The organism is Thiomicrorhabdus sp., from assembly GCF_041583835.1.
Lineage (GTDB): Bacteria > Pseudomonadota > Gammaproteobacteria > Thiomicrospirales > Thiomicrospiraceae > Thiomicrorhabdus.
The window spans coordinates 1-57,671 of record NZ_JBFHFC010000010.1; the positions used below are offsets into that span (position 1 = coordinate 1).

51 protein-coding genes and 1 riboswitch (1 of these 52 running past the window's edge) are annotated in these 57,671 nt (G+C 46.9%); of the genes, 15 read left to right on the forward strand and 36 right to left on the reverse strand.

The window, feature by feature from the left end:
* Window positions 1–357 precede the first annotated feature (357 nt).
* Window positions 358–801, forward strand: coding sequence for an Lrp/AsnC family transcriptional regulator (locus ABY044_RS06850; RefSeq protein WP_373019481.1), 444 nt, complete (start codon window positions 358–360; stop codon window positions 799–801).
* A gap of 79 nt (window positions 802–880) precedes the next feature.
* On the opposite strand, the gene clpB is transcribed toward ABY044_RS06850, so the two are convergent.
* Window positions 881–3,445, reverse strand: coding sequence for an ATP-dependent chaperone ClpB (clpB, locus tag ABY044_RS06855; RefSeq protein WP_373019482.1), 2,565 nt, complete (start codon window positions 3,443–3,445; stop codon window positions 881–883).
* 297 nt (window positions 3,446–3,742) lie between these two features.
* Between clpB and ABY044_RS06860 the strand changes: the two genes are divergently transcribed.
* On the forward strand, window positions 3,743–5,035 hold the full coding sequence (locus ABY044_RS06860; protein WP_373019483.1) for a diguanylate cyclase domain-containing protein: 1,293 nt from the start codon (window positions 3,743–3,745) through the stop codon (window positions 5,033–5,035).
* A 24-nt stretch (window positions 5,036–5,059) separates the two neighbouring features.
* Entirely contained in the window at window positions 5,060–5,863 is an 804-nt protein-coding gene (locus ABY044_RS06865) for a YdcF family protein (RefSeq protein WP_373019484.1), read from the forward strand.
* A 78-nt stretch (window positions 5,864–5,941) separates the two neighbouring features.
* Here the strand turns inward: ABY044_RS06865 and hemN are convergent, their stop codons facing one another.
* The 3 genes from hemN to rlmKL form a co-directional block, all read right to left on the reverse strand.
* Entirely contained in the window at window positions 5,942–7,324 is a 1,383-nt protein-coding gene (hemN, locus tag ABY044_RS06870; protein WP_373019485.1) for an oxygen-independent coproporphyrinogen III oxidase, read from the reverse strand.
* An 82-nt stretch (window positions 7,325–7,406) separates the two neighbouring features.
* Complete coding sequence (locus ABY044_RS06875) at window positions 7,407–8,756, reverse strand: diguanylate cyclase (protein WP_373019486.1); 1,350 nt, start codon at window positions 8,754–8,756, stop codon at window positions 7,407–7,409.
* 51 nt (window positions 8,757–8,807) lie between these two features.
* Window positions 8,808–11,081, reverse strand: a complete 2,274-nt coding sequence (rlmKL, locus tag ABY044_RS06880; RefSeq protein ID WP_373019487.1) for a bifunctional 23S rRNA (guanine(2069)-N(7))-methyltransferase RlmK/23S rRNA (guanine(2445)-N(2))-methyltransferase RlmL — start codon at window positions 11,079–11,081, stop codon at window positions 8,808–8,810.
* A 110-nt stretch (window positions 11,082–11,191) separates the two neighbouring features.
* Here rlmKL and ABY044_RS06885 point away from each other — a divergent pair, with 110 nt between their 5' ends.
* The 9 genes from ABY044_RS06885 to ABY044_RS06925 all read left to right on the forward strand — a co-directional run bounded on the left by ABY044_RS06885 (window position 11,192) and on the right by ABY044_RS06925 (window position 21,074).
* On the forward strand, window positions 11,192–12,412 hold the full coding sequence (locus ABY044_RS06885; protein ID WP_373019488.1) for a lytic murein transglycosylase: 1,221 nt from the start codon (window positions 11,192–11,194) through the stop codon (window positions 12,410–12,412).
* A 10-nt stretch (window positions 12,413–12,422) separates the two neighbouring features.
* Complete coding sequence (locus ABY044_RS06890) at window positions 12,423–12,617, forward strand: hypothetical protein (protein WP_373019489.1); 195 nt, start codon at window positions 12,423–12,425, stop codon at window positions 12,615–12,617.
* A 41-nt stretch (window positions 12,618–12,658) separates the two neighbouring features.
* Window positions 12,659–12,760, forward strand: a riboswitch (TPP riboswitch).
* Window positions 12,761–13,017: 257 nt separating this feature from the next.
* A complete protein-coding gene (thiC, locus tag ABY044_RS06895) occupies window positions 13,018–14,889 on the forward strand; it encodes a phosphomethylpyrimidine synthase ThiC (protein ID WP_373019550.1) in 1,872 nt (623 codons plus the stop codon).
* Window position 14,890: 1 nt separating this feature from the next.
* Complete coding sequence (gene thiO / locus ABY044_RS06900; RefSeq protein WP_373019490.1) at window positions 14,891–16,012, forward strand: glycine oxidase ThiO; 1,122 nt, start codon at window positions 14,891–14,893, stop codon at window positions 16,010–16,012.
* Window positions 16,005–16,214, forward strand: a complete 210-nt coding sequence (gene thiS / locus ABY044_RS06905) for a sulfur carrier protein ThiS (protein ID WP_373019491.1) — start codon at window positions 16,005–16,007, stop codon at window positions 16,212–16,214. Before thiO ends, thiS begins: the two co-directional genes overlap by 8 nt.
* Window position 16,215: 1 nt before the next feature.
* Window positions 16,216–17,016 carry a thiazole synthase gene (locus ABY044_RS06910; protein WP_373019492.1) on the forward strand — a complete coding sequence of 267 codons (801 nt, stop codon included), beginning with the start codon at window positions 16,216–16,218 and terminating at the stop codon, window positions 17,014–17,016.
* Entirely contained in the window at window positions 17,009–18,520 is a 1,512-nt protein-coding gene (thiE, locus tag ABY044_RS06915; protein WP_373019493.1) for a thiamine phosphate synthase, read from the forward strand. The genes ABY044_RS06910 and thiE overlap by 8 nt, the downstream gene beginning before the upstream one ends.
* Window positions 18,521–18,747: 227 nt before the next feature.
* Window positions 18,748–20,466: a murein L,D-transpeptidase gene (locus ABY044_RS06920; RefSeq protein ID WP_373019494.1), complete on the forward strand. Its 1,719-nt coding sequence runs from the start codon at window positions 18,748–18,750 to the stop codon at window positions 20,464–20,466.
* Window positions 20,467–20,510: 44 nt separating this feature from the next.
* Window positions 20,511–21,074, forward strand: coding sequence for a DUF882 domain-containing protein (locus ABY044_RS06925; RefSeq protein WP_373019495.1), 564 nt, complete (start codon window positions 20,511–20,513; stop codon window positions 21,072–21,074).
* Window positions 21,075–21,153: 79 nt separating this feature from the next.
* On the opposite strand, the gene ABY044_RS06930 is transcribed toward ABY044_RS06925, so the two are convergent.
* Entirely contained in the window at window positions 21,154–22,026 is an 873-nt protein-coding gene (locus ABY044_RS06930; RefSeq protein ID WP_373019496.1) for a tetratricopeptide repeat protein, read from the reverse strand.
* Window positions 22,027–22,292: 266 nt separating this feature from the next.
* Between ABY044_RS06930 and ABY044_RS06935 the strand changes: the two genes are divergently transcribed.
* A complete protein-coding gene (locus ABY044_RS06935; protein ID WP_373019497.1) occupies window positions 22,293–23,687 on the forward strand; it encodes a patatin-like phospholipase family protein in 1,395 nt (464 codons plus the stop codon).
* A gap of 49 nt (window positions 23,688–23,736) precedes the next feature.
* On the opposite strand, the gene lspA is transcribed toward ABY044_RS06935, so the two are convergent.
* From lspA to murJ, 4 genes are all read right to left on the reverse strand, one after another.
* Complete coding sequence (lspA, locus tag ABY044_RS06940) at window positions 23,737–24,276, reverse strand: signal peptidase II (protein ID WP_373019498.1); 540 nt, start codon at window positions 24,274–24,276, stop codon at window positions 23,737–23,739.
* Window positions 24,269–27,097, reverse strand: a complete 2,829-nt coding sequence (gene ileS, locus ABY044_RS06945; RefSeq protein ID WP_373019499.1) for an isoleucine--tRNA ligase — start codon at window positions 27,095–27,097, stop codon at window positions 24,269–24,271. The genes lspA and ileS overlap by 8 nt, the downstream gene beginning before the upstream one ends.
* Before the next feature lie 37 nt (window positions 27,098–27,134).
* Window positions 27,135–28,073, reverse strand: a complete 939-nt coding sequence (ribF, locus tag ABY044_RS06950) for a bifunctional riboflavin kinase/FAD synthetase (protein ID WP_373019500.1) — start codon at window positions 28,071–28,073, stop codon at window positions 27,135–27,137.
* A 119-nt stretch (window positions 28,074–28,192) separates the two neighbouring features.
* Entirely contained in the window at window positions 28,193–29,722 is a 1,530-nt protein-coding gene (gene murJ / locus ABY044_RS06955) for a murein biosynthesis integral membrane protein MurJ (RefSeq protein WP_373019501.1), read from the reverse strand.
* 171 nt (window positions 29,723–29,893) lie between these two features.
* Here murJ and ABY044_RS06960 point away from each other — a divergent pair, with 171 nt between their 5' ends.
* Window positions 29,894–31,525: an acetolactate synthase large subunit gene (locus tag ABY044_RS06960; RefSeq protein ID WP_373019502.1), complete on the forward strand. Its 1,632-nt coding sequence runs from the start codon at window positions 29,894–29,896 to the stop codon at window positions 31,523–31,525.
* A gap of 63 nt (window positions 31,526–31,588) precedes the next feature.
* Here ABY044_RS06960 and ABY044_RS06965 read toward each other — a convergent pair whose 3' ends face one another.
* From ABY044_RS06965 to leuS, 9 genes are all read right to left on the reverse strand, one after another.
* Window positions 31,589–31,876: a DUF3817 domain-containing protein gene (locus ABY044_RS06965; protein WP_373019503.1), complete on the reverse strand. Its 288-nt coding sequence runs from the start codon at window positions 31,874–31,876 to the stop codon at window positions 31,589–31,591.
* 87 nt (window positions 31,877–31,963) lie between these two features.
* Window positions 31,964–32,227, reverse strand: coding sequence for a 30S ribosomal protein S20 (gene rpsT, locus ABY044_RS06970; protein WP_373019504.1), 264 nt, complete (start codon window positions 32,225–32,227; stop codon window positions 31,964–31,966).
* A 366-nt stretch (window positions 32,228–32,593) separates the two neighbouring features.
* Window positions 32,594–33,064, reverse strand: coding sequence for a 23S rRNA (pseudouridine(1915)-N(3))-methyltransferase RlmH (gene rlmH / locus ABY044_RS06975; protein WP_373019505.1), 471 nt, complete (start codon window positions 33,062–33,064; stop codon window positions 32,594–32,596).
* 128 nt (window positions 33,065–33,192) lie between these two features.
* Window positions 33,193–33,540, reverse strand: coding sequence for a ribosome silencing factor (gene rsfS, locus ABY044_RS06980; protein WP_373019506.1), 348 nt, complete (start codon window positions 33,538–33,540; stop codon window positions 33,193–33,195).
* Between the two features lie 5 nt (window positions 33,541–33,545).
* Window positions 33,546–34,190: a nicotinate-nucleotide adenylyltransferase gene (nadD, locus tag ABY044_RS06985; protein ID WP_373019507.1), complete on the reverse strand. Its 645-nt coding sequence runs from the start codon at window positions 34,188–34,190 to the stop codon at window positions 33,546–33,548.
* A gap of 19 nt (window positions 34,191–34,209) precedes the next feature.
* Window positions 34,210–35,463, reverse strand: a complete 1,254-nt coding sequence (locus ABY044_RS06990; RefSeq protein ID WP_373019508.1) for a glutamate-5-semialdehyde dehydrogenase — start codon at window positions 35,461–35,463, stop codon at window positions 34,210–34,212.
* A 93-nt stretch (window positions 35,464–35,556) separates the two neighbouring features.
* On the reverse strand, window positions 35,557–36,594 hold the full coding sequence (gene holA / locus ABY044_RS06995; RefSeq protein ID WP_373019509.1) for a DNA polymerase III subunit delta: 1,038 nt from the start codon (window positions 36,592–36,594) through the stop codon (window positions 35,557–35,559).
* A 65-nt stretch (window positions 36,595–36,659) separates the two neighbouring features.
* Window positions 36,660–37,271, reverse strand: a complete 612-nt coding sequence (gene lptE / locus ABY044_RS07000; RefSeq protein ID WP_373019510.1) for an LPS assembly lipoprotein LptE — start codon at window positions 37,269–37,271, stop codon at window positions 36,660–36,662.
* Between the two features lie 9 nt (window positions 37,272–37,280).
* On the reverse strand, window positions 37,281–39,746 hold the full coding sequence (gene leuS, locus ABY044_RS07005; protein ID WP_373019511.1) for a leucine--tRNA ligase: 2,466 nt from the start codon (window positions 39,744–39,746) through the stop codon (window positions 37,281–37,283).
* A 145-nt stretch (window positions 39,747–39,891) separates the two neighbouring features.
* On the opposite strand from leuS, the gene ABY044_RS07010 reads away from it, so the two are divergent.
* Window positions 39,892–40,293, forward strand: coding sequence for a hypothetical protein (locus ABY044_RS07010; protein ID WP_373019512.1), 402 nt, complete (start codon window positions 39,892–39,894; stop codon window positions 40,291–40,293).
* A gap of 70 nt (window positions 40,294–40,363) precedes the next feature.
* Here the strand turns inward: ABY044_RS07010 and ABY044_RS07015 are convergent, their stop codons facing one another.
* The 18 genes from ABY044_RS07015 to ychF all read right to left on the reverse strand — a co-directional run.
* Window positions 40,364–40,837, reverse strand: coding sequence for a hypothetical protein (locus ABY044_RS07015; RefSeq protein ID WP_373019513.1), 474 nt, complete (start codon window positions 40,835–40,837; stop codon window positions 40,364–40,366).
* Between the two features lie 126 nt (window positions 40,838–40,963).
* A complete protein-coding gene (gene lnt, locus ABY044_RS07020) occupies window positions 40,964–42,517 on the reverse strand; it encodes an apolipoprotein N-acyltransferase (protein ID WP_373019514.1) in 1,554 nt (517 codons plus the stop codon).
* A complete protein-coding gene (locus ABY044_RS07025) occupies window positions 42,518–43,381 on the reverse strand; it encodes an HlyC/CorC family transporter (RefSeq protein ID WP_373019515.1) in 864 nt (287 codons plus the stop codon). It abuts the gene before it with no gap.
* Between the two features lie 39 nt (window positions 43,382–43,420).
* Window positions 43,421–43,897 (reverse strand): rRNA maturation RNase YbeY, encoded by a 477-nt coding sequence (gene ybeY, locus ABY044_RS07030; RefSeq protein WP_373019516.1) that lies wholly within the window; start codon window positions 43,895–43,897, stop codon window positions 43,421–43,423.
* 79 nt (window positions 43,898–43,976) lie between these two features.
* On the reverse strand, window positions 43,977–44,960 hold the full coding sequence (locus tag ABY044_RS07035) for a PhoH family protein (RefSeq protein ID WP_373019517.1): 984 nt from the start codon (window positions 44,958–44,960) through the stop codon (window positions 43,977–43,979).
* A 111-nt stretch (window positions 44,961–45,071) separates the two neighbouring features.
* Entirely contained in the window at window positions 45,072–46,484 is a 1,413-nt protein-coding gene (gene miaB / locus ABY044_RS07040) for a tRNA (N6-isopentenyl adenosine(37)-C2)-methylthiotransferase MiaB (protein WP_373019518.1), read from the reverse strand.
* Window positions 46,485–46,635: 151 nt separating this feature from the next.
* The gene (locus ABY044_RS07045) at window positions 46,636–48,306 is read right to left on the reverse strand and encodes an O-antigen ligase family protein (RefSeq protein ID WP_373019519.1); all 1,671 of its coding nucleotides are present in this window, start codon (window positions 48,304–48,306) and stop codon (window positions 46,636–46,638) included.
* A gap of 70 nt (window positions 48,307–48,376) precedes the next feature.
* Window positions 48,377–48,916 carry a prepilin-type N-terminal cleavage/methylation domain-containing protein gene (locus tag ABY044_RS07050; protein ID WP_373019520.1) on the reverse strand — a complete coding sequence of 180 codons (540 nt, stop codon included), beginning with the start codon at window positions 48,914–48,916 and terminating at the stop codon, window positions 48,377–48,379.
* 122 nt (window positions 48,917–49,038) lie between these two features.
* The gene (locus tag ABY044_RS07055; protein WP_373019521.1) at window positions 49,039–50,121 is read right to left on the reverse strand and encodes an ATP-binding protein; all 1,083 of its coding nucleotides are present in this window, start codon (window positions 50,119–50,121) and stop codon (window positions 49,039–49,041) included.
* A gap of 33 nt (window positions 50,122–50,154) precedes the next feature.
* Window positions 50,155–50,763 (reverse strand): response regulator, encoded by a 609-nt coding sequence (locus ABY044_RS07060; protein WP_373019522.1) that lies wholly within the window; start codon window positions 50,761–50,763, stop codon window positions 50,155–50,157.
* A 27-nt stretch (window positions 50,764–50,790) separates the two neighbouring features.
* Window positions 50,791–52,290, reverse strand: coding sequence for a type II secretion system protein (locus tag ABY044_RS07065; protein ID WP_373019523.1), 1,500 nt, complete (start codon window positions 52,288–52,290; stop codon window positions 50,791–50,793).
* Window positions 52,291–52,299: 9 nt separating this feature from the next.
* Complete coding sequence (locus ABY044_RS07070) at window positions 52,300–53,316, reverse strand: type II secretion system protein (protein ID WP_373019524.1); 1,017 nt, start codon at window positions 53,314–53,316, stop codon at window positions 52,300–52,302.
* Entirely contained in the window at window positions 53,307–54,245 is a 939-nt protein-coding gene (locus ABY044_RS07075; RefSeq protein WP_373019525.1) for a hypothetical protein, read from the reverse strand. Before ABY044_RS07075 ends, ABY044_RS07070 begins: the two co-directional genes overlap by 10 nt.
* Before the next feature lie 107 nt (window positions 54,246–54,352).
* Entirely contained in the window at window positions 54,353–54,832 is a 480-nt protein-coding gene (locus ABY044_RS07080; protein ID WP_373019526.1) for a hypothetical protein, read from the reverse strand.
* Between the two features lie 170 nt (window positions 54,833–55,002).
* A complete protein-coding gene (locus ABY044_RS07085; RefSeq protein WP_373019527.1) occupies window positions 55,003–56,034 on the reverse strand; it encodes a porin in 1,032 nt (343 codons plus the stop codon).
* Between the two features lie 276 nt (window positions 56,035–56,310).
* The gene (rpsI, locus tag ABY044_RS07090; protein ID WP_373019528.1) at window positions 56,311–56,703 is read right to left on the reverse strand and encodes a 30S ribosomal protein S9; all 393 of its coding nucleotides are present in this window, start codon (window positions 56,701–56,703) and stop codon (window positions 56,311–56,313) included.
* Window positions 56,704–56,716: 13 nt separating this feature from the next.
* A complete protein-coding gene (rplM, locus tag ABY044_RS07095; protein ID WP_373019529.1) occupies window positions 56,717–57,145 on the reverse strand; it encodes a 50S ribosomal protein L13 in 429 nt (142 codons plus the stop codon).
* A gap of 237 nt (window positions 57,146–57,382) precedes the next feature.
* Window positions 57,383–57,671 carry the 3' portion of a redox-regulated ATPase YchF gene (gene ychF / locus ABY044_RS07100; protein WP_373019530.1) on the reverse strand. 803 nt of this gene lie beyond the right edge of the window, so 289 of the gene's 1,092 nt are visible here — the last part of the coding sequence; its start codon lies off the right edge, out of view; its stop codon occupies window positions 57,383–57,385.

Sequence of the window (57,671 nt, forward strand, 5' to 3'; positions counted from 1 at the left end):
CCCAAATGGTTTTAATTACGTTTGTAAACTAAGCGAGCAAACCAGAGCAGATTCAATGCCACAACCAAAAATGAAAAATAAGATATTGAAATATAAAGATTAATTTAAAAATAATATTTAATTAACCTGTTTGTCATTTTAACAGTGCACCATAGAAGAACTGTATTTTTAAGACCTTTTGTAAACTAAGCGTCCTAAAAATCAACCATTTGCTTTAATTTTTGATCTTATAATGAAAAAAATATTTCGATAACGATCTCAAAAAAATTGATCTGTTTACATTTGACACCAATGCGACAGATCGACTTGCGCACCAAAAGAGAGCGAAAAAATAAATTAGCTAGGAAAGAAAGACCCATGAAGATCGACAATCACATCATCAACCTATTAATCAAAAATGGACGTGCCTCCTTTGCTGATATCGCCAGGGAAATCGGAGTATCACGTGCCTACGTACGCCAAAGAGTCCAAAAACTGCAGGAAGACGGCGTGATCGAGCAATTTACCACGGTTATCAACCCGCTTAAATTAGGAAAGTCGTTATCGGCTTTTCTTGACGTTAAGGTCGCACCTCAAGGCATTGAATTAATTGCCAACGAGCTTGCCGAATGTCCGGAAGTGGTTAGCTTATATATTATGAGTGACATGAAGAGCTTACACATCCACACATTAACCGATGATTTCGAAGCATTGGATCGTTTCACTCGTAAACACATTTTTTCCAGAGAACATATCATCTCGGTAGACTGCAATACATTGTTGACGAGAATCAAACATCGACGCGGCGGCCCAAGACTATAACGCCCTATCGACTATACATTGGATATAAAAAAGGCTCCGTGATAGGAGCCTTTTTTGTTTACGATACCGATCGTTGAAACTATGAGAATTGAATCTCGCCGTTTTCGACCGAAATATGGATTGTCGATCCGCCCACAAACTCGCCCTTCAACAGTTTCTGAGCCAGCGGGTTCTCGACTCGCTGCTGAATCGCACGTTTCAAAGGACGCGCTCCATACACCGGATCGAAACCGGCCTCTCCCAATAGATCCAAAGCCGCATCGCTGATTTCCAGATTCAAATCGACATCCTGCAAACGCTTATGCAAGTGCTGCAATTGAATATTGGTGATCGAACGAATCTGTTCGCGACCCAACGGACGGAATACGACAATCTCATCGATACGGTTGATGAATTCCGGACGGAAATGACCGCCGACCACTTCCATCACATCGGACTTCATGGCATCGTAGTTTTCTTCACCGGCTTTTTCCTGAATGATCTGCGATCCCAAGTTAGACGTCATGACGATGACCGTATTCTTAAAATCAACCGTGCGACCCTGTCCGTCCGTCAGACGACCGTCATCCAACACCTGCAATAGGATATTGAATACATCCGGATGCGCCTTTTCCACCTCATCCAACAGAATCACAGAATAAGGCTTACGGCGAACCGCTTCGGTCAAATAACCACCCTGTTCATAACCGACATACCCCGGAGGCGCACCGATCAAACGTGCCACCGAATGCTTCTCCATGAATTCGGACATATCCAAACGCACGATGGCATCCTGTGTATCGAACAGAAAATCCGCCAACGCCTTGGTCAATTCGGTTTTACCTACCCCGGTCGGCCCAAGGAACAAGAAAGAGCCGTTCGGACGATTCGGATCGGATAGACCGGCACGCGAGCGACGAATCGCATCCGAAACCGCACTCACCGCTTCCGCCTGGCCGACGACTTTTTTCTGCAATTCCTCTTCCATACGCAGCAGTTTGTCTCGCTCGCCTTCCAGCATGCGTGAAACCGGAATACCGGTCCAACGGGCGACCACTTCGGCGATCTCTTCTTCCGTTACCTTATTACGCAACAGGTGCAGAACATTGCCGTCTTCGCTTTCGGCCAACTCGGCCGCTTTGATCTTAGCTTCCAAATCCGGAATCGTACCGTACTGCAACTCGGACATCTTAGCCAAATCACCTTCTCGACGTGCCGCTTCCATTTCAAAACGCGCCTGATCCAACGCTTCTTTATACTGTTGCGTCCCTTGCAAAGAGGCTTTATCTTTTTTCCAGATCTCTTCCAGATCGGAATACTCTTTTTCCAGTTCGTCGATCTGACCCTGTAAATCTTCCAGACGTTTTTTCGATGCCGCGTCTTTCTCTTTTTTCAACGCCTCGCGTTCGATCTTCAACTGAATCAAACGGCGATCCAACTTATCCATCTCTTCCGGTTTGGAATCGATTTCCATTCGAATACGCGACGCCGCTTCGTCGATCAAGTCGATCGCTTTATCCGGCAACTGTCTGTCGCTAATGTAACGCTGTGAAAGCTGTACTGCCGCCACGATAGCAGGGTCGGTAATATCAACACCGTGATGCACCTCATAACGCTCCTTAAGACCACGCAGAATCGCAACGGTATCTTCTTCGGTCGGCTCGTCCACCAAGACTTTTTGGAAACGTCGTTCCAACGCCGCATCTTTTTCAATGTATTCTCGGTACTCGTCTAAGGTCGTCGCGCCCAAGCAGTGCAGTTCACCGCGAGCCAAAGCCGGCTTAAGCATATTACCCGCATCCATCGCGCCATCGGATTTACCCGCACCCACCATTGTGTGAATTTCGTCGATAAACAGAATGATCTGGCCTTCGTTCTTGGCCAAATCATTCAACACGGCTTTCAAGCGCTCTTCGAACTCGCCACGGTACTTGGCACCCGCCAATAAAGCGCCCAAATCCAGCGACAATACCTTTTTATTACGCAACCCTTCCGGCACTTCACCGTTGATAATACGTTGAGCCAAACCTTCGACAATCGCGGTCTTACCCACTCCGGGCTCACCAATCAGAACCGGATTGTTTTTGGTACGACGTTGTAAAACCTGAATCGCGCGGCGAATCTCGTCGTCACGACCGATCACCGGATCCAATTTTCCGGATTCGGCACGTTCGGTTAAATCGATCGTGTATTTTTCCAATGCCTGACGTGTCTCTTCTGCATTTTGATCCATTACGCTTTCCCCTCCACGCACTTTTTGAATCGCTTGTTCAATCCCGTTTTTGGTGGCTCCGGCCTGCTTCAATAATTCGGAAACCACATCGTTGGAATCCAAGGCCGCCAAGAAAAACAATTCGCTCGCAATATAGGCATCACCTTTCTGCTGAGCGGCCTTATCCATCATATTCAAAATTTGTCCCGATTTCTGGGATAACTGAACATCCCCACCGGTACCGGTTACTTTCGGCAATGTGCCCAACTTCTGTTTGACAGCCTGACGTAAGCCGCCGACATTAACTTGAGCCAATTGCAATAGCGATCCCTGCTCTTCCAACAACACGGATAAAATATGCAACGGTTCGATAAACTGGTTGTCTTGCCCTAGAGCTAGCGACTGCGCCTGCCCCAAAGCCGACTGAAACTGAGTGGTAAATTTATCAATCATTGTTAAACACCCCTTATGCTTAATATCTTCAACTTACTTACATATATGGACAATTTAAAATAACTCAAACTTCTAAGCGAAAAATTTATTGCGGATGATTACGTAAACCAACACCTTTAAAAAAACATTTCCTTTAAATACATAAAGTTATGCAATTAAAAAAACCCCCGTCATTACCACTATATTTCTTATGGGTTATCGATATAATACAAGACAATAAATAAAACTACTCACCACATAAAAACGCTTTTAACCCAGATATGGGTTACGATGCGACAGGTAAAAAGTTTGTTCCCCATGAATTTATCGTATCCATCTTTACCTTCACTCGAAATTCTATTCGATAATTTGGCAGATGCCGTTTATCTAATCGACCCTGAAAGCTCCAAGATTATTTGGTGCAACCGTGCCGGCTATCTTGATCTGGGGTATGAAAAAGAAGAAATACTGAATCATTCGGTTCTGAGTTTACAGAAAGACGTACAAGGCCTTCCACACTGGGATGACGTAGTCAAAGCCATCATGGATTGTAATGTTTTTACCTTCATCGGACGTCACAGCCATAAAGACGGCAGTGAAATGGAGGTAGAGATCAACACCTCCCATTTTCAGCACCAAAATAAACTGTTTTTTCTTTCCGTCGCCCGTAATATCAACAAGCGTATGGCCTTGGAAAAAGACCTACACAGCCGTAACCACCGTATCTGGTATGCATTGAACGAAGCGACCGACGGCATGTGGGAATGGGAAATTGAAACCGGCCATGTTTTTTTCAGCCCTCAGCTTAAAAATATGCTCGGCTACGGTCCCGACGAAATGCAACCGAATGTAAACACGTGGATCACCAATATCCATCCCGACGACATGGATCGAGTGTCGCAAATTTTAGAAGACCACTTACAAGGAAAACGACGCAGCTACGAAGCCGAATACCGTCTGAAAAACCGAAACGGCCACTACTTATGGGTTCACGATAAAGGAAAAGTCTGCGAACGAGACGACAAAGGCAACCCGACACATGTCGTCGGCATGGTAGAGAACATTACTGAACGCAAACAGCTCCAATTCCAGCTCGAAGCGCTGGCCTCAAACGATGTTTTGACCCAACTGCCTAACCGTCGCGAAGGCGAAATTCAAGCCGCCCGACATTTAGAACTGGCAAAACGCAATGGCAGACCGATGTGTCTCGCCGTCGTCGATTTTGACGACTTTAAACAAATCAACGATCTCTTCGGACACCAGAAAGGTGACGAAGTTTTAATATTTGGTGCCGAACTGCTTCGCACCACCCTTAGAAAGTCCGACTTCATATACCGTTGGGGTGGAGAGGAGTTCGTCATCCTGTTCCCCGATACCGATCTTGAACAAATCGAGCACATCACCGATAAAATTCATCGAACTTTCCAAGAAGCCGACTGGAAAAACATTAACATAACGCCAATGACTGTTAGCATTGGCATTGCCTGCTATCCGGATCATGGAACGGATTTCGGGGATCTCATTAAACAAGCGGACACGGCCGTCTACATAGCCAAAGCACAGGGCAGAAACCAAACGGTTCACGCCAACTTACCAACTGAAGCCAACTAAACAAAAAGGGTTGTTAATAATATAATGGACAGTCTATTTTTCATTCTTTCAAAAGTAGTATGGGCCTTTTTAAGCCCAAGCAATCTATTCGTCTTTGCCCTGTCTCTCGGCACCCTGTTTCTCATCAACAACCACATCCGTTCGGCCAAAAAAATCCTGATACCGACCGCTCTTATCGGACTTATCGTCACCGCCTACCCTGTCGGCGACTATCTTATGAAACCATTGGAATCAAGGTTTGCCAAACCGGAGTCGATGCCCAAACAGATTGACGGCATTATTATTTTAGGCGGTGGTGAAGACTTAAAACGCTCGCTAAGTTGGAATGTAGCGGAACTTGGCATTGGAGGAGATCGTTATATAGCCGCTGCCAAACTGGCAACCCTCTACCCGAAGGCACCGGTCATATTCACAGGCGGAAGCGGCTCGATTCAACTACAAAATACCGATGGCGAAGGGGCGTTCGCCAAAGAAATCCTGACATCGGTGGGCATCGATAACAAACGCCTCATCATCGAATCTAAATCGCGCAACACTTACGAAAATTTTCTCTACACCCAACCCCGCCTTCCAAAAGCGGACGGAACCTACCTATTAATCACTTCGGCTTATCACATGCCGCGTTCCGTTGGCATTGCCCGCCAACTGGGCGTTCATGTCATACCCTACCCTGTGGACTACCGTTCCAACAGCAGTGAACTAAGGCAGTGGGATTTCGATCTTTTCGATCATCTGAAGGCACTGGAACCAGCCGTTAAAGAATGGATCGGTTTAACCGTCTATTACTGGACGGATAAGACTTCGGAATGGTACCCGAATCCTGAATAAATGAATGGAAATGCTTTGGAAAAAATTATTTGAAAAGATTTCCCGGTTTTAAACAGACCTGTTCAAAACCGGGCAGAATTAGATTACCTTTGAAAAACGGTTTTGCGTTCCCGTTTTCAAATAAGCATCAAACACCATACAGATATTACGAATCAGCAAACGCCCTTTGGACGTGACAAAAATATCCTCGTCGGTCATCGTAATCAGTTCATCTTCAACCATCGGTGCCAGATTAACCAGTTCTTGCGCAAAATACTCCTTGAAGCGGATATTCCACTGTTTGTCTAACTTAGCAAAGTTGAGATGAAAATGACTAATCAGACGGGTGATGACATCGCGGCGCAACTCGTCGTCTTCAGTCAGGAACACCCCTCTGAATACAGCCAAGTCGCCTGCATCGATCGCTTGATAATATTCATCCAGACTTTTGCGGTTTTGAGCATAGGTATTATCGATCAATGAAATCGAAGTCGCTCCCATCCCGATCAAATCACAATCCGCATGAGTCGAATAGCCCTGGAAATTACGGTACAGAGTTTCGTTTCGCTGAGCAACGGCCAATTCATCGTCCGGTTTCGCAAAGTGATCCATGCCGATATAAATATAACCCGCTTCCAACAACCGTTCCGTCGTGGCGTGCAAAATAGCGAGTTTTTCGTCTGCCGACGGCATATCCGCTTCGTTCATTTTTTTCTGCGTCGGGAACATGCTCGGCATGTGAGCGTAATTGAAAATCGAAAAACGATCCGGCTCCGCCTCCAATACTTTATCCAAAGTGGTGATAAAGCCTTTTTCGGTCTGGAACGGCAAACCATAGATCAAATCGACATTTACCGACATGAAACCGGCTTCGCGCGCACCTTCCAACACTTCAAAGGTTTCCGCTTGCGTCTGTATACGGTTAACCGCCTTTTGAACCTGCGGATCAAAGTCCTGCACGCCTAAACTCATGCGATTAAACCCGAGTTCGCGCAGCAGCTTAACCGATTCGCGATTGGCTTCGCGCGGATCAATCTCGATCGAATACTCGCCGGAGTCGTCATCGTATAAATTGAAATGTTCGCGGGTCTTTTCCATCAATTGACGCATTTCATCGGTATTGATGAAGGTCGGCGTACCGCCCCCCCAATGCAACTGTTCAACTTTGCGGTTGGGATCGAATAACTTGGACTGCATTTCAATCTCTTTGAACAAACGTTCCAAATACGGCGTGGTTTTGGAACGGTCTCTCGTCCACACCTTGTTACAGGCGCAGAAAAAACAGACCGTATCGCAAAATGGAATGTGGAAATACAACGACAAACCGCGTCCGGACTCGTTACTCCGTTGTGCCGCAGCCTTATACTCCTCAATACCAAATGACTCGTCAAACTGAATCGCCGTCGGATACGAGGTATAACGCGGCCCCGTCTGGTTGTAACGTTTGATTAGACTTTCGTCGAACTGAATATTTTGATCCATAACAAATAACTATCCCAAAGTGGAATTGACTGACTTAACTTTCTGAAAACGAGCATGATATATGAAAAACCACGGGCACGAGTTATTCTGTATCAAGAGTTTGGGATTCAACCCGGTTACGGCCGTTTTGCTTTGCCAAATAAAGCTGTTTATCGGCTAAAGAGAACATTTTATCAATCGAATTCGTCTTCAACGGATCAAAACAGACCGAACCGCAGCTAATTGTCGCATGCATTTCATCATCACTGTCTTTACAAAATGCGGTTTGCTCGACAATAGCGCGAAGACGTTCCGCCAACAAGTGTGCATTGCCGCCCTTATTGCCTAGCGTCATAACGGCGAATTCTTCACCGCCCCAACGATAAATCCGATCTTCCTGTCTCAAAGTCGTTTTTAACACTTCCGCCAGTTTGCGCAACACCTGATCGCCGATCAGATGGCCTTTTTCGTCGTTGATTTTTTTAAAATGATCGACATCGATAATGATTAACCCCACCCTCAAGTGCTGTCTTCTGGCTAAAGATAAAAGTTGCCCATATTCTTCGTCAAACACCCTGCGTAAAGGTAAGCCGGTAAGCCCGTCCAGGGTGGCCGCATGAATAATCTCCGCATCAATCAATTGCAACAATACATCGGCAACCTTGTCGGAAGCTTTTTCCATTTTCGTAAGTGAAAGAATGATATGTTCGGGATGCTGAGCGATCGCATCCTGCAAGGCCTGAATCGCCAACTCATGTACTTGTCGATGCGCCCGATCGAACTCCTCACGTTGGTCGGACGGAATCTTCTCCCAACCACCGGCGTTAAGCCACTTTCCCAAACGACACTCATCGGAAGAGTACGGAAATGTTTTGTCTTTCAAATCCCCCAAAGCCATGGAAAACAATTTCATTTTCCAGTTCACATGATCCAGGTAAGCTTGCGTCAGGTCCTGCGAAATCTTAATGCTTCCAAATTGTGTCGCCCGTTCAATACCGGTAATATCGGCCCGAAATTTCTGATGCATTTTTTCCATCATGCCGCCGATCGTAAAGATATTGGCGGTCACCGCTTGAGCGATGTCCAGCGCTTGACTGATTAAGTAACCCAATTCAAACTTGCCGGCGGCTTGAGTATGCTTAAAAAACAACTGGCGGCATTGATTAATCAACAGCGTCGCCCTGACCGAAGTCAGTCCTTGTTGATACCAGTGAGTACTCTGGGAATATTGCTTTAAATAGAATTCGTTTGTGTAATGACCGGAAACGAGATAATCATAGTAACCGTCTACAAATACTTGATCGATTTCGTAACCGTATGTGCTTAACCAAGCTTCCAACTCGGCCGTGAACTCAGGTTTCAACTCTTTAAAGAAAGGGCGATTAAATTCGAGTTGATGTCGGTCATCAAGTTCGACACCAATCATTTGATTAATGGAGGTGATGGTGAGCATATAAAACCCTAAAATATAACAGGGTTCATTTTACCCACCTTTTAACAATAGTTACAATAACTTAAACGACCAGGCTTGGTGGATCTTACTATTACGCTGAAAATCTTTCGGCATCGTTTTTTGAGTAATATCCTGAATTTCCACACCGTCGAATTCAGCTTTTTCCAATTTAAATTTGCGTAAATTCGTCGAAAAAATCAACTCTCCGCCCGGCTTCAATAATTTCAACGTCTGTTTAATCAAATCTACATGGTCGCGCTGAATATCCAAGGTCCCTTCCATTCGTTTAGAGGTCGAAAACGATGGAGGATCCAGGAAAATCACGTCAAAATCCGCTTGTCCGGCTTGCGAAGCCTGTTCAAGCCACTCCAAAACATTCGCCTGTTCCAGACGGTGTTTGGACTCGTCGCAGCCGTTATTCAAAAAGTTATGCTTGGCCCAATAAAGATAGGTTTTGGACATATCCAAACTTAAACTGCTTTTCGCGCCCTGAACCGCAGCCTGCGTCGTTGCCGTCGCCGTATAACAGAACAGGTTCAGCAAACGTTTGCCTCGCGATTGCTGAGCCACATAAGCACGCACGTCACGGTGATCCAGAAATACGCCGGTATCGAGATAGTCCGTAAAATTGACGCGTAATTTAGCACCGTTCTCGATGATTGTGAAAAACTGACGATTCTCGTCCAAACGTTCGTATTGCGACGTTCCTTTCTGACGCTCACGCACCTTGAAAACAATATGATCAACCGGCAGATCGAATACGTCGGGCAGCACAGACATCGCTTCATGCAAACGTTTTTTGGCACGACTGCGATCTATCGATTTCGGGGCGGCATATTCATTCACCACCAACCAATCTCCGCCTTCCAGCGTTTGATAAAAATCGATTGCCAAAGCATATTCCGGCATATCGGCGTCATACACACGATAAGCCGTGACCTGTTCAGTTTTTGCCCACTTTCGCAGACTTTTCAGATTCTTTTTCACACGGTTGGCGAACATTTGCGCACCTTCCGTCTCTTTCATGTCCGGCAACGCCATCTGAATCTCTTCCGCCAGGTTCGCCCCACCCTTAACGGCCGGCTGACGATGGAATTCCTTGAGGATATCGAAACGGAACAACTTACATTCCATCGCCCCGTTGAAGAAATTATGACTGCGCTTGGCCTTGATTCCGAGATACATGCCCAACTCAGGATTACAGGTCAGAATCGCAGCCTGCCAACCGTCGAATTCGCTCTTCAGGTAGTTACCAAGATCGACATAAACGCTTTTCACCGTCTCCAACTCACCCAAACGCTCACCGTAAGGCGGGTTGGAAATCACCAAGCCGGGCGTCCAATCGCCCCAACGACGGCCTTGTTCGACCGTCATCTGCTTGACCTCGATACTGTCGGCATAACCGGCATTGGCAATCGCTTCTTTAGCGACGTCCAGCGATCGATGTGAAGCATCGGAACCGTAAATCTCCGGCAGATTCCTCAAACCTTCCGCTTCACGCTGCTCGGCTTCTTCCACCAAACTGCGCCACAATTTCGCGTCATGCTGTTTCCAAGTCAAAAAGCCCATCTGTTCGGACTTTTCAAGTCCCGGCGCCAGATCGGAAGCCATCATCGCGGCTTCGATCAGAAAGGTTCCGGAACCGCACATAGGATCGTACAAAGTACCGCCTTGCTTGGCGATTTCCGGCCAACCTGCCCGAATCAACAAGGCAGCCGCTACGTTCTCTTTCAACGGAGCCTTAACTTGCTGCCCCTCACGGTAACCGCGCTGGTGCAAACTATGCCCGGTCAAATCGATGCTCAGAGTCAATTGGTTGCGGTTAAGGTGGCCATGCACCCGTAGTTCTGGATGAATCGTGTCGACGCTCGGACGGCTATTGGAGATTTCTCTGAAATAATCGACGATACCGTCCTTGATTTTCAAAGCGCCGTAATGACTGTGATCGATGCCCATCCCTTTACCGGAAAAGGAAACTGCAAAAGTGCCGAACGCATCCATGTGTGCATTCCAATCGACATTAGCCACCTGCTCGGTCAACTCTTCCTGGTTAGCCAGTTCCGTTTCCAATACGGTTAAGTAGATTCGGTTAGCCAAACGCGACCACAAGCAGGCACGGTAAGCCACTTCCAGACTGCCTTCGAAACTCACGCCTCTTGGTTGCGCCTTAACATTAGCCGCCCCCAACGAAAGCAGCTCTTCACGCAACATCTCACTCAACCCACCCGGAGAGGTGGCAAAACATTTCAACATATCGATTCCAATGGTCATTAGGATAACGGTTTCAGCCGGGTTCAAAGTCCCTGAGCCAAACGCGCAATGCATTACGGATTATAATCCGCACATTTTACTGTTTTAGTGTCTGCTTTAGGTAAGTTTCTGTAAAATAGGATTCTGAATTCATTCATAAAACATAATTCGACGGTGATTTATCCATGACATTTCGATTACGCCTTATCGCTTTGTTCTTCTCGTTAGCAGTGCCGCTATCGGCATTCGCATCGAACGAAGCGGAATTCCAATCCTGGGTTGAAAAATTCAAGCTGCAAGCCGTGGAACAAGGTATTTCGAAATCCACTTTGGATCGTGCTTTCGAAAATGTCTCATTAAACGAAAAAGTGCTCGAACTGGATAGTCGACAGCCCGAATTCACCCGCACCTTCTGGCAATATTTCAAAAATGCCGTGACCGAGTGGCGTATCGCCAAAGGCCGTTACCTGTATCAGAAACACCGCAGACTATTGGATCAAGTAACCAAGAAATACGGTGTTCCAGGACGCGTTCTGGTTGCCTTTTGGGGTATGGAAACCAACTTCGGCGGTTACACCGGAAACATTCCAATCATTGAATCGCTGGCGACATTGGCTTTCGACCCGCGACGCAGCGAATTCTTCAGCAAAGAGTTGCTCGATGCGTTAAAGATTCTCGATCAGGGTCATGTCACGCTTGATGAAATGAAAGGCTCATGGGCCGGGGCGATGGGACAGTGTCAGTTCATGCCGTCCAACTATGTGCGCTATGCGGTCGACGGCGATGGCGACGGCAAGAAAGACCTATGGGGCAGTCTGCCGGACGTATTCTTCTCCGCCGGTAATTTCCTGGCTACCCTGGGGTGGCAGAAACAGGAAAACTGGGGTCGTGAAGTCACTCTGCCGAAAGGATTCGACTACGCCCTCGCGGACGGCAAGACAGCCCGTTTGCTGAAAGAATGGAGCCAAATGGGATTGACCTTAGCCGATGGCCGCCCGTTGCCGCGCGAAGAGATGCAAGCAAAACTGATTCTGCCAAGCGATTATCGAGGACCGGCATTCCTGGTATTCGAGAACTTCAAGGTCATCAAACGCTGGAACAACTCCACCAACTACGCTCTGGGAGTCGGGCATCTGGCAGATAGAATCATCGGCAGAGCGCCGCTGAGCAAAAACGCGCCTTTAGACGACAAAGCGTTAAGCAAAACCCAGATGAAAACCATACAAGAACGTCTGAACGGATTAGGTTTCGATGCGGGCACGCCGGACGGCATTGCCGGCAGCAAAACCCGCAATGCCCTGCGTGAATTTCAAGTGGCTCGTAACCTTCCGGCCGACGGCTATCCGTCACAGAAAATGTTCGACATGCTGTTGAGCGAACAAGAAGAATCGTCTCCCGGAAAATGAGGGTACGAGTATGAGCGCCTCACAGGAAGAGCATAATAAACCGGCCCTGGCCTACCACAAGATCCTTCCGCCCAAACCGGAACTGTGCGATCACCCAAGCTATCTTTTTTGGAAGGTGCAAAGCCAACTGGTCAAGTTAAATCACCGCCTTAATCGCACCGTCCAGAACAAAAAAGAAACAACAGACCCTACCACATCAAAATAGGGGCTATGCAAAACCCAAATCGCTGGTTATACTAGAAAAACAGTAAATTGTCGGAGTGCCTAGACTAGGCTGAGATCGCGTAAGCGGGATCCGTAGAACCTGATCTGGTTAATACCAGCGAAGGGAACAATCAGACATTCAACGTTACTGCCCCAGCGGCATTCAAGTTTCAATCGTCTGATTCATGCAAGATTTGCGTGAATTCAAACTCACCTTATCTTCCTGAATCTTTTTCAACTGAAACCCAAACGTTGTTTCCAAAACAATTCGTTTCGAATTCGTCTGTTTTCTACACAAGTCTATCGTGCCCCGCCTGATTTTAATTTTTAAAAGAGGCAGAGCCGTGAGTTCAACAAACAAAACCAACCGTCGCGAAGCGCGTGCAGCAGCGGAAGCATTCATCAAGGACGTTTCCGGACAATCCTTCCCTAACTCAACCAAAATCTACGTGCCGGGCGAAATCCACCCGATCCAAGTCGGCATGCGCCTGATTTCGGTCAGCGACACCTACATCAGCGGCCCTCAGGACAATCCGGTGATGGAACCGAACGAACCGGTGCCGGTTTACGACACTTCCGGCCCTTACACCGACCCGAACATCGAGGTCGATGTCTACAAAGGCTTGCCAAAACTTCGCCAGAGCTGGATCGAAGCCCGTGAAAATACCGAACTTCTGGATTCCGTCACCTCAAAATTCACCCAGGAACGTCTGGCGAATCAGGGACTTGATCATATCCGTTTTGAAAACCTGCCGCCGGTACGCCGTGCGAAAGCAGGCAAAAACGTCACCCAGATGCACTATGCCCGACAAGGCATCATCACACCGGAAATGGAATACATCGCCATCCGCGAGAACATGAAACGCGCCGAAGTGCGTGACGAGATCCTGACCCAACAACATGCCGGAGAATCTTTCGGAGCAAGTATTCCTCAAGACATCACCCCGGAATTCGTGCGTGACGAAGTCGCCCGTGGACGTGCCGTCATTCCTTGTAACATCAACCACCCGGAATCGGAACCGATGATCATCGGGCGCAACTTCCTGATCAAGGTCAATGCCAACATCGGTAACTCTTCGGTCGGTTCTTCGATCGCCGAAGAAGTCGAAAAGCTGGTATGGGCGACCAAATGGGGCGCGGACACCGTAATGGACTTGTCGACCGGCCGCAACATCCACGAAACCCGCGAATGGATCATGCGTAACTCGCCGGTTCCGATTGGAACCGTACCGATCTACCAAGCTTTGGAAAAGGTCAACGGCATTGCCGAAGACCTGACTTGGGAAATCTTCCGCGACACCCTGATCGAGCAGGCCGAACAAGGGGTCGACTATTTCACCATCCACGCGGGCGTACTATTGCGTTACGTTCCAATGACCGCCAAGCGTGTTACCGGAATCGTCTCACGCGGCGGTTCGATCATGGCGAAGTGGTGTCTGGCGCATCACCAGGAGAACTTCCTGTACACCCACTTCGAAGAAATCTGTGAAATCATGAAAGCCTACGACGTCAGTTTCTCGTTGGGTGACGGTTTGCGTCCGGGCTCGATCGCCGACGCCAACGACGAAGCCCAGTTTGCAGAACTGGAAACCTTAGGCGAACTGACCCAGATCGCCTGGAAGCATGACGTTCAGACCATTATCGAAGGTCCGGGGCACATCCCTCTGCACATGATCAAGGAGAACGTCGACAAGCAGCTACGCGAATGCGGCGAAGCGCCTTTCTATACGCTTGGTCCTTTGACGACCGACATCGCACCGGGATACGACCACATCACCTCGGGCATCGGTGCCGCCAACATCGGTTGGTACGGCTGCGCCATGCTGTGCTACGTCACCCCGAAAGAACACTTGGGGCTACCTAACAAGGAAGACGTTAAGGAAGGTCTGATGGCTTATAAGATCGCCGCACACGCCGGTGACTTGGCGAAAGGCCATCCGGGCGCGCAGATCCGCGATAACGCCTTGTCGAAAGCACGCTTCGAATTCCGCTGGGAAGATCAGTTCAACCTGGGACTGGATCCGGAACGAGCACGTGCCTACCACGACGAAACCATCCCTCAGGAATCCGGTAAAGTGGCGCACTTCTGCTCGATGTGCGGACCGAAATTCTGTTCTATGAAAATCTCCCAGGAAGTCCGTGACTACGCCGCCCAACAGGATCAGGCCGGCCAGATCACAGAAATCACATTGGAAGAGATTCAAAGTGGTATGAAGGAAAAATCGCAGCAGTTCCGTGAATCCGGCAGCGAAATTTACCAGAAGGAAGCCTGACATGCCGAATACGCCCAATATCGCCATTGTCGGCGCTGGGTTGATAGGGAGAATGCTGGCGGTCAGCCTGAGCGAATCCCATAAAGTCACGCTATTTGACCGTGATGACCGTCAAGGAACGCTTAGTGCCGCCCATCTGGCGGCGGCCATGCTTGCACCTTTAGCGGAATCTGCGGACAGTTCCTTGAGCGTGATGCAAATGGGCCAACGCAGTCTGGAGCTGTGGCCCGGCATTCTGGAAAAATTGCAGAAACCGGTCTTTTTCCAGCAAAACGGCAGCTTGATTCTCGCCTATGAGCAGGACTACGGCAATCTGGTTGATTTCGGCCACCGTATCAAGGGCGAACCGGGTAAGGAATACGCCAGCCTGACATCATTACAGCTCGAAGAGCTGGAACCGGAACTGGCCCGACAGCCGCACACCTTCCAGCATATCCTCTGGCTTCCCGAAGAAGGCCAGTTGGACAACCGCGAGTTGCTTGAAAGTTTGGCAAGCACGTTGGAACAACGCAATGTGGTTTGGCACCAAAACACCGAGGTATCGATCGAAAACCGCCAAGTAGTCTACGACGGCCAACGCCAATCGTTCGACTGGGTAATCGATTGCCGCGGCCTGGGGGCTAAAAACCAAATCCTGCAAACCGGTTCCGAGCCCGGCAAACACAAGTTGCGCGGCGTGCGTGGCGAAGTGGTCCGGCTTTATGCACCGGAAGTCAATCTGAACCGGCCCGTTCGCTTGATGCATCCGCGCTATCCGATCTATATCGCACCGAAAGCGGACCACCGTTTCGTGGTCGGTGCGACTCAGATCGAAACCGAAGACCAGCGCCAACCGACCGTACGTTCAGCTCTGGAACTGCTGTCAGCATGCTTCAGCGTGCACAAAGGGTTTGCCGAAGCGGAAATACTGGAAATCAAATCCGGCTTGCGCCCGGCGCTTGAGGACAACGAACCGAAAATCCGGGTCGACGGCAATCTGATCCAAGTCAACGGCTTGTTCCGTCACGGTTATCTGCTGGCACCGGCCATGGCCGAGCAATGCATTGCCTTGATCGATTCCGCTTTGCCGAAACCGCCCGTTTTTGAACATTTAATCGAATTTACCGAGAATCGCCATGACTGATACTTTTCAAATCCTGGTCAACGATACACCGCAACAAGCCAACGGCGATACCACCTTGGCCGATGCCGCAACCCAATTTGGCGCACAAGCGCCTTATGCGCTGTTGCTGAACCAGAATTTCGTACCCAACTCGGAACATGACCGAATCACTCTCAACCCCGATGACGCCATCGAGGTCATTTCCGCAATCCAAGGGGGATAAGATGACAACCGAACCACTTAACATTTATGGCACCCAACTCGACAGCCGACTACTGATCGGCAGTGCCCTCTACCCGTCACCGGACGTGATGCAACAATCCATCCAGGCGTCCGGTGCCCAGGTCGTCACCCTGTCGCTAAGCCGCCAGAATCCGGAAGCCAACGGCGGCGCCAGTTTCTGGGAGATGATCAAGTCACTGGGCTTGCACCTTTTGCCGAATACTGCAGGCTGTCATAGCGTTACCGAAGCGGTCAACATGGCTAAGATGAGCCGTGAACTGTTCCAGACCGACTGGGTCAAACTGGAACTCGTCGGAGACGACTACAACCTTCAACCCGACCCGATCGAACTGGTCAAGGCCACCGAAATCCTGTTGAACGACGGTTTCAAGGTACTGCCCTACTGCACTGACGATTTGGTGATTGCCAGACATCTGGTGGAACTGGGCTGCGAAGTGATCATGCCTTGGGGCTCACCGATCGGTACAGGGAAAGGCCTGCTAAACCCTTATGCCTTGCAGGCGATCCGCGACCGCTTCCCGGAAGTCACCCTGATCGTCGATTCCGGTATCGGCAAACCTTCCCACGCCACTCAAGCGTTGGAGATGGGTGTGGATGCGATTCTGCTCAATACTGCCGTCGCCCAGGCAAAAAATCCGGTGATGATGGCAACCGCTTTCGCCCGTGCCATCGAAGCGGGCCGTCTGGCCTATCAAAGCGGTTTGATCAGCGAACGCTCCACCGCCAAACCGAGTACGCCGACACTGGATAAACCTTTCTGGCATCAGATGAACTATGGCTGATATCCAATCCAAGCGCCCGGTCATCTGGAGCATAGCTGGTTCGGACTGTAGCGGCGGTGCCGGCATTCAAGCCGACATTAAAAGCGGTCATGCGATCGGCTGCGAAGTCTGCACCCTAATCACCGCCAACACCGTGCAAAATTCTCGTCGATTGCAGTCGGTCAATCCGGTTCCTGTGGCTTTGTTACAACAGCAGTTCGACTGCCTGTTGGAAGACAAACCGCCCAAGGCAGTCAAAATTGGTTTGATCGCCAATAACCAACAGCTCGACTGGCTGATCCAGAGCCTGAGAACTCTTAGGGAAAACCTACCTGAGCTGATCGTGGTACTGGATCCGGTCATGAAAGCCAGCGTCGGCCAGGATCTTGTCGTGGAGTCCATGGGAGCGATGCTGTTCGACGAACTTTTGAAACTCGTCGACGTCATCACCCCCAACCTTTCGGAAGCGGCTAGCTTGGCGGAAGATGACGCACAAAAAGGCTCTCCGTCAGAATGGGCCGATCGGCTTTTACACAAGGGCTGCCGGGCGGCTGTCATTACCGGCGGACATGGTGAGTCCGAACAGATTGTTGTGGACGACTGTTTTTTCGATGGTCAGCACCTTACACTGGAATCTCCGCGTACAACAACCGGTTACGGTCACGGCAGCGGCTGCAGTTTATCCACCGCCATCACAGGTTTCATGGCTCAAGGCTATCTGTTGCGCGACGCCTTCATTCAAGCGCAAGCCTTCATCAATAAGGCCTTTGCGCTCTGTCCGCAGGACATGGGATATTACGGCGCACTGATCCAACCTAGCTGGCCGGTTGAAAAACAATTTTATCCACAGGTTGTTCTAAACAAGTCTTTAGAGTCGATTTCTCATTCTGGATTTGCGAATCTGGGCACTCAAAAACCGGGACTTTACCCTGTGGTGGATTCGGTTGAATGGCTTGAAAGACTGATGCCTCTTGGTATCGAAATCATTCAATTACGACTGAAGAACAAGACCGAAACCGAACTCCGCCAATCCATCGAGCAAGCCGTCGCTTTATCCGAACGCTATCCGACCCGCCTGTTCATCAACGATTACTGGCAGTTGGCAATCGAATACGGTGCTTACGGCGTCCATCTGGGGCAAGAAGACTTACAAGCCCTTTCGGATGAAGAATTACAGAGCATACAAAAATCCGGAATCCGCCTGGGAATCAGTACCCACGGTGCTTACGAGTTCCTGCTGGCACAACAGATCAAACCCAGCTATCTGGCAATCGGTGCGATTTTCCCGACCCGTACCAAAGACATGACCGGTCAAATACAGGGCGTGGATAACCTGCGTGAAATCCTGAAATTGAAAACCGGTATCCCGGTGGTCGCAATCGGTGGTATCACACTCGAAAATGCGCCCGACGTCATTTCAACCGGTGTCGACAGCATTGCTGTGGTTACCGCCATCACACTTGCCGAAAACCCGGAAAATGTGATCAAGCGCTTCAAACGGCTACTTGGTTCCGCTGAAGGCTGATCAAACATTGTCCCGCCCTTACTCACAGCGGGACAAATCACTCTGAAACCTCTCTTGAACCAAATGCATTTCGATGTTCAATTAAATTAAGATCCCCCCTTTGTTAATGCCCGTTTACACTTCTTTATTCAAGAACATTCATAAATTCAATCGCAATTCCACTCAACCAAAATACGAGATTTTGCTAAAATTACATTTATTAAAGGCCTAAAAAGGAGGCAATCACAGTGCTACGATTTGTCGGTATTCTGTTGATTGCTGGATTGTTTCTAACCACCGCCAAGGCGCAGCCGAACATCCATCAACAAACCATGCAAAGCTTGTTGTCGCAAGAGCGGTTACCGCTTGTCGACGGCCAGGATTCCGTACGCCTATTCCATAAAGAGATGCTGAAACAATTCTACCGTCAACGGAATTATCAGCTAGCTTGGCAAGCCGACAACCTAAGCGATCAACTGCTTTCAGCCATTGATCAAGCCATCAACGACGGTTTGGATCCATCGTATGCCGGTTACCACAAAACGCTCATTTCCCGTTTAGCTTACCCTTTATCGCTTGAGGAGCGCGTGTTACAGGATTTACTCTTAAGCGACGCTTTCATTACTTTAGGTTATCACCTGTTTCACGGAGTCGCCTTCGGCACGGAAATGGATACACTCCATCGTGCCGTGCCCATGAAAAAAATAAATATGCAGCAAGTCTTAAGTGAAGCATTGCAAACCGGACAAATTGCCAAAACCTTAACGGAACTCGCTCCAAAACATGCCTATTATCTCAATCTTAAAACCGCATTACGCCGTTATCTAGCCATTGCCGAGCAAGGCGGTTGGAATGAAGATCCCGAAGCGTATCAGGATTATGATGAAGTCAAACAGAGACTCTCCATTACCGGCGAATTCAATTGCAAACCCGCTGATATCAATTTAATACCCCCTCCTATTCAACCCGAAATCAAACCGATTGAATGGGTGTGGGGTAAAACGGAAGTCAGCGAAAAAGCGCCTGATGTCAATAAGAGCGAAACGGAAAACGATGCCGAACTCGAAGCCATGACTTACGCGGTTATGGAGTTCCAACAACGCCACCATATTTCCGTCGACGGTGCTATTGGCCCGCAAACACGACAAAAAATGGCGGAGAGCGTGCAAAGCGCCATCGATAAAATCCGTCTCAACTTGGAACGCTGGCGCTGGTACAACTCCATCGTTTCGGATAATTATGTCATGGTTAATATTCCCAACTTTTCACTGCAATACGTGAATGACACTCAAGCCTTGTCGATGAAAGTGGTTGTCGGACAGAAAAAACGCCCGACCCCGATAATGGAAGCAAAAATGAGTTATCTGGTTTTCAATCCATACTGGCGTATTCCCAAAACCATTCTGGCCGAAGACATTCTGCCTAAACTCAGAAAAAATAAGAACTACCTCAACAGTAAACAAATCAGCTTGTTTAACAGTTCGGACAGCACTGAAAGCCACCCTTTAGATTCCACAAGCATTGATTGGCAAAACACCACAAAAAAAGGCATGCTGCGCTACACTTTCCGCCAAGAACCGGGAGTTCAGAATCCTCTTGGCAGGATAAAATTCATGTTCCCGAATAGTGAGGACATCTATATACACGACACTTCCGCGCGTTATCTTTTCAAAAACAAGGCTTATTTAGTCAGCTCAGGCTGTGTTCGAGCAGAGCAACCGATGGAATTGGCCTATGAAGTTTTGAATCACGAGCAGCCGGAGTTCACACGCCAATACCTTGACCAACAAATTCAAAACGGAGATCGGCAGGTCGTTCACCTACAGGAAAAAATTCCGGTTTACCTTACCTATCAAACCGCTTGGGCTGATAAAAACGGTCGGCTTGATTTGCGCAACGACGTTTACGGCATTGACGATAACTTAATGACTTTTATGAAAAATACCTTGAAAATGTACTTAAACTGATTTATGGTATAATTTCACATATTCAAAAAATGCACGGGGTGGCCATGTCGATACACAATCAAATGAATCGCAGATCCTTTTTAAAACTAGGTGGAATGGGAACCGCAGCAGCTTTAGCACCGACTTCGTTATTTGCAAGCATGCAAAAGCAGCAATCAAAAGAAGAATTTCGTACTCTTTCGTTTTACAACCTGCATACCGGTGAATCCTTGAAAACGACTTATTGGGAACAGGGAATCTATCATCCCGAAGCACTTGAAGAAATCAGTCATGTGTTAAGAGACTTCCGTACGAACGAAACCCACGATATGGATATTGCTTTATTTGATCTGTTACACGATATCCGTAATCAAACGGGAAGCAAAAAATCGTTTAATGTCATCTCCGGCTATCGCTCTCCGAAAACCAATGCCATGTTGCACACAACGACCCAAGGCGTTGCAACCAAAAGTTTGCACATGGTCGGAAAAGCGATCGACATCAACCTACCCGGTTTTAAACTGGCGGATTTAAGAAAAGTCGCCATGCACCAGAGACAAGGTGGCGTTGGATTCTACCCTAAATCGAATTTCGTCCATGTAGACACCGGACGTGTTCGCTACTGGTAAATACGTTAAAAACCTATAAAAAAGCCGGAGTTTATCTCCGGCTTTTTTATTTTCAATCGCAAAGCTTGTTTGAGTCGTTTTAAGCGACGGCACTCCCCAGGCGCTGACGATATTGCTTCGACAGCTCAGGATCCGAAGACGACAACATATTCAAAATCGTTACGATCATTTCACGTGCGGCTCCATCCTTGTAATTAGGCTCCTGCTCGAACAAAGCAAACAGGCTTTCCAAACCACCTTGGTAATCATGTTCCGCGACCAGACACACCGCCAAATCGAAATAAGCATCAAAATCCAACGGATTCTGATCCAGACGATCAAACATCGCCTGCTTACCTTCGGTTTCACTCGCCAGTTTCTTAAACGTTAACTGACCGATCAAGGCTCTCCCCGTCTCGCTTTCTTTCTCTTTATTCGGCAAGCGATTAAAGATGTCCGTCGCTTGATCCAATGCATTCACGTCCAACAACACCTGCACCATATCCATCGCCACTCGTGTATTGCTCGGATCGATTCTAATCGCTTGGGTCAACAGGCTAACAGCGCCGGCCACATCACCTTGGAGATGCATTTCCCGCGCTTGCAAACGCATCTCGTCGGACTCGCGGGAGATACCGAAATCTTTGAGCAACGCCGTTAATTCATCCAGCTGCATCAATCCCTCTTCGGTACGCACCACTTCGGTATCCTTAAAGACTTTAAGCGTCGGCAAATTGGTTACGCCATACTTTTCTGTCAATTCGGGTTGTTCGTCGATATCGACTTTTGCAAACACGAACTGGCCTGCAAATTCATGCGCCAGTTCCGTCAAAGAACTTTCCAACGCAACGCACGGACCCGAATACACCCCCATAAACTCGACAATAACGGGAAGCTTATAGGAATTCATTAACACCAGATCGTTAAACGACTTGGCGTTGACTTCAAAAACATATGCTGCTTGATTGCTCACGGAATCACCTTAGTAACTTTTTTAATATTAAATAAATTATACCGGGCAAAAAATATTATGAGATAACGGTTTGTTGGGGTGTTTATAAACATAAGTATATGCATCTACTTACCTTAAGCACGTTTTACCGAACTAACAGCTTCATTAATCGTTGATTGATAAGCAACGCTTATGTATTTTGACATTGACTCCATGTTGCTCTTTTTTCGATCCAATGATGTTAAGATAGCAGTCAAATTTAATAATACCGATCCCATTGCATAACCATGCTTAGAACCCTTCTCTTGCTCCTTGCCTTTTCCAGCCTCCTTTCGGGGTGTGCGTCCTATGGCGTGATCGGCAACCTGGAAAAAAAACGCGTCTCTCCTCAGCCGCCCTACTCGGCGCTTTCGATCATCGGGCAGAAACCGTTTGGAAACGTCAGTTTAATTCTGGCGTTTTCCGGCGGAGGTTCTCGAGCCGCCGCTTTGTCTTATGGCGTTCTGCAAGAATTACGGGATACACAAATCCAGATTCAAGGAAAAAACGTTCGCCTCTTGGATGAAGTCGACGTCATCAGTTCGGTTTCCGGTGGAAGTTTTACCGCGGCCTACTACGGATTGAACGGGGAAAAAACCTTTAAAGATTTCGAAGACGTTTTTTTGAAAAAAGATATCGAAGGCAACCTGATCAGTAAAATCATGACTCCGTTTTTATGGTTTTCGGACCGGGGACGAACCGAAGTCGCCGTCGATTATTATGAACAATCGGTATTCAAAGGCGCCACTTTTGCAGATCTTCGCCAAAAAGATGGCCCCCTAATTATCATTAATGCATCCGATCTAGGCAACGGTATCCGCTTTTCTTTCATTCAAGAATATTTCGACCTACTGTGTTCGGACATTAATAGCTTTCCGGTTGCGCGAGCGGTTACCGCGTCTTCTTCCGTGCCGGTGGTTTTCGATCCGGTCGTTATCCGCAACTATCACGACTGCCCAAACAAGCAGAACAGCGCTCTGCTTGTGCTCGAGCAGGATCAATTCACAACTTATGAAATGAAATCGATTCGACAGGGATTGCAACAATACCTTGAAACCGATAAACGCCGCGATTACATTCACTTAGTGGACGGCGGAATCACCGACAACCTTGGTCTGAGAGCCATATACGAAGTATTGGAACTGATGGGCGGCCCGGAGGCAATGCTTAAAAAGGCTCAAATTCAACCGTCCGGTCAATTTGCCGTGATTGCCGTTAATGCATCCACTCACAGCAGTTCGGACATAGGTACAAGCAATAAGGTTCCCGACATAGAGACCACAATCAATGCCGTGACCGACATACAGTTGCACCGCTATAACAATTCCACGATCGAGGGCTTTCAAAACGGTATGCAGAAATGGAGCAAAGCGCTCTCAACCCCTGAAAAACCGGTCACACCCTACTTTATCGAAATCGGTTTCGACGCAATAAAAGACCGTAAAAAACGCAACTTCTTCAACAGTATCCCAACCTCTTTCTCGCTGACAGAAGAGCAGATCGATGCCCTGATATCCGCAGGACGGACATTGTTAAGAAATCATCCAAAGTTTCAGGAGTTGCTTCGCAACATGCAGCTCCCCGAGCCTAAAAAGGGCCATACACGTTCGAGAAATAAAAAAGGCGGACTTCCCGTTTTGTGAAGTCCGCCTTTGAATAAACATTAAGGGTTTGGTTAAAAAATAATCCGAACTAAACCTGCTGTTCCGCCGCTTTTCGTTTTTGCTTTTCGGCTCTCGGTTTTAAAACCAGTTCGCTCAAAAGCAACAAACCCGCCCCGACGCTGATAGCAACATCGGCAACATTAAACGTAGCGTAATGCCAGGTTCCGATGTAGAAATCGATAAAATCGGTCACACGACCTTCAACCACTCGATCAATGACATTACCGATGGCACCACCTAAAACCAGATTAATCCCGATCGTCTCCGAATTTAACTGATTAGGCAATTTCTTCAACCAGAAATAGAGAATGGCACTCACAACCACTGCCAAAGCAGTGAAGAACCAACGCTGCCATCCCCCCATATCGGCTAGAAAACTGAATGCGGCACCATGATTATAATTCAAGGTCCAGTTCAGATTCGAGATCACCGCTACCGGCTCGCCAAAACTCAAGGTACTGACGGCCCACACCTTAGTCAGTTGATCAACGATAATCACCAACAATGCAAACCAAAGAGTACGCACTGCGGACTTTGACATAGGCAAGTTATTTTGTTGACTAGGCATAGTGACGCACTTCCCCGTCGCCCTCGACATTGTCTACACAACGCTGACACAACTCAGGATGCGCTTCAATCTGCCCGACCTCTTCACGGTGGTGCCAGCAACGAGCACATTTCGGTTTATCGGTGGCGCCTGCATCGATCCACAGACCGGACAGTTCGGATTCAACCGCACTTTCCGGCTTCTCGGCCAACGGTTTGACCGCAGCATCCGAAGTAATCAATACAAAACGCAACTCATCTTCCAACTTGTTGATTGCATCGAACAAACCGTCGTCGCAATACAACGAGACTTCTGCCGTCAATGAACCTTTGATGATTTTGTCGTTACGAAGCTGTTCCAACTGCTTGGCAACCGCAGAACGCACTTCCATCAACTGAGTCCAATAAGCTGAATTCATCTCTGCCGATTCGTCCAGTTCGGTCAAACCTTCATACCAGGTAGAAACGAAAACGGTTTGCGTGCGCTCACCCGGGATCGCCTGCCAAATCTCTTCCGCCGTAAAACTTAGGATCGGTGCAATCCAGCGGCTTAATGCTTCTACGATATGATACAACGCAGTCTGAGCTGAACGTCGTGCCAAACCGTCCGCCTTACAAGTGTATTGGCGGTCTTTGATCACATCCAAATAGAATGCCCCTAATTCGACCGAACAGAAATGCGTGACAGCCTGATAGATCGCGTGGAAACTATATTCATCGTAAGCCGCCGTGATCTCTTTCTGCAATTTCGCCGCATGACCGATTGCCCACTTATCCAACGGCAACAAATCGTCATAAGCAACTAAGTCGGTCGCCGGATTGAAACCGTTAATGTTCGCCAACAGGAATCGCGCTGTGTTACGGATACGGCGATACGCATCCGCGGTACGGCTAATGATTTCGTCGGAAACCGTCATCTCGTAACGGTAATCCGCGGCCGAAATCCATAGGCGCAAAATATCCGCGCCGTATTTGTTTGCAATCTCCTGAGGAGCAACGACATTCCCTTTTGACTTAGACATTTTCTTACCGTCTTTGTCCACGGTAAAGCCATGCGTCAACACCTGCTTGTACGGAGCCTGTTCTGACGTCGCCAAAGCCGTCAATAAAGACGACTGGAACCAACCGCGATGCTGATCGGAACCTTCCAGATACAGATCAGCAGGCGAATACAGTTCGTCACGCTGATCTAATACCGTATAGTGCGAAATCCCGGAATCAAACCAGACATCAAGGATATCCGTTACCTGTTCGTAATCGTCCGCTTCATCACCCAAGAAGTCCTGTACATCCAAATCGTACCAAGCATCGATCGACTTTTCTTCAACCAGCTTAGCGACTTCTTCCATCAACTCGACCGTACGAGGGTGCATTTCACCCGTGACCTTATGAACGAAAATCGTAATCGGCACACCCCAGAAACGCTGACGCGAGATACACCAATCCGGACGGCCGTCAATCATGCCTTCAATGCGGTTTTGACCCCATTCCGGAATCCACTCTACTTTCTTAATTTCGGCCAATGCCCGGTCGCGCAATCCGCCTTCCGTCATTGAAATAAACCACTGCGGCGTAGCACGGAAAATCAATGGCGTTTTGGTACGCCAACAGTGCGGGTAACTGTGCTCGATCACTTCGATATGCAACAAGGCCTTATGCTCTTTCAACACTTCGATGACATGATCGTCAACTTTCAATACGTTTTCACCTTCGAACAACGGCGTGCCGGCCACATAATTCCCGTTACCGTCTACCGGACAATCCACTTCCAAATCGTATTTCAGACCGACAGCAAAGTCTTCCTGACCGTGGCCCGGAGCCGTGTGAACACACCCGGTCCCCGCTTCGGTGGTGACGTGCTCACCCAGGATCAACGGTACGATGCGGTCATAGAAAGGATGCTGTAAACGGATCAATTCAAACTGTTCACCACGACCGTAAGCAATCACACGGTAATGATCGAAGCCCCATTTATCCATCGCATCTTTGATCATCGCTTCCGCCAGGAACAAACGTTCCGGACCGTGCTCGCCTTCTACCTGAACCACGGAATATTCCAATTCAGAATTGATTGATACGGCTTGGTTGGCCGGTAGCGTCCATGGCGTAGTCGTCCAAATGACGACCGACAAAGGCCCTTCGCCTAAATGGTCTTCCACATGATGACAACGTTCAAAAAATGCGTTTTCGTCAACAACCTTAAAACGCACGTCAATCGACTTGGAACGCTTCATTTCATATTCGACTTCCGCTTCCGCCAACGCCGAATGTCCGCCGACAGACCAGTAAACCGGCTTAGTTCCTTTCACAAGGTGACCGTTCTGAATGATTTTAGACAGAGCACGAATTTCGTTGGCTTCGAATTTGAAATCTTTAGTCAGATAAGGGTGTTCCCAATCAGCCATCACACCCAAACGCTGAAAGTCGGCCATTTGACCTTCTACCTGTTGCTGAGCGTAATCTCGACAAGCCTGTCTGAATTCGGTCGCACCGATTTTCTGACCGACTTTCCCCTTCTTCTTCTCCACATTCAACTCGATCGGCAGACCGTGACAATCCCAGCCCGGAACGTACGGCGCATCAAAACCGCTTAATCCTTTGGACTTCACAATCATGTCTTTCAACACTTTATTCACCGCATGACCGATGTGAATATTACCGTTAGCGTACGGAGGACCATCGTGCAGAATGAACTTAGGACGACCGGCCATATGCTCGCGAACCGTTTGATACAATGACTCGGATTGCCAAGCTTCTACCTGCTTTGGCTCGCGATTAGGCAGATTTCCACGCATCGGGAAATCGGTTTCTGGAAGGTTTAGTGTCGATTTATAATCAGTCATGCTCTAGCTTCTATATCGGAGTTAAAGTTTAATAAAATCAAATAGTAAAATACTGTCTGGCCTGTTTAGCATCAAGACGAATCTGTTCGGTTAACGCCTCAATGCTCTCAAATTTCAGTTCCGGACGAATGTAATGCTGTAACGTCACATCCACATGCTGCCCGTATATCTCGTCGGCCCAATCGAACAGGTGTACTTCGATCGAAGGCCGCTGCCCGTTCACTGTCGGGCGAATTCCCAAGTTGGCCACCCCCGGCCATGGTTTATCTGCAATCCCGTCTACGGTTACGGCAAATACGCCTTGAACCGGCATCTGTAAACGTTTCGGATTCAAATTCAAGGTCGGAAAGCCGATGGTACGCCCTAATTTCTGTCCGTGAATCACACGTCCGCTAAACTTGAAAGGACTGCCTAACAACGCTTCCGCCCTTTCCAAATCCGGTTTAGCCAGCGCACGTCTTACCCGCGTGCTACTGACTCGCTTACCGTCCACGTTATAAGTCGGCATGTCGGTCACCGTAAAATCACTTTGCTCGCCCTGCGCCTGCAAATACGCGAAGTCGCCCGAACGCTGTTTGCCAAAATGAAAATCGTCGCCCACTACCAGATGTTTTACGTTCAATCCATCCACCAGTATCTGTTGGACGAATTGTTCTGCGGTCAAGGCTGCGAATCGGCTTTCAAAACGAATGCACAATACATAATCAATTTCGGTCTTCTGAAACGCGCGGATTTTCTCGCGGAAATTCATCAACCGTACCGGCGCTTCTTGCGGAGAGAAAAACTCGATCGGCAAGGGTTCGAACAGCATCACCACACTCGGCAAGCCACGCGCTTTCGCCTCGGCGGTCACCGCTTGCAACACCTGCTGATGCCCCAAGTGTACGCCGTCAAAATTCCCAATGGTCAATACACAGCCGTTCACTAGTGAACCCTGAAACAAATCTAAATTGTGCAAGCCTCGAATTAACTGCATCTCACCGTGTTTATCTTTTGATTGGGAATGAAAAAACAAGCCGTAAATTATACCGTAACTCAGTGATTAACTGTTTGTAAATCTTTTAAAAATTCGACTTAAAAGCCAATGAACAACGCTTATTTCTTGATCATCTTTTTCGGATTAAGACCCAATACCATCAAGGCTATGCCATAAACAACCATCGCCCCGATCACCAAGCCCGTCAACCAGGCCATTCGGTGCCAGGCATCAAACGCCAACCAACTGGCGGTGGACGGTGATAGCAATACAATGAAAGCCACCAATGCCGCATTCGCGAGCAAAACCTGTACAAACAATTTCTTCCACCCGGTCAATGGCGTGAACACCTGCTGCTTCTGCAAATACCAATACAATAATCCCGCATTCACAAAAGCGGAAAATGTCGTCGCCGCCGCCAGACCGACATGAGCAAACGGCCCAATCAAAATCAGGTTTAAAACCGTATTCGTTACCAATGCCACCACCGCGACCTTAACCGGCGTTTTCATATCCTTACGCGAATAGAAAGCCGGAGCGAGAATCTTCACCAGAATGAAACCAAGCAGACCGAACGAATAAGCCATCAGACTCATGCCCGACATGGTCACATCCTGCTCGGTGAAAGCACCGTAATAAAATAGCGATACAATCAACGGTTCGGCCAGCAACAATAACCCTAACGTCGCCGGTAAACCGATTATCAAAACCAGACGTAACGCGGTATCCAGATCTTCCTGGAATCCTTGCCAATTTTCGTTCGCGGCTTTTTTCGACAAGCCCGGTAGCACCACCGTTGCCAAAGCGACGCCAAAAACGCCCAGCGGAAATTCCATCAAACGATCGGAATAATAGAGCCACGAAACCGAACCGGTCACCAGAAACGACGCCAGCACCGTATCGACCAATAGGTTAATTTGCGCCACCGACACCCCAAATAATGCCGGCAGCATCAAGCGTTTAACCTCACCGACGCCAGGATCGGTCTCTTTAGAGGGATGCGGCAGCAAACCCAATCGATACAGAAACGGCAAATGAAACAACAACTGCACCACCCCGGCAACCAACACCCCCCAAGCCAGAGCCATGACCGGAATATCCAACAACGGCGACACCCAAACGGCGAAACTGATCAGCACCAAGTTTAAAAAGACCGGAGTAAACGCCGGCACCGCGAACTGATTGTAGGTATTCATGATGGCGGACGAAAACGCCACCAAGGAGATCAGTAACAGGTAAGGGAAAGTGATCGACAACATATCCGAAGCCAGTCCGAACTTAACCGGATCGTCGATAAAGCCCGGCGCGAATACCATCATCCACAAAGAGGAGCCGAATACGCCGAATGCCGTCAGAAGTAAAAGAATACCGCCCAAACGGAAACTGATTGCATTGACTAAATGCTTGACCGCTTGCTGACCGCGTTTCTCTTTGGCTTCTGCCAATACCGGAACAAACGCTTGCGAAAAAGCGCCTTCGGCAAATAGACGACGAAAAAAGTTAGGAATTTTAAACGCCACAAAAAACGCATCCGCCCCCATGCTGGCACCGAAATAACGAGCGATGATCACGTCGCGCACAAAACCCAACACACGTGAGATCATCGTCATTCCACCAACAGTAGCGGTCGCTTTTATAATTCTTTTCAAAATGGATTCTTCTGTTTATTCATTAAGTTCCCGCATTGTATCAAAGCTCCGTCAAACACGCATTTAAAGCATATTAACGTTTCATGATAAGGGTTCCTATCCACCTTAAATTATGCAAAGATTAACCTTAAAACTACGTAGTTACTTCCGATTACAAAACAGGTAAAACCGATGAAAGCTGCTCAACTGTTTATACACTGTCTGGAAAACGAAGAAGTCCAATACATCTTCGGCATCCCGGGTGAAGAAAACCTAGACTTAATGGATGCATTACTGGACAGCAAAATCCAATTCATCCTCACCCGTCACGAGCAAGGTGCGGCGTTCATGGCCGACGTCTACGGCCGGCTTACCGGTCACGCCGGAGTTTGTTTATCCACACTCGGGCCCGGCGCCACCAATCTGGTCACCGGTGTAGCCGATGCAAACATGGACCGCGCGCCGGTCGTTGCAATCGCCGGACAGGCCGCCACCAACCGTCTGCATAAAGAAAGCCATCAGGTATTGGATTTGGTCAACCTATTCGAACCCATTACCAAATACAGCACTCAGATACTGACGCCGGACATCATTCCGGAAGTGGTACGAAAAGCATTCAAAGTCGCTCAGTCTGAAAAACCCGGTTGCTGCTTTATCGACTTTCCGGAAAACATCGCCGGCTTCGAAGTCAATAAACTACCGCTCAAAAAACAGAGCCCGCTGCCTCCCGAACCCAACAGCCTAAAAGTACAGCAAGCGGCGGAAATTATCAGCGAAGCACAATACCCGATTATCATTGCCGGGAACGGTGTTGTCCGTTCGAACGCCAGCGACGCTTTAGAAGAGTTCGCTTCCAAACTCAATATTCCGGTAGCCACCACCTTCATGGCGAAAGGGGTCATCTCCTGCCATCATGAACTCTCTTTGGGAACGGTCGGCTTACAAGCCGAAGACTATATATCCTGCGGCATCAACCGTGCCGACGTAGTGATCTGTGTAGGCTACGACATCGTCGAATATCACCCTTACCTATGGAACCACAATCCCGAGTGCAAAATCATCCATATCGACAGCCAACCCGCCGAGGTGGATGAATATTACATTGTTGAAGCCGGTCTGATCAGCGATATCGGCAGCGCTTTGGCTAAAATCTCCGCACTCAGTAAACGCCATCAACACCCTGTTTACCAACCACTTAAAAAACATATCGACGAACACTTGCACGCCCATGAAAACGATGCCAATTTTCCGCTAAAACCGCAGAAGATACTTCATGATCTGCGTGCAGCTTTGCAACCCGAAGACATCGTCATCTCGGATGTCGGCGCACATAAAATGTGGATAGCCCGCATGTATCAAACCCTGTCGCCCAATACCTGTATCATCTCCAACGGTTTCGCCTCCATGGGCATTTCGTTGCCCGGTGCGATTGCCGCCAAACTGGCTAAACCACAACAAGTGGCGGTCGCCGTTACCGGAGATGCGGGTTTTTTAATGAACGTCCAAGAGATCGAAACGGCCGTACGCCTGCAAATACCTGTCATCGTCCTAATCTGGAACGATCAACACTACGGCTTGATCAAATGGAAACAAGAGAATCATTTCGGGCGCGAAAGCAATGTCGCTTTCACCAATCCCGATTTCGTTAAGCTGGCGGACGCCTTCGGCGCTAAAGGTTATAGAATCAAGGCTGCAAACGAACTTTTGCCTACATTGCAGCAGGCGATTCAAGATAACTGCGTCGTACTGATCGATTGCCCGGTGGATTATTCCGAGAACCTGAAACTGACCGAAGAACTCGGCCATCTAATTTGTCCGACCTGATAAGCATTATGCCGTTGTATAAAGTCGGGAAAACTTATCCGGTTTTACAAACGACTTAAAAAATCAGGCTGTTTTATCGACCTGTTTCAATACTTTTGCCTTATAAACAAACGTGCCGAACGGAATCAACGAGGCAAGCAACCCCAAAAATCCTTTTGCTTCGGAAACATGGCCTTTGATGACATGATAGAAAAGCACCACATTAAACGCCAAAAACAAGCCGCCGTGCGCTCGCCCGACCAGGCTGACCGCTTCCGGCATACCGTAATTGTATTTCAGTGGCATCGCCACAAACAATAACAACAATAAAGACGTCCCTTCCAGTAACGCCATAAATCTTAAAAATGCCATTCCATAACCTTATTTGATAAACGTGAGACATAAAAAAACCGGGATAAATCCCGGCTTTTTCGATTCTTTACTTTCTAAGCTAAAGAATTACGCCATCGCTTTGATGCGAGCGTTTAAACGGCTCTTGGTACGAGCGGCTTTGTTCTTAGCGATAATGCCTTTACGAGCCATACCGTCAAGGTTTGACTGAGCGTCACGGAATGCAGCGTTAGCTGCTGCCTGATCACCAGTGTCGATCGCTGCATAAACTTTCTTCAAAGAAGTACGCATTGCAGAACGCATAGAAGCGTTATGTTGACGTTGTTTTTCTGCCTGACGTGCGCGTTTTGCTGCTTGTGCTGAGTTTGCCACTTTATTTCTCCAATTTGTTTTTACGTGTTAACGATCCGTAGACCTATCATTAACAATTAACACAACATTGTCTTATGCGTACACAAGAACAATGACTACGTTGTTTAGATCAAACCACCATTAATAAACGAATGATTCGAAAGGATTGAGAATTATCCACAATCCGAACAACACGGTCAAGTTTTATTCCAAAAATTAACCACTTATTAAAACCCGACAGATCCGTTAAGTTTCCAAAATAATTAAAAAACTATCTTTTATGTTTAAAAAGGAGGATTTTTGTTCAAGGACAAGGCGCAGATTGGCGACGTGTACTAATGTACACGAGGCAATCTGCAACGCAGAGATTGGACAAAAAGACCCTTTTTATTCGCGGTGATATGGGTGGTTGTTGATTACCGACCACGCTCGGTATATCTGTTCCGCCACCATAATCCGCACCATCGGGTGCGGCATGGTCAATTTGGACAATCCCCATTTCCATTGGGCTTGCTGCAAGATACTCTGATCCAGTCCGTCCGGACCGCCGACAATCAGAGCAATATCCTGACCGCCTGACAACCACTCTTCCATTTTATCGGCCAACCCTTTTGTGGTGACCTGCTGACCGTGCTCGTCCAGCGCAATCACACGTGCGCCTTTTGGAATCGCAGCCGAAATCCGCTTGGCTTCCTCGGCTTTCATCTGCTCGACGGAACTGGTTTTACCGCGTTGCGCCATTGGCAACTCCACCAACTTCAAACTACAAGCTTTAGGCAAACGTTTCTCGTATTCCGCATAACCTTCCTGCACCCATTTAGGCATTTTCTGTCCGACGGTAATGAAATGAATGATCACGAGAATTCCTGAGATTTTCTGATTGACGGGTTTGAAAAGCCATCCGGCAAGATGGCCTTTCAACCTCAGCGCCGAACTAGCACACAGTCGGCGGCTGAATAACGATAAAGCACAATTCGGCTGGACGCTTACTCGCCTTCCGAGTTAGCCGTAGATTTCACATCCCAAAGTTTTTCAAGTGCATAGTGCGCACGTGCCGCTTCTGTCATGACATGAACGATCGCATTACCCAAGTCGACCAGTACCCAGTCAGGCTGAGGCCCGGCTTCAACACCCAAAGGAGGATATCCGGCGTCTTTAAATGCCAACGCAACCGCATCGCCCGTCGATTTAACGTGAGTCGTTGACGTACCCGTCGCGACCACCATCAAATCGGCAAACGAACTCACACCCGCAACATCCATAACTTGAATATCACGTGCTTTACTGTCTTCCAAGCTCTGTACGATAAGCTCTTTAATTTCTGATAATTCCATATTTTTTATTCTTTTCCTTTATTCACATCCCGATAGAGGTGATGCTGTTGTATATAGTCTATGACGGCCGGCGGCATTAAATAATCCACCGACTGTCCTTGCTGTAAATAATTTCGTAAGGCCGTCGCGCTCAGATCCAACTGTGTAACCTGAACATCGACAATCTGCTCGCACGGCTGAGAAAACGTTTTAACGTGATGCGCCCGTAAAATTTGTCCCGCCTCGCAATAAAGCGGCAAGGCTTCTCCCGGACGATGCGTAACCGCGATATTCGACAACTGCAAAATCTCACGCCAGTTATGCCAAGTATGAAAATTTGCAAACGCATCGGTTCCCATAATCAGTACCAACGCCGCATCAACACCCAAACTTTGCTTCAACGCAACTAAGGTATCAACCATGTAAGACGGTCCGCCGCGATCAATCTCGACCGTATCCAGGCAAAACTTTGGTTGCCCTTTAATCGCCAGCTCAATCATCGCGCATCGCTGTTCTGCGGACACACTGGGTTTTCCGCGATGGACCGGTTGATAACAAGGTACGAACCGTACTTGCTCCAAACCGAGTTTCTGTTGAACTTCCAATGCCGGCCGCAAATGCCCGAAATGAATCGGGTCAAACGTGCCGCCGTTAATGCCGATTAAACGCATATCGGTTCAACAGCCATCATTACTGACGGATTGTGCCGTCGCCCAGCACGATATATTTCTGCGACGTCAAACCTTCCAATCCGACCGGACCGCGAGCGTGAAACTTGTCGGTACTGATGCCGATTTCCGCCCCCAGACCGTATTCGAAACCGTCGGCGAAACGCGTCGAGGCGTTGACCATTACCGAACTCGAATCGACCTCGGCCAAAAAGCGGCGCGACGTACTGAAATTTTCGGTAATAATCGATTCGGTGTGACCGGAGCTGTACTGCGCAATATGATCCATTGCCGCATCCACATCGGCGACCACTCGAATCGATAGAATCGGTGCCAGATATTCCGTCGCCCAGTCGATTTCGGTTGCCGGAACGGCATCGATAATGGCACAGGTTTTTTCGCAACCGCGCAATTCGACGCCTTTTTCGGCATACTGTTTTGCCAATTCAGGCAACACTTTTTCGGCTTGCGATTCGGCAACCAACAAGGTTTCCATCGCATTGCACACACCGTAACGATGAGTTTTAGCATTCACCGCCACACGGATCGCTTTATCGTAGTCGGCGTCGTCATCGATATAGACATGACAGATGCCGTCCAAGTGTTTGATCACCGGTACGCGGGCATTCTGACTGATACGTTCAATCAATCCTTTACCGCCTCTCGGGATGATCACATCGACATATTCCGGCATGGCAATCAATTCCCCTACCGCGGCACGATCAGTGGTTTCAACGACCTGCACCGCCGTTTCAGGCAGACCTGCCTGTTTTAATCCTTGCTGAATGCAACTTGCCAATGCCTGATTGGAAAACGCCGCTTCGGAACCACCGCGCAAAATCGCTGCATTTCCCGATTTCAAACACAACGCTGCCGCATCGGCAGTCACATTAGGGCGCGATTCGTAAATGATACCCACCACACCTAAAGGGACGCGCATCTTACCGACCTGAATGCCGGAAGGACGGTAGCTCATATCGGTGACTTCACCTATTGGATCCTGCAAAGCCGCAACCTGACGCAGCCCTTCCGCAATCCCTGCAATTCCGGCATCAGTCAATGCCAAACGATCCAACATCGCAGCATCCAATCCGTTTTGCTTGCCGTTTTCCAAGTCTTTGGCATTTTCCGCTTTCAATACGTCAGCCGAATTTTCAATCGCTTCTGCCATCGCCAATAAGGCGCGGTTTTTCTGTGCCGTGGAAGCACGCACCAACACTCTGGCGGCTCGTCTGGCTTGCTGTCCCAATTGTTGCATATAGGCTTGAATATCCATGCTTTACGCTTCCTATCCCTTTAAATTTCGTCTTGTTCTTTTATTGATTTTTACTTCTATCGCCGTTTCGTTACGCCAATTTCACGGACTGACTCAGTGCGCTATCTTATGAATCAAAGCGGATAGTCCCATCCAGACCTCTTCGGCATTCAATGTCTTCCGAATGCCTTTGATCATCAAATCAATCTGTAAAGCGTCTTTCAGCAACGCTTGCCAATATTCCGACTGATGACGCTGCAAAGCAGAACCGACTTCATTCTGCCGCGATTGCCAAATACGCATCTGTTTATAAGCCTGTGCCAACGGCATCGTTTGGCGTAACTGCGAAAGTTCCACCAACTGACGAATCTCTTTAGCCAGCAACCATAAAATAACCGGTGCTTCCAGACCCTCCTGGCGGAGTCGTAACAACATTTGTTGCGCATAATCCGATTTGCCAAGCAACATGGCCGTCGCCAATGCAAACAGCTGATAATGCGCCTGGTCGACCACGCTATCGGCGATCACCTGTGCACTGATACTGGTATTGGCCGGGTGCAACAAGCTTAACTTGATCAATTCCTGATCGGCGGCAAGAAGATTACCTTCTACGCGCTCCGCCAACAGTGCCGCCGCTTCCGGTTCAAGCTGCAAACCGTACTGCCCCGCTTTCTGCTGACACCAACCCGGCAACGCCTGGGTTGGAACGGGTTTGGCCTGAATCACCAAGCCCGCCGACTCAATCGCCGTCACCCATTTGGATTTGACCTGACGGCTATCCAGTTTTTCGCATTCCAAAAGCACAATCACTTCCGGCGGCAACCCGGCTTGCGCCTGACTCAAATTCGCCCAGTCCTGAATAAACTTGGTACCTTCGGTTCCCGGCGAGCCTTTCGGCATGGACACCATGACCACACGCTGTTCGGAAAACAACGATCCGGCCTGCGTTTCCATTTGCAACGACTGCCAATCAAACCCGGCATCGACTTCATAGCGGTCGCCGAACAAATACCCTTGAGATTGCAAATTGTGTCGCAGACCGTCAACACAATCCCTTAAGAACAAGGCTTCTTCACCATAAAACAGGTAGATCGGTTTTAAATCCACCGTTCCCTGTTGTAACTGATTTAAAAAGGCACTGGCTAAAATCACTGGGCTTTATTCAACTCGTTTATTTATATGGGATTCAAAGGCGTTTTCAAGTGCGATACAAACCATCACTTGACCAACTCACCGGCTTGCTTCGACTTCATCAACAGGGCGCGATTAATTCGATCGACAATCTGACGCGCAATCTCTTGCGACATCTGCTTCTGAATATCCTGCAATTCACGGCTTGAAGCCAACAAGGCGTTATTATCGATCTGCTGATCACGATAACTGCTGACTTCGGCCGTCAACAACATAGCCTCGGTAGCAACCTCTTCAACCTCAAACGCCTGTTTCATCGTCAACAACACCGATGAAACGTCACCGGTACCGGTATAACTGGTTTTTGATTGATGCACGTAAGTTTTCGATAAACGCACTTCCAACTCCGCTCCGACCAGGCTGGACGAGATTATCACACCACTGCTCTTGAGCTGTTGTTTCAGTGCATCCTCAACATCATTCTGCACCAACTCCAACCCGCTAAGCTTGACGCTTTTGAACTGAGCTTCGCCCGCAGTGCCGTAGCCGCGCAAATGAAAACCGCAGCCACTTAACAAAGTCGCTACAAACAGTACCAAGAACAAACCGACACTGATTTTCATTGCGTTCATCGAAATCCCGAAAGATGCAATTGAATCTGAACAGGCCTGTTCGGTTTTCAAATGAGGCGTAACCATGCCGGAACCTTAGCCCTTAACCACTAAGTTGACTAGACGACCAGGCACAACAATCTCTTTCACGATCTCTTTGCCGTCGATGAACTTCAACACCGCCTCATCAGCCTTGGCTGCCGCCAGAATCGAATCCTTGTCGGCATCCGCCGCGACCTCGACCTTACCGCGCAGTTTACCGTTGACCTGAACCATCATCTCGATTTCCGATTTCACCAGTGCCGACTCGTCAACCTGCGGCCAACGTACATCCAACACCAAACCGGTTTTTCCAAGCGATGCCCATAGACTTTGAGCCATGTGCGGCGCCATCGGCGACAACATGCAAACCAGAATTTCCAACGCTTCCTGCATAACCGCACGGCCCTGTGCCGATTCGTCTTCGAACTTGCTGAGTTCGTTCATCAGTTCCATACATGCCGCAATGGCGGTATTGAAATGCTGACGTCGACCCATATCATCGGTGACCTTCTGCAACGTCTCATGCACTTTCAAACGTAACGCTTTCTGTGCCTTGTCCAAACCTTCCGAAGAAGTCGCCGCGTCTACCGAACCTTGTTCCAAATGCGCATGAACCTGACGCCAGACACGGTTCAAGAAACGGAAAGCCCCTTCCACACCTTTGTCCGACCATTCCAAGCTCTGCTCCGGCGGCGCCGCGAACATGATGAACAGACGCACCGTATCGGCACCGAATTTCTCGATCAATTCTTGAGGATCGACCGTATTCCCTTTGGATTTGGACATCTTGGAGCCGTCCAGCAACACCATCCCTTGCGTCAATAGGTTCTTGAATGGTTCGTCCGACTTGACCAAGCCCTGATCGCGCATCAACTTGTGGAAGAAACGCGCATACAACAGGTGAAGGATAGCGTGTTCGATCCCGCCGATATACTGGTCGACCGGCGCCCAATAGTCGGCACGCTCGTCCAGCATCGCCTCGTTGTTGTCTTTCGAGGTATAACGTGCGTGATACCAGGACGACTCGAAGAACGTATCAAAGGTATCGGTTTCACGTTTGGCGCGACCGCCGCACTGCGGACATTCACAATTCTTGAAGCTATCCATTTTCGCAAGCGGCGAACCGGAACCGTCCGGCACCACGTCTTCAGGCAGACGAACCGGCAACTGCTCTTCCGGAACCGGCAAGGCACCACAAGCCGGACAGTAGATAACCGGAATCGGGCAGCCCCAGTAACGCTGACGGGAGATACCCCAGTCGCGCAAACGGTAGTTAGTCTGTTTCTCGCCCAAACCTTTTTCGCCCAGAACTTTCGCCATTTCATGCAAGGCCTGCTTGGACTTCAAACCGTCAAACTGGCCGGAATTGACCAAAACACCTTTTTCGGTGAATGCTTTCTCGGAAACATCCGCCATCTCGTCTGAACTCGGTGCGATGACCGCTTTCATCGGCAAATCGTAAGCTTTCGCGAATTCGTAATCACGTTGGTCGTGTGCCGGAACCGACATCACCGCACCGGTTCCATACCCCATCAATACAAAGTTGGCCGCCCAAACCGGCACTTCTTCGCCGGTAATCGGATGCGTCACGCGGATTCCGGTATCAACCCCTTTCTTCTCCATGGTTTCCATATCAGCTTCGGCCGTGGAGATGTGCGAACACTCTTCAATGAAACGCTCAAGCGGCTCATTATTCAAAGCGGCTTTTTTCGCCATCGGATGATCTGCGGCGATGGCGACGTAAGTCACCCCCATCAATGTATCCGGACGAGTGGTATAGACATCCAACGTTTTGTCGTCTTCGCCGACGATCGGGAATGAAATCTGCAAACCGGTCGATTTCCCGATCCAGTTCTTCTGCATGGTCTTGACCTGTTCCGGCCAACCTTCCAATTTATCCAAATCGTTCAGAAGCTCTTCTGCGTAATCGGTGATGCGCAGGAACCACTGAGCAATCTCTTTACGTTCAACCGGCGCACCGGAACGCCAACCTTTACCGTCGATAACCTGCTCGTTCGCCAATACCGTCTGGTCGACCGGATCCCAGTTGACCACCGAAAGTTTACGGTAGACCAAGCCTTTTTCCATCAACTTGGTGAACAACCACTGCTCCCAACGATAATATTCCGGATGACAGGTCGCCACTTCACGCGTCCAGTCGTAACCCAAACCAAGCGACTTCAACTGGTTACGCATGTAATCGATGTTTTCATAAGTCCACTTAGCCGGTGCAACCTTGTGCTGCATCGCCGCGTTTTCCGCAGGCAGACCGAACGCATCCCATCCCATCGGCTGCAGAACGTTTTTGCCCTGCATACGCTGAAAACGAGAAATCACGTCACCAATAGTGTAGTTACGCACGTGCCCCATGTGCAGCTTACCGCTTGGGTAAGGGAACATGGACAGGCAGTAATACTTCTCTTTGCTCTCGTCTTCGGTGACGACAAAGGTTTGGTTTTCATCCCAATACTTCTGAATTTCGGCTTCGATCTGTTGCGGTTGATACTGAACTTCTGACATGAATTTTTTCTTCTGCTTTCTAAAAACTAAAATCGTTTAAAATCGGTTCCGACGGCTAAAATGCCAGAGCGGAACTTCGGCTTGATAAATCAAATAAATAAGTTCAATATTATAGTAGATAACAGACACGACAGAGGGAAAAATAATGAGTCAACATAAAATGTTGCACGCTTACCGGACATTACTGGATTTTGCAATGCGCACTGCGATTTCAGCAGAAAACGCAACGTGGTCGTTGCTTGGCAAAACCATCGAAAAAGCCGAACAGGTCGATCACGATTTGGAAGAGCTCACCGAAAAAGAATTCAAACAGGTTCAGGAAGACTTGCAGGCTGACCTAATGCAGACTGCGGAGTACTTGGCGGATGTGGAAAAAGGCATCGACGAATTTCTGGACATGGACCTGCCGGTTCTGGAACAGATACTGATCGATAAGGCTTTAAGCTTGGCGGACCCGACAGAAATCACGGTTTTACGATTCCGTCTGGCGGCGGCCATGGACGAGAACCACCCGATTCTCCAAGAAGCGCACCAACACAAACATTAAACCGTTAACCTTGTAACGGCAGTCACTTCAAACGCACTCTCTAAGAGTGCGTTTATACCGTAGAAACACTCTACGCTTTCGCCGCTTCCCTTTCTTTCCATGAACGCTTCAAGTTATGGATATAGATAATCAGAATGAAAAAAGCGGTTGAAATCCCACCTAAGATCAACAACGTCCAATTCTCTTCCGGCACGGTATCGAGAAGAATTAATTTTCGGATAATCACGACAAATGCAATCTCCAAAAAAGTCAGTGCGTAATCGAAACTGTTATTAATAAACAGAGCCTTAACAATCGCCAACACAATCAGTGTAAACAAAGCATCCGTCAACAGGACCTTAATCGACGGAAAATCCAAAACACCTTGTGCCAGAATGAATTCAAGTAATTTACTTGAAATACTGAACAGACAAGCGGCGAGGTACACCACCATAAAAATAATAAAAACCAACCTTAACAGAGAGACGGCTTTAACCATGCCGAGTTCGACTTCTTTTTGTACCAAAAGGTCTAACCGGCTCAACCAACTTTTTTTCGATTCCATGAATTTACCAGAGAAATATCAAAGAGAAGCTAATGAAAATTAGCAATCAAACGACCGTTTGAATTGAACAATTGTACCAAAGACCTAAGAAAGCGGGATAGAAAGCTTCAATCAAAACCCTTCAACTTAAGGCGCTCGAACATCCTTAATTTTAGAGAAACGGCCGGTTAAAAAATAACGCTTACTTAAAATGAAGCCGAAGATGACGAAAAGCATAAACAATATCGGCAAATTACGCCATTCCGCAAAAAAGGTCATCCCCTCGTACGGCTGAACTTCTCCGCGCAACACACCTTCTTCATAAGCCGGGATCGATTGCTTAACCACCCCTTTCACGTCCACAATTATCGTATGGCCGGTATTGGTACTGCGAGCGATTTCACGCCCCAACTCCAAAGCACGCATGCGCACTTCCTGTACCTGCTGTGCCGGTTCGAACGTATGCGCAAACCAAGCGTCGTTACTGACCGTCAACAAGTACTTGGCTTCTGGCAGGTAGCGCGCGAGCTCTTCGCCAAAAGCCATCTCGTAACAGATACTTAATCCGGCTAACTGCCCTCCCAGCATCATCGGAGGCTGATCCGGACTGCCGGCGGTAAACGTCGAGAATGGAATATCAAACAGGCCGGTCAGGAACTCGAATAACGAATGAAACGGGAAAAATTCACTGAACGGCACCAGGTGACTTTTCATGTAGCGATCTTCTGGGTTATGCAGATTTACCAAGGCATTGTAATAACGATCCGCATCACGATCTCCGGTAATCACGCCAGCCAAAATATCGGTATTAAGCAATTTGGCGTCCTTAATAAACGAATACAGCGCACCTTTCTCAACCACATCGTAGTAAGTAGGGATCGCAGTTTCCGGCCAAACCACCACATCGGCATCCATATTCTCTTTTGTGTAGGAAACGTAAGTTTTTAAGGTCGGATAAAAATTCTGCTTCTGCCACTTTTGTTCCTGCGGAACGTTACCCTGAACCAACGCGACATCAATAGGTTTACCGACAGGACTCACCCAATCGACCTGTTGAAGAAAACCGCCTCCGATCCAAACCAGAGCCAATAACATACTTGGCAACAACCAAGCCCGCTGCTGAACGAACCATAACAAAAGACCGGCGCTGATCGCTACCGCCCAACTCACACCCAACACGCCCAGCAGCGGAGCATACCCTTCCAACCAGGTGTCCAGGTGGCTTAGGCCCAAAGGTAAAAATGGAAAACCGCCGAATAAAGTACCGCGCAGATACTCGCTTAAAATCCAGACGGCCGGAAACAAAACAAATAAAGATAAACTAGGCCACTTCGAATCTTTCAAAGAAAAGGCTAACAGTCCAGCCAAACCGGTATAAAGCGCAAGAAAAAAAACAAAGACAAAGGTCGCTAATCCAGCGGCAACCAGATTAACGCCCGAATAGAAATACATGCTGGAAAACAGCCAGCTCACACCTAGACCGAACTGCCCCAGACCAAACCACAAACCGAGTTTGAATCCATCCAGACGGTTTTCTGCATTCAACCACAATGCAAATAAACCGGCCAGAGTTACCAGAATGACAGGGGAAAACGAAAACGGCGCATAGGCGAACACCGAGGCCGCTCCAAGAAAAAGAGCAATCCAATGCGTCTTACGAAGAATGAATACTTGCCCGATCGTTCGCCAAAACGCTTTCAACTATACCGCCTCGATTGCAGGATATTTTTTATCTGAATTCAGCGGCTTCACTTTAAACAGGTCAGCGCGTCGTTCACTGGCTTTTAGGACCTTAAACTTCAAACCGTACAGCTCGATCTCTTCACCTTCGACTGGCACATGCCCCAACTCCAGAGCCAAAGTTCCACCGATGGTTTCGCTTTTGTCTGTCGGAACATCTACCTGGAAAAAGTCATTAAACGTATCCAGTGCCGTAATCGCTTTTACCGTATAAGCTCCACCGACATATTTCTGAATACAGCTGTCTTCATCAACATCGTGTTCATCTTCGATATTACCGACGATCTGTTCCAAAACATCTTCGATGGTTACCAATCCGGCCAACTCGCCGTATTCGTCAACCACCAATGCCAAGTGATTGCGACTGGTCTTAAAATCGTGCAGCAACATGTTCAAACGTTTGCTTTCCGGAACGAACGTCGGTTCACGGTAAATCGCCTCCAACTCTTCCTTGGTCTTTAATTCACCTTTAACCACGGCACGAAAAACGTCTTTGGCCAACAAAACGCCGACGATTCCACCCTGGTTACCTTCAATAACGGGGTATCGCGAATGCGACGTTTCCAACATCTGTTCTAAAATCACTTCCAAAGGTTCCGAGGCGTCCACCACCTCGATCTGCATCCTAGGAATCATAATATCCCTGACACGCGATTCAGAGACATTCAGCACCCCCTCAATCATCAATTTCGCATCCGAATCGATGACACCTTGAGACTGTGCATCCTTAATGACATCTAAAAGCTCTTCCCGACTCTCCGGTTCATCTGAAAATACCTTTCCAAGACGCTCTAACCACGAAGAGCCGCTACTACTGTCGCTCATTAGCTTTTGTTACCTTCTGTTTTAAAAATTCTGTTTTGATCACTCATCGTCTGCATAGGGATTGGCATAACCTAATCCTTGCATGATCTCGACCTCCAAGGCTTCCATCTCTTCCGCCTCGTCATCCTCTATATGGTCATAGCCTTGCAAATGCAAGGTACCGTGCACAATCATATGCGCCCAGTGTTCTTCTAAAGATTTATTCTGTTCCGCAGCTTCTTTCGCAACGACTTCCGCACAGATCACCAAATCACCCAAATAGGGCAATGCCTCGCCTAAATCCAATAAGCCCGGCGGGTTTTCAAACTCAAATGAAAGCACATTGGTAGACTTATCCATGCCTCGATAATCACGATTAAGAGTACGACTCTCTTCCTCATCGACAATGCGTACGGTCAATTCATTTGCTTCATTAGCCAAGTCACCAACCAAACTGGCCTGAACCCACTCTTCGCACTGTTCTAATGTGGGAATCTTTTGGGGGTCAATTCCCCACTGCAAATCTACCTCAACCATTTTCGCCTCCGGCATTGCGCTTTAACATTTAAACTGTCTATCCAATCGATTTAAAATTATCCGCAACCGTCAAATCTTCTTAAGAAGATCGTGTCGAGTTAGCGGCGTTTTTACGATCGTATTGATCATAAGCCTTGACGATTTTCTGCACCAACGAGTGACGCACCACGTCTTTAGCCTGATAAAAAGTAAAGCCAATGTCTTCGACCCCTTCCAGCACCTCGATCACATGACGCAGACCGGATTTTTGGTGTTTCGGTAAATCACACTGGGTAATATCCCCGGTGATCACCGCCGTGGAAGAGAAGCCCATTCGGGTCAGGAACATCTTCATCTGTTCCGTGGTCGTATTTTGTGCCTCGTCCAGAATAATGAACGCCTCATTCAAAGTTCGCCCTCGCATAAACGCTAACGGCGCCACTTCAATGACATTCTTTTCAATCAAACGTTCAACCGTTTCAAAGCCTAGCATTTCAAACAGGGCATCAAACAGCGGTCGCAAGTACGGATCAACCTTCTGGCTCAAATCCCCCGGCAAAAAGCCGAGTTTTTCACCCGCCTCAACAGCCGGACGCGTCAAAATAATACGTCGAACCTTTTCGTTCTCAAGCGCTTCGACGGCACACGCTACCGCTAAATAGGTTTTACCGGTTCCTGCAGGGCCGATACCAAAGTTGATATCGTACTGCTGAATCGACTCAATATACTGAGCCTGGTTCGCGTTTCGGGTTTTGATGACTTTACGACGCGTTTTGATCAATTTTTGATCCACTGTCATCGCCTGAACTTCATCCAACCCTAAATCATGCAAAGCCAAGTGGACTTTTTGTGGATCCAACGTCTCCGCAGCCGTTTCTTCGTAAAGATCGCGCAATAACTGCTCGGCCTTGACCAAACGGTCACCCAATCCGGTAACGGAAATCGTGAATCCGCGGGCATTGATCTCAACACCCAAGCGCAATTCAATCTGTTCCAAGTGTTCATTATGCCAACCAAATAAATTTTGTAGGCGTTCATTATCCTGAGGATAAAGATTAAATTGAATGGTGTGCAATGTTGTCAATAGTGAATCTCGGAACTGAAAAATGAAAAAACGTTATTATTTCAAATAAATAATAACGTTTTTATGAACATTAAATGACCCTCGGCGGTCAATTAAACAATTAAGCTAAGTTTACAACGCATGAAATTGAGGTGCAACGTGTTTATCCGCTTCCGGTGTCGCCACCAATTTTCCACGTAATGAATTAGGCAAAGCTTCAAGAATTTCTACATCCACAAACTGGCCGATTAATTCCGGCGAACCTTCAAAATTCACTACTCGATTGTTCTCGGTACGACCGGCCACTTCGTTAAAGGCATTACGTGACAAGCGTTCAACCAGTACGCTCTGAACCGTACCGATCATTCCGTCGCTAATTTCCGCAGTCTGCTTATTCAGCAATTCTTGCAGTGCGTACAAACGACGTTTTTTCTTTTCCATCGGCTCTTCATCGGGCAAACTGGCTGCCGGAGTTCCTGGACGCGAACTGTAAATAAAGCTAAACGAACGATCATACTTAAGCTCTTCAACCAAAGCCAACGTCTCTTTGAAATCATCGCAAGTTTCTCCCGGGAAACCGATAATGAAGTCGCCAGACAAGCTCAAGTTAGGTCGCAAGGCTCTGATTTTACGGATCGTTGACTTATATTCCAACACCATGTGATTGCGCTTCATCAAAGCCAAAATACGGTCGGATCCCGACTGAATAGGTAAATGCAGATGCGACACCAACTCCGGAATCTCCGCATAACAATCGATAATGCTTTGCGACATTTCATTTGGATGGGAGGTTGTGAAACGGATTCGGTCAATACCTTCCACCGCTCTAACCGCATGCATCAACACGGCTAAATCCGCAATCTCGCCGTCCGGCATGACACCACGATATGCATTAACGTTTTGGCCAAGCAAATTTACTTCACGCACACCCTGCTCCGCCAAAGAGCGAATCTCGTGCATGACATCCTCGAACGGACGGCTGACTTCTTCACCACGTGTATAAGGCACTACACAGAAAGTGCAATACTTTGAACACCCTTCCATCACCGATACCATCGCCGAAACGCCGCTGACTTCGGGCTCCGGCAAGTTATCGAACTTCTCGATTTCAGGAAACGAAATATCGATGACCGCTTTTTTCTTTTTGATGCTGTCGTCACCACGCATATCCAAAGCTTGGTCGATCATGGCCGGCAAACGGTGTAACGTCTGCGGCCCGAAGATCACATCCACGCTCGGCGCACGCTGACGAATCACCTGCCCTTCCTGGGAAGCGACACAACCACCAACGCCAATGACGCGGTTCGGCTTTTTCTGCTTCCACTTCGCCCAACGCCCCAACTCGGAAAACACTTTTTCCTGAGCCTTCTCACGAACCGAACAGGTATTCATCAACACCACATCGGCATCTTCCGGTTCATCAACCAACTTTAAGCCATGAGTTTTTTCCAATAAACTCGCCATTTTGTCAGAATCGTATTCATTCATCTGACAACCGTAGGTAATAACGTAAAGTCCGCCAGTAAAAGGAGAGGTTTGCGACATACTTGATTTCCGTGCTAAACAAAGATTTTATTACAAAGCTATGTAACTGAATATTATATAAAAATTAAGGTCGCGTATTCTAACACACTCAATGCAACATGTGAGCAAAAACCAATTAATAACCAACTAAGAAAAACTCTTTCCAAAAAACTTATTCACTCAACCTTTGTTTATCTGAATTTTTTAATAAATACTCCGCCTGCGAGGCATAATTTTTATAATCCTCAGGCACCTCATCCTGTTGCCGATACCAGAGCAAATATTGTCTCAAATCATAATAATTACTGTCCCTCACAGCATTATGAAATAAGTTCTGCATATTATCTCGAACTAAGTCGAGATAGAGTTCATTACCAGAAGCGTATTGAAAATACCCTACCTTTTCCTGCTCGGGAAACTGTTTATAGAAAAAAAGTCGATTTTTAAAATAATAAACTTCAAACGCACTCCAGGCTGATTGATAGCCATAACGCCAAAAAATCAAAACGAGCACTAATGCTCCCATGACAATAACCACCTTAACAGCGCCATACAAATTGAAACTAAATTTGTATGTTTTGAGATGCGTGCCATAAAACAATAGGAATAAAGTTAATAAATAATGTGTCGCTGACAATGAAAAAGGGTACGAAACTAAGGCTTGGACAACCAAAGGAGATAACAATCCAAATTGAATCAATAGGTGCTTACCCCCCTGTCTGTACCAGTTAACCAATAACCCCAGGAAAGACAGTACAACACCCAACATGCCAACCAATCCCGTTTGAATGAACCAAAAAAGCAATTCATTATGCGGATGAGTAACTCGATATATATCAAACCCGACAATACGGGGGTCATGCCATAAATTATGAACGGAAACATACTCTTGAAAAACTTTCGGGTAATTACCTATACCTATCCCAAACCAGATATTATCTTGAAAAATAGACCAGCCCGTTTGATACAAAAACCAACGAACATCCGTTCCAAACACTACGTTAGCAAATTTATCATTAACCGAACTTCCTAGAACTGGCACAATCAAACCAATAACGACCCCAAAAATCGCTACAAACAACCAAATCCAAATGTCTTTTGATTCCTTTACAAGCTGGTCGCGTATAGCCCAAACAACAAAGATCAAGCCTAAAATCAAACCCAACAGCCCCGAACGGGATCCACTATTTATTACAAGAAAGGCGCCCATTGCCACAAACAGGTAAATCGGTATTTTCAGCCAAACACTCAAACTAGAAAAACGTTTTTGAGACACTAAAAACAGTGACAGAACCTCGGTAAAAGCGATAAAGCTAGCAAACATATTCTTTTGCTGCAAGGAACCTAAGTAGCCTGATGATTTAATTATTAAAGGATAATACTCGGTAAAAACATATAGCACTCCAAACCGATCAAATCTTTGATCTAGCGCAATCAACCCTTGCATAAAACCCAAAATGCATAAGGCATAAAAAAACCAAAACCAATGATTTTGCTTCCATTCGATTTGTAACAAACCTATAACAAAAGATAAACCGAACAGCATTGCCAAAGCTTGATATTTAAACTCTATCCAATCGGTTGTTTTAAATGATCCAACCAAAAGCAAAAGCAAAACACACAGCAGGAAAATGGCAGGTAACCTCGAAAATAGAACTCGACCCGAACTTATCGAGTAAAAGACCATCCAAAAAAGAAAACCTGTTAAGCCTATGTAAACACCCAAATTGGAGGGCGTAACTATTCCCGACTGTCCGCCAATATTGGGAACTGAAAACAAGCTCATATAGAAAATTGAAACTAATAAAAAAAGGCCTATTGAAAGAGTTTTCTTTTGAAACATAACACCTTCTCAAACGAAAAAAGCCCGCAAAAAGCGGGCTTTTACTTAAAAAACCAAAGCTGCTAAAGGACTATTTAAGCTCTTTACATAAAATAAAGGCTGCTCCAGTTGCCGTATATGCAGCTGCAGTGCTGACATCAGCAGTACCACCACGAACAGTACCTGTGGTTGCAACGCCATCATCAAGCTTAGTGTCAATATTCGTTGCAATAGTATCTTCGATATTACTTGCACAAATCATAGCTTTATTAGGAATCATATTTGTTGCAGCAGCTGGTACATATTCAAACACACCTTCAAGAGCATGCTCTGAACCTGTTGCCGTAGTTGATGTAGCCGGATCCCCAGTCAGAAACCCTTCCGTTCTTAAGTTATACCAAAATGCAGCATTCGTTGTACCTGGATAAACACCTTTACGGTCTCTATAAGCCCAATAAGCAGCTGCGATATTATCAAAATCAGCCGTTACACTTTTCACTTTCGAGTTTTCAATCAACTCTTGACCTTTCAAAACACCACCTAACAACAAACCGATGATGACCAATACAATCGCGATTTCCACCAAGGTGAAACCTTTTTGATTCTGTAGCTGTGCTTGTGTATTTTTCATTTTCTCTTCCTCTTGAAATTTGAAAAATTTAAAAACCTTAACTTTAGGTGTATTTAATAATAACAAAAGCGTTTCACAAAAAAAGAGTAAAAGTTTTTTACCCCATCAAAAATAAGTATTTATCACAATTTTGGTATATTTCGCAAGGTTATTTTAAAAGACATCTTCTTTTCATGCTGTTCGAAACCAATTTCTCCACCAACCTGTTTAAGTAATTCTCTTGTCAAAAACAACCCCAATCCCATTCCACTTTTGCTGGTTGTCCAGAAAGGTTCGAACATCCTTTCAGACTTTAGCCTGGCATCTTCTTTCTGCAAACAGCTATTGATTCGAACTTGAACACCCTCGTCATTCTCATTAATTTCAATCCGCAATGGACAATCCCCAATAGGATGATCGCGGTAATTGCCCAAAATATTTTTAAACACCTCCAACAATAGAGGACGTGCAACCGCTACACTCCCATGTCCGTGCAGTTCCGCTTCTAACTGATACATGAACAGAACCTCTTCAATCAATTCATTCAAATCAAATCGCTCTGACTGATAAAACTCATGCAGCGGCTGATTCATTTGCCTAATCGTATTTGTCGCTCGTCGAGCCATGACCGGTAGACTATCTTTTAACCGATTAACCAAACGCAACTTATCTACATCCTGTTCCAGCCCCGCAACCTGTTCACTCAACAATTTAATGAATTGCGCAATATTTTTTACTTCATGCTGTACAAACATTTGATAACGTTCCAAACGTTTTTGAGAATTTAAGATTTCAGCATGTTTATGCTCAAGGTCCTGTTGCAAGATTTGAGTAAACGTCGTCATAATCAGGTCGAGCCAACTGCTTCGCTCACCACGATAGCGTGGCAATTCGAACGTCAACAAAAAATGCATATCGTCACTTTCCAACTCGAATTTCCGCTGAATTGCCGAACGGCGGCCATTATGCCCAAACGATTCGAATCGCTGCTCGCCAAACCAATCGATACTGGCCTGCAATTGAAAAATTCCGGCTTTTTCGAGAATCGGCCACGCTTGGTCGAAAAAGTCCAACGCGTCTTGACCAACTTTTTGATTAAGTTCGTATAGCTCGGCAATCGTACGGCTTAAACGCGAAGTTTGCTGATGTACGTAAAAAGCGACCCAAAGCAAAACCAGACCAAGCGTAATCAGACTTAGGGAAAACCAATCGCTCAAAAAGCCCATTCATTCGTCCCTACATCTACCAAACAACTTAGATCAAACCGATAAATTATCACGCTGAAGTCCGTATTTTTTAATCAGATAATAAACATTTTCACGCTTAATCCCCAAACGTCTCGCCGTTTCGTGAACGTTAAATTGAGTTTCCGCCAACACCTGTTTGAGCAATTTTTCTTCAGCTTGATTACGAATAGATTTAACGCCTTCACCCACAAAGGCATCAATCTCAACCTTTTGAACACCTTCCTGCTCTTTTAGCTTTTGCGCCTGATCGTAAAACAAGAATGCCCTTTGCACGGAAAACAACAACGCATCTTGAGAAATCGGCTTTTCCAAGAAATCGAAAGCCCCCTGCTTGAGGGCTAAATAGGAAGTGGTCTGCATATCTTGACCGGTGAGTACGAGTGTTTTAACTTGCGGCTGATAGGAACTTAACCAATCCAAAACGGCCAAACCTTCATCAGCCGTATGTTCATTGGGCGGCATCCCCATGTCAAGAATCACAACCTGAGGCGTTGCTTCTTTCAATGATTCAATCGCTTCCTTTCGAGAACACGCCTCCGTTATGACATAACCTTTTGTCTCCAACAAAAAGGAAACCATCCCCCTTATTGCCGGGTCGTCATCCACAATCAATATTTGCATAATTAACTTTGTGCACCAAGGCAACGACTAAGGTGGCGTGTAGCCATATTCAATCTGCACTCCGCCAGTAATAGTTCCAGCAACAGTAGGATCATTATAAACCTGATTCCATTCAGCTTCCGTCGCCGTCACTTTGAGAATATCCTCAGGCCCACCGGAGATCTCACCTCTAATCAGGTCGCCGTAAAGAATCAGAATATCGACACTGCCATCATTGCCAAGATTCACAGTTCCGGTTATATCCCCTCTCACCGTCACAGTATCCGCGCCCGTACCGGCATCCAGGGTTCCACCAATAGAACCACCGATTGTCGCAGTATCGTTATCTTGACCTAAATTAACATCACCCTTATATAAAAGGCTGCCCGATATCTCGACGGTATCAATTCCTTTTTCCGTCGAAATACTTCCGCCGGATTCCACATTACTTAAAATAATAAAATAGTCGACATCATCCCCGCCATTTACTCCGGCGTTCACATTTCCTTCAACTTTAAGCTTATTCGATCCGGCCTGGAAATTGATACTGCTATCGATATCACCCGTTACATAGAGACTGTCGCCATAAACATCGCCAGTATCCTCAAAGTCGCCATCACCGTTTAGATCGGTACCCGCCTCTTTAGTTCCGGTGTTAAAATCATTGGTTGAGGTTAAGTCTTTATTAACGATATATTCGTAATCTTCGAATGCAAAACCTGAATCGAAACCATTCGGTCTTAAATCAACCTGCTGCTTAATCTCATAAGCCGAAATAGTTTCCAATTGATCATCAAAATCAGTGTCATTAAACACACCTTTTGTAAAACGCATATCTGCATCACAATTCTCGCTTTCACGAACACTTCTCGCACTGCTATTACAGTTAGTAATTGTGGTTTGATCGCCATTTTCGTTAAAGGCAACAATCACCGCCTGAATGTATTCATTCACGACATCATTCGTACCGCTACAATCATTCGCCGCGTTACGGCCACATATTTCATAACTCTTAGTTGCATCGCCGGGAACACTTTCGGTCGGAGGTGTAAACAAATCAAATGCAGGTGCCCCGCGATTGTAAAAATAACTACCCGGGGAATCCGCTAATTGCTCGGCTTCACCTCCGGCAGATGTGTCCGAAACATCCAAACTCATCACCGTAGCGTCAGCCGCCAATTGATTTACGCCGTAACCGAATAAGTTGCCGTAATCGTCGCTTGCCGTACCTCTTGGAATTCCTATATCATCGTAAGGAACAGTTCCGAAATAACTGCTACACGTTTGCCCCGTGCGCTCGTCTTTATCTGAACCGTCGCCGTCAGTATCCGGACAAGGCATGTGTTTATTGATAACGACATAGTTCAATAAGGCACGCTTTGTGACTTCCAAACTACCTTTGGTATGTGATTGATTGGCATTATCGATATAGGCACCCAACGTGCTGAAACCCGCTCCGAAAATTAGAGCGATAATCGCCAATACAACAGCTATTTCAACCAAGGTAAAACCCCGTTGAATTCTTGTTAGTGGTGTCTGTAGTAGCATGTCTACCCCCTATTCTTTAGGCTGAAAAACCAATGCATTTTTTGCATCATGCATTGTTATCCATGTCATATAGTGACGATTTTCGCCAGTTTGAGTATAAACAAAGGAGTTATCGCCTTTGTCGCAATTCGCATTTTCATTGTCCGTCCCGCCAACACAAGCATCATCCCCCGACAGATAACGATGTACGTTATCGCCATTCGCGCCCCATGAAATAACCAGAGCAAGAATACCGCTATCCATAACAACTCCGTTTTCATCTTGCAGAGTGAGATTCCCATAACCGAGACTGGTTCCGACGGGTGGAGTTACAAAATAAAAATAAGGCGGTTTTTGTTCGGCATAAGACGAAAAAAACGACCGTGGATCCGGCTCATCATCGTAAGGCGAAGCCACCGGCACCGTTGTATTCAAATCAGCCGGAATATAAACATCCACAGCGGGATTCACTCCGTTTGTATCGACATCGCCATCTAAGCATGCCGTAGCCGCCGGAGAACTATCCGACCAGCAATAATATTGGTTACTCGCATTATCTAAAGAGGAAAGGTTATTATTTGCCGTAGGATCCAGTATTCCACACCGATATAAACCCGTAGCCGTTCTTGGCCCCGATTTACCAAACACGCTGGCCGATTCGCAAATGTCAAACACCTTTCCGCTATCTGTGGCATTGCGGTTAACCGTATAAAAATAAGAGTGATCCCACGCATCCTTACTACGGGTTCCAACATCGTTATACGGTAAATAGCCTTCGTCGGACTCGCACCTACCCGAGACAGTATCTTCCTTGCCGTCACCATCGATATCCGGGCACGGCAAACGCAAATTAACCTGCAAATAGGTTTTCAAACTTTTTTGAATATCTTGAATATAGGCCTTTTCTTCCATGATATTGTCGGTGTCATAAACTAATTTAAACAATCCCTGAAAGCCTAATAACACGATTCCAAGAATCAAAATCGCTATAGCGACTTCAAGTAGAGAAAAGCCTTTTTGATTAACCCTTGAATGCATCATGGACATAACTGCCCCCATTGGCGCCAGCCAGACCCCTTTTTATTCGTTATCGAATACCCGTTAAACCAATGCAAACGGGATTCCGAAACATGAGAAAAATTATCGTACTGCGTACAGATCTTATTACCAACGTACAACAACCATTCATCAAAGGTTATTCCAATCACTTTATCTGAATTATCCGAATTAAAAATACTGGTATTTTCGGATTCAAAAACCACGTCCTGATCACTGTTTTCCGCATTCAACCCATCGTCACCTGCATCAATGATCACGGCTATATATCCTGACTTCCCATCCAAAACCAAACCTTTGAAATCTCCTACGTCCGGATCCAAGTTCAACGCAGAACCACCATTAGGGGTGACAGGAGATAAAGGTGTATAAATATCATCCCATTTAGACGTATCTAAAGACGTATTTAAATAGGCATAACGCATATCGAAGAAATAATAATACTTCCCTGCCGGCGCAAAATAAAAATTCCTGTTATTCAATCTCTCAGGAACGTAACCGACACAATAATCGACCCCATTACATGCCCCTAAAGCACTTCTATTCGGTCTGGGAACCAACACCTTATTAACATCCGTGGGATCAAACTCATAATTACCGCAAGATTCTTCACCGCTTGTAGACAGCGACCCGTCCCCATCCAAATCAGGACAAGGAAGATAGCCAGGAGCAGGCATATCACCCGAATCTTTAAAATTACCGGAAGAATTCGTGGAATAAAGTTCGGTAGTAAGAGTCGCAAAATTCAGAAGTCTTTGCTTAACAAGTCTCAATTCATATTCATCACTGACATAGGAATCTGTTTTAAATAATGAAATGATACGTTGATGCTGTGTCGCAATCCATAAAGCCGCGACAATAAAAACAACCACGATAAAGAGCATCAGCACAAATCCATTTTGCTTGCGGCATACATCCATAAAATACCCCTCTTTGATTTATATGATACTCCTATCCTATTATCCACACTATTAATATAGAATAAAAACCTAAAACAAAAAATCCCACGAACGTGGGATTTTTTTAATTACCAGAGCTTTACTCCCTTTTGCTGCTGTTCCAAAACCCACTGCTGAAAGGCGGGTGGACCATACGCTAAAGTCAGTGGATTCTTTTCCAATACCGAACTAGAAGGATCTTGCTGTTGATAAATTAATGGCCGCATTTCTCGTTCTGCAAACTGCATCAACCAACCCAAAGTTTCTTGAGGAATTTCTCGCCCAACGGGAACTGCTAAATCAACCTGCAACCCCTGCCAGGTCAAAATGCCGTCAATCACCAGCGCACCGGACTCACTAGGCTTAAAAGAATCAGGCAACTGAGAATCAGCTTTCACCCAAGCACATTCAAATTTTCGACATGGATCTACGGGACGATTTTCATAATCGTCACAACCGCTTCCGGTACTATGGGGACAAGGATGACCCGGATAGGCCTCACACCCCTTGACACTTATCTGCACCCACCCATCACAACAAGCCGTACACGGCTGACACTGTCTAGACATAACACACCATTTTCAACATACATTTTAATGGACAAAGTATAACTGAGGACATTCAATCAAATGAAAAGAAAGGATAGAGAATTTTTTAAGGGCAATAAAAAAGCCCCGACTGTAAACAGTCGGGGCTTTCTGATCAAAGCTTAATCAAACTGTCTTACGACAGCAATTGATTAGAACTTGTGAACCATACCTACAGAGATTGCAGTAGTAGCTTGAGGATCAGTAGAATCGTTACCTGCTGCACCAGTCATGTACTTGTCAGCAGTAATGTATTCAACATAACCAGTAGTCTTCTTACCGAAAGAGTAGTCAAGACCTAGACCGAAAGCTGAAGCTGTTTTACGAGCATCTTTGTAGTCAACAGTTGAGTACTTAGCTTTAGGCATGATGTTACCCATTTTGTAACCAACTTGAGCTTGGATGTTGTCACCTTCAGTAGAACTGTCAGTGTTAGCACCATCATCGAAAGTCTGGAACATTGCAGATGCGATCAAACCACCAGTAGCGTACTGTGCAGAAACACGAGTCTCAGAATAATCTTTACCATCAGTTGCAGCTTCACCCCAAGAGTTGTATGCCGCTGACAAGTATAGACCTTTCTTAGTAGAACCATACATAGCTGCTACAGAGTAAACGTTTGCCAAGCTAGACTTAGAAGCATCAACTGTATCAGTACCAGTACCATCTAGAGAAGCACCTTCAGTAGAAACACCAGCTGCAACAATTTTGATACCAGCGAATTCTGGAGAAACGTAAGCAACTACGTTGTCAGCACGAACTTCACCAGCTTTACCACCCATACCTAGGCCACCAGCAACAGTTTTCTTACCGATATCTCCGTAAGAGCTGTCACCGAAAAGGTCTTTAGCTTGAGACATTTTGAAAGGAGTGTCGTGACGACCTAGCAATACAGTACCGAAACCACCAGCTAGACCAACATATGCGTTACGACCAGAAAGTGAAGACATAGCATCACCAACTTTTACACCGAATTCCATTTTGTAAACAGCTTTCAAACCGTTACCTAGGTCTTCAGAACCTTTAACACCGATACGTGAATCACGATCTTTAGTGAACATACCGTTATCATTTACAGAATCGATAGCAACGTTAACTTGACCGTATACAGTAGGAGCATCAGCCATTGCTACAGGAGCAGCGATAGCAGAAGCGATTGCTAGAGCAATTACATTCTTTTTCATTTTTACAATCCTTAAGTTAGTTAAAACTGTCCACCTCTGGTGAACTTGGAAGTGACTATATTGGATTAAAATTTACTACGCAACTTTTTTTTGCAAAAAAACTACAAAATTAATCAATGTTGTTTTTTTGCAACACAACAAACCCTTACAAAACACCAAGCCATTATCAATCAACAACTTAATAGAAAACCTTAATTCGATTTTTAATTTTAAACCGCAAAAACAAAAAAACCCGCATAAAGCGGGTTTTTGATACAAAGCGAAAATATATAAATATTAACGTTTTGAGAACTGCGGACGACGACGTGCTTTGCGTAGACCGACTTTTTTACGTTCGACCTGACGAGCATCACGAGTCAATAGACCGCGTGCACGAAGCGCTGGACGATTACCTTCTTCATACGCAACCAATGCGCGAGAGATACCGTGACGTACCGCACCAGCTTGACCAGTTGTACCACCACCAACAACAGTGATGTATGCATCAAACTTTTCTAAGTTCTCTGTCGCTTCTAAAGGCTGGTTAATTACCATAAGGTCGGTTTCACGAGCAAAATACTCTTTGATATCACGACCGTTTACAGTCATTTTTCCAGACCCTGCACGCAAGAATACGCGAGCGACTGAGCTTTTACGACGTCCTGTTCCGTAGTATTGTTCTGTTGCCATCTTCTAATTCCTCTTACAACTCAAGTGCTTTAGGTTGTTGTGCCGTATGCGGATGATCAGTTCCAGCATACACTTTTAGTTTTTTAAACATTGCACGCCCTAGAGGACCTTTAGGCAACATTCCTTTTACTGCAAACTCAATTGGACGCTGAGGCGCTTTATCAATCAACTTTTCAAAGTTGGTTGATTTAAGATGACCTACATAACCAGTGTGGTGATAGTACATCTTGTCTTTACGCTTGTTACCAGTAACTGCAACCTTGTCCGCATTGATTACAACAATGTAATCACCACAGTCAGCATGAGGAGTATATTCCGGCTTGTGCTTACCACGTAAACGAGAAGCGATATCCGCCGCTAAACGACCCAAAGTTTTACCTTCAGCATCTACAATATACCAGTCACGTTTGATTTCAGCTGGCTTTGCAACAAATGTTTTCATAATTTGTTCCTAAAATTAAATAATCCAAATCCATAAGATTCATCGTTCTATAACGATTTACGTTAAGTCCGATCAATCCACTTACTGTTTTAACGGGCAATAAGGGGGAAGGATTAACGAGACGAAGGATTATACTGCTTAGTTCAAATGGTTTCAATCACTTATACTAAAAATAATCTCGATTTAATATCATTGAAACAATGAACCAAGCAAAGCCTGTTAATTTAACAAAATCAATCAGACATTGAATCTAAAGTGCATGACGTCTCCGTCCTGCACAATATACTCTTTCCCTTCCAATCTTTGTTTACCGGCCGCCTTGGCTCCGGCATCCCCTTTATACTCAATAAAATCTTCGTATGCCGTTACTTCGGCACGAATGAAACCTTTTTCAAAATCCGTATGAATCACGCCTGCCGCTTGCGGTGCTGTCGCCCCTACTTTAATTGTCCAGGCACGCACCTCTTTAACACCGGCGGTAAAATAAGTCTGCAAACCTAACAACTTATATGCTGCTCGAATAACA

Coding starts and splice junctions, on each gene's coding strand:
- ABY044_RS06850 (WP_373019481.1), top strand. CDS start 358: ATGAAGATCGACAATCACATCATCAACCTATTAATCAAAAATGGACGT.
- clpB (WP_373019482.1), bottom strand. CDS start 3,445: ATGATTGATAAATTTACCACTCAGTTTCAGTCGGCTTTGGGGCAGGCG.
- ABY044_RS06860 (WP_373019483.1), top strand. CDS start 3,743: ATGAATTTATCGTATCCATCTTTACCTTCACTCGAAATTCTATTCGAT.
- ABY044_RS06865 (WP_373019484.1), top strand. CDS start 5,060: ATGGACAGTCTATTTTTCATTCTTTCAAAAGTAGTATGGGCCTTTTTA.
- hemN (WP_373019485.1), bottom strand. CDS start 7,324: ATGGATCAAAATATTCAGTTCGACGAAAGTCTAATCAAACGTTACAAC.
- ABY044_RS06875 (WP_373019486.1), bottom strand. CDS start 8,756: ATGCTCACCATCACCTCCATTAATCAAATGATTGGTGTCGAACTTGAT.
- rlmKL (WP_373019487.1), bottom strand. CDS start 11,081: ATGCATTGCGCGTTTGGCTCAGGGACTTTGAACCCGGCTGAAACCGTT.
- ABY044_RS06885 (WP_373019488.1), top strand. CDS start 11,192: ATGACATTTCGATTACGCCTTATCGCTTTGTTCTTCTCGTTAGCAGTG.
- ABY044_RS06890 (WP_373019489.1), top strand. CDS start 12,423: ATGAGCGCCTCACAGGAAGAGCATAATAAACCGGCCCTGGCCTACCAC.
- thiO (WP_373019490.1), top strand. CDS start 14,891: ATGCCGAATACGCCCAATATCGCCATTGTCGGCGCTGGGTTGATAGGG.
- thiS (WP_373019491.1), top strand. CDS start 16,005: ATGACTGATACTTTTCAAATCCTGGTCAACGATACACCGCAACAAGCC.
- ABY044_RS06910 (WP_373019492.1), top strand. CDS start 16,216: ATGACAACCGAACCACTTAACATTTATGGCACCCAACTCGACAGCCGA.
- thiE (WP_373019493.1), top strand. CDS start 17,009: ATGGCTGATATCCAATCCAAGCGCCCGGTCATCTGGAGCATAGCTGGT.
- ABY044_RS06925 (WP_373019495.1), top strand. CDS start 20,511: ATGTCGATACACAATCAAATGAATCGCAGATCCTTTTTAAAACTAGGT.
- ABY044_RS06935 (WP_373019497.1), top strand. CDS start 22,293: ATGCTTAGAACCCTTCTCTTGCTCCTTGCCTTTTCCAGCCTCCTTTCG.
- lspA (WP_373019498.1), bottom strand. CDS start 24,276: ATGCCTAGTCAACAAAATAACTTGCCTATGTCAAAGTCCGCAGTGCGT.
- ileS (WP_373019499.1), bottom strand. CDS start 27,097: ATGACTGATTATAAATCGACACTAAACCTTCCAGAAACCGATTTCCCG.
- ribF (WP_373019500.1), bottom strand. CDS start 28,073: ATGCAGTTAATTCGAGGCTTGCACAATTTAGATTTGTTTCAGGGTTCA.
- ABY044_RS06960 (WP_373019502.1), top strand. CDS start 29,894: ATGAAAGCTGCTCAACTGTTTATACACTGTCTGGAAAACGAAGAAGTC.
- ABY044_RS06965 (WP_373019503.1), bottom strand. CDS start 31,876: ATGGCATTTTTAAGATTTATGGCGTTACTGGAAGGGACGTCTTTATTG.
- rsfS (WP_373019506.1), bottom strand. CDS start 33,540: ATGGAATTATCAGAAATTAAAGAGCTTATCGTACAGAGCTTGGAAGAC.
- nadD (WP_373019507.1), bottom strand. CDS start 34,190: ATGCGTTTAATCGGCATTAACGGCGGCACGTTTGACCCGATTCATTTC.
- ABY044_RS06990 (WP_373019508.1), bottom strand. CDS start 35,463: ATGGATATTCAAGCCTATATGCAACAATTGGGACAGCAAGCCAGACGA.
- lptE (WP_373019510.1), bottom strand. CDS start 37,271: ATGGTTACGCCTCATTTGAAAACCGAACAGGCCTGTTCAGATTCAATT.
- leuS (WP_373019511.1), bottom strand. CDS start 39,746: ATGTCAGAAGTTCAGTATCAACCGCAACAGATCGAAGCCGAAATTCAG.
- ABY044_RS07010 (WP_373019512.1), top strand. CDS start 39,892: ATGAGTCAACATAAAATGTTGCACGCTTACCGGACATTACTGGATTTT.
- ABY044_RS07015 (WP_373019513.1), bottom strand. CDS start 40,837: ATGGAATCGAAAAAAAGTTGGTTGAGCCGGTTAGACCTTTTGGTACAA.
- ABY044_RS07025 (WP_373019515.1), bottom strand. CDS start 43,381: ATGAGCGACAGTAGTAGCGGCTCTTCGTGGTTAGAGCGTCTTGGAAAG.
- ybeY (WP_373019516.1), bottom strand. CDS start 43,897: ATGGTTGAGGTAGATTTGCAGTGGGGAATTGACCCCCAAAAGATTCCC.
- miaB (WP_373019518.1), bottom strand. CDS start 46,484: ATGTCGCAAACCTCTCCTTTTACTGGCGGACTTTACGTTATTACCTAC.
- ABY044_RS07045 (WP_373019519.1), bottom strand. CDS start 48,306: ATGTTTCAAAAGAAAACTCTTTCAATAGGCCTTTTTTTATTAGTTTCA.
- ABY044_RS07050 (WP_373019520.1), bottom strand. CDS start 48,916: ATGAAAAATACACAAGCACAGCTACAGAATCAAAAAGGTTTCACCTTG.
- ABY044_RS07055 (WP_373019521.1), bottom strand. CDS start 50,121: ATGGGCTTTTTGAGCGATTGGTTTTCCCTAAGTCTGATTACGCTTGGT.
- ABY044_RS07060 (WP_373019522.1), bottom strand. CDS start 50,763: ATGCAAATATTGATTGTGGATGACGACCCGGCAATAAGGGGGATGGTT.
- ABY044_RS07065 (WP_373019523.1), bottom strand. CDS start 52,290: ATGCTACTACAGACACCACTAACAAGAATTCAACGGGGTTTTACCTTG.
- ABY044_RS07070 (WP_373019524.1), bottom strand. CDS start 53,316: ATGTCCATGATGCATTCAAGGGTTAATCAAAAAGGCTTTTCTCTACTT.
- ABY044_RS07075 (WP_373019525.1), bottom strand. CDS start 54,245: ATGGATGTATGCCGCAAGCAAAATGGATTTGTGCTGATGCTCTTTATC.
- ABY044_RS07080 (WP_373019526.1), bottom strand. CDS start 54,832: ATGTCTAGACAGTGTCAGCCGTGTACGGCTTGTTGTGATGGGTGGGTG.
- ABY044_RS07085 (WP_373019527.1), bottom strand. CDS start 56,034: ATGAAAAAGAATGTAATTGCTCTAGCAATCGCTTCTGCTATCGCTGCT.
- rpsI (WP_373019528.1), bottom strand. CDS start 56,703: ATGGCAACAGAACAATACTACGGAACAGGACGTCGTAAAAGCTCAGTC.
- rplM (WP_373019529.1), bottom strand. CDS start 57,145: ATGAAAACATTTGTTGCAAAGCCAGCTGAAATCAAACGTGACTGGTAT.